The sequence below is a fragment of the Intrasporangium zincisolvens genome (genome assembly GCF_034724055.1).
In the GTDB taxonomy this organism is placed as follows: Bacteria; Actinomycetota; Actinomycetes; order Actinomycetales; family Dermatophilaceae; genus Monashia; species Monashia zincisolvens.
On the sequence record NZ_JAWIIL010000010.1, the window covers coordinates 1 to 56,577 of the forward strand.

General features: G+C 71.8%; 57 protein-coding genes, 1 tRNA gene and 1 riboswitch (1 of these 59 only partly in view). Of the genes, 19 read left to right on the top strand and 39 right to left on the bottom strand.

Translation table 11 applies throughout. From position 1 onward, the window contains the following. From RY076_RS19605 to RY076_RS19620, 4 genes are all read right to left on the bottom strand, one after another. A tRNA-Thr gene (locus RY076_RS19605) sits at positions 1–73 on the bottom strand. 153 nt (positions 74–226) lie between these two features. Next, positions 227–892 carry a transglycosylase family protein gene (locus RY076_RS19610; protein ID WP_323100997.1) on the bottom strand — a complete coding sequence of 222 codons (666 nt, stop codon included), beginning with the start codon at positions 890–892 and terminating at the stop codon, positions 227–229. A gap of 5 nt (positions 893–897) precedes the next feature. Further along, positions 898–1,100, bottom strand: a riboswitch (cyclic di-AMP (ydaO/yuaA leader). Between the two features lie 311 nt (positions 1,101–1,411). After that, a complete protein-coding gene (locus tag RY076_RS19615) occupies positions 1,412–3,232 on the bottom strand; it encodes a serine/threonine-protein kinase (protein WP_323100999.1) in 1,821 nt (606 codons plus the stop codon). Positions 3,233–3,319: 87 nt separating this feature from the next. Then, the gene (locus RY076_RS19620) at positions 3,320–3,751 is read right to left on the bottom strand and encodes a CBS domain-containing protein (protein ID WP_323101001.1); all 432 of its coding nucleotides are present in this window, start codon (positions 3,749–3,751) and stop codon (positions 3,320–3,322) included. A gap of 219 nt (positions 3,752–3,970) precedes the next feature. Here RY076_RS19620 and RY076_RS19625 point away from each other — a divergent pair, with 219 nt between their 5' ends. Together RY076_RS19625 and otsB are read left to right on the top strand one after the other, a co-directional pair. Continuing rightward, a complete protein-coding gene (locus RY076_RS19625; RefSeq protein ID WP_323101002.1) occupies positions 3,971–5,497 on the top strand; it encodes an alpha,alpha-trehalose-phosphate synthase (UDP-forming) in 1,527 nt (508 codons plus the stop codon). Then, entirely contained in the window at positions 5,494–6,294 is an 801-nt protein-coding gene (gene otsB / locus RY076_RS19630; RefSeq protein ID WP_323101003.1) for a trehalose-phosphatase, read from the top strand. The genes RY076_RS19625 and otsB overlap by 4 nt, the downstream gene beginning before the upstream one ends. 9 nt (positions 6,295–6,303) lie before the next feature. On the opposite strand, the gene RY076_RS19635 is transcribed toward otsB, so the two are convergent. The 5 genes from RY076_RS19635 to RY076_RS19655 all read right to left on the bottom strand — a co-directional run bounded on the left by RY076_RS19635 (position 6,304) and on the right by RY076_RS19655 (position 13,169). Then, positions 6,304–7,317, bottom strand: a complete 1,014-nt coding sequence (locus RY076_RS19635) for a LacI family DNA-binding transcriptional regulator (RefSeq protein WP_323101004.1) — start codon at positions 7,315–7,317, stop codon at positions 6,304–6,306. Beyond that, entirely contained in the window at positions 7,318–9,210 is a 1,893-nt protein-coding gene (locus RY076_RS19640; protein WP_323101006.1) for a glycoside hydrolase family 13 protein, read from the bottom strand. Beyond that, positions 9,207–10,151 carry a sugar ABC transporter permease gene (locus RY076_RS19645; RefSeq protein ID WP_323101007.1) on the bottom strand — a complete coding sequence of 315 codons (945 nt, stop codon included), beginning with the start codon at positions 10,149–10,151 and terminating at the stop codon, positions 9,207–9,209. Before RY076_RS19645 ends, RY076_RS19640 begins: the two co-directional genes overlap by 4 nt. Beyond that, complete coding sequence (locus RY076_RS19650) at positions 10,151–11,695, bottom strand: ABC transporter permease subunit (RefSeq protein ID WP_323101009.1); 1,545 nt, start codon at positions 11,693–11,695, stop codon at positions 10,151–10,153. Before RY076_RS19650 ends, RY076_RS19645 begins: the two co-directional genes overlap by 1 nt. A gap of 151 nt (positions 11,696–11,846) precedes the next feature. Next, a complete protein-coding gene (locus RY076_RS19655; RefSeq protein WP_323101010.1) occupies positions 11,847–13,169 on the bottom strand; it encodes a sugar ABC transporter substrate-binding protein in 1,323 nt (440 codons plus the stop codon). 280 nt (positions 13,170–13,449) lie between these two features. On the opposite strand from RY076_RS19655, the gene RY076_RS19660 reads away from it, so the two are divergent. From RY076_RS19660 to RY076_RS19670, 3 genes are all read left to right on the top strand, one after another. Beyond that, on the top strand, positions 13,450–14,553 hold the full coding sequence (locus RY076_RS19660) for an ABC transporter ATP-binding protein (RefSeq protein ID WP_323101012.1): 1,104 nt from the start codon (positions 13,450–13,452) through the stop codon (positions 14,551–14,553). A 111-nt stretch (positions 14,554–14,664) separates the two neighbouring features. After that, a complete protein-coding gene (locus RY076_RS19665; RefSeq protein ID WP_323101014.1) occupies positions 14,665–15,318 on the top strand; it encodes a Pr6Pr family membrane protein in 654 nt (217 codons plus the stop codon). Then, positions 15,315–16,559, top strand: a complete 1,245-nt coding sequence (locus RY076_RS19670; RefSeq protein WP_323101015.1) for a DUF4032 domain-containing protein — start codon at positions 15,315–15,317, stop codon at positions 16,557–16,559. Before RY076_RS19665 ends, RY076_RS19670 begins: the two co-directional genes overlap by 4 nt. An 18-nt stretch (positions 16,560–16,577) precedes the next feature. Here RY076_RS19670 and RY076_RS19675 read toward each other — a convergent pair whose 3' ends face one another. The 4 genes from RY076_RS19675 to cysS all read right to left on the bottom strand — a co-directional run bounded on the left by RY076_RS19675 (position 16,578) and on the right by cysS (position 20,589). Beyond that, on the bottom strand, positions 16,578–17,114 hold the full coding sequence (locus RY076_RS19675) for a vitamin K epoxide reductase family protein (protein ID WP_323101016.1): 537 nt from the start codon (positions 17,112–17,114) through the stop codon (positions 16,578–16,580). 4 nt (positions 17,115–17,118) lie between these two features. Next, positions 17,119–17,973, bottom strand: coding sequence for a DUF929 family protein (locus RY076_RS19680; protein ID WP_323101017.1), 855 nt, complete (start codon positions 17,971–17,973; stop codon positions 17,119–17,121). A gap of 168 nt (positions 17,974–18,141) precedes the next feature. Further along, positions 18,142–19,107: a 23S rRNA (guanosine(2251)-2'-O)-methyltransferase RlmB gene (rlmB, locus tag RY076_RS19685; protein WP_323101018.1), complete on the bottom strand. Its 966-nt coding sequence runs from the start codon at positions 19,105–19,107 to the stop codon at positions 18,142–18,144. Positions 19,108–19,137: 30 nt separating this feature from the next. Beyond that, positions 19,138–20,589 carry a cysteine--tRNA ligase gene (gene cysS / locus RY076_RS19690; protein ID WP_323101021.1) on the bottom strand — a complete coding sequence of 484 codons (1,452 nt, stop codon included), beginning with the start codon at positions 20,587–20,589 and terminating at the stop codon, positions 19,138–19,140. Positions 20,590–20,676: 87 nt separating this feature from the next. Between cysS and RY076_RS19695 the strand changes: the two genes are divergently transcribed. Beyond that, positions 20,677–21,426 (top strand): hypothetical protein, encoded by a 750-nt coding sequence (locus RY076_RS19695; protein ID WP_323101023.1) that lies wholly within the window; start codon positions 20,677–20,679, stop codon positions 21,424–21,426. Positions 21,427–21,459: 33 nt separating this feature from the next. Here the strand turns inward: RY076_RS19695 and RY076_RS19700 are convergent, their stop codons facing one another. The 6 genes from RY076_RS19700 to RY076_RS19725 form a co-directional block, all read right to left on the bottom strand. Next, positions 21,460–22,125 carry an MBL fold metallo-hydrolase gene (locus RY076_RS19700; RefSeq protein WP_323101024.1) on the bottom strand — a complete coding sequence of 222 codons (666 nt, stop codon included), beginning with the start codon at positions 22,123–22,125 and terminating at the stop codon, positions 21,460–21,462. Beyond that, a complete protein-coding gene (locus RY076_RS19705) occupies positions 22,122–23,204 on the bottom strand; it encodes an S-(hydroxymethyl)mycothiol dehydrogenase (protein ID WP_323101026.1) in 1,083 nt (360 codons plus the stop codon). Before RY076_RS19705 ends, RY076_RS19700 begins: the two co-directional genes overlap by 4 nt. An 83-nt stretch (positions 23,205–23,287) precedes the next feature. Next, positions 23,288–23,776 (bottom strand): 2-C-methyl-D-erythritol 2,4-cyclodiphosphate synthase, encoded by a 489-nt coding sequence (gene ispF, locus RY076_RS19710; protein ID WP_323101028.1) that lies wholly within the window; start codon positions 23,774–23,776, stop codon positions 23,288–23,290. Beyond that, positions 23,773–24,561, bottom strand: coding sequence for an SDR family oxidoreductase (locus RY076_RS19715; protein WP_323101029.1), 789 nt, complete (start codon positions 24,559–24,561; stop codon positions 23,773–23,775). The genes ispF and RY076_RS19715 overlap by 4 nt, the downstream gene beginning before the upstream one ends. A gap of 78 nt (positions 24,562–24,639) precedes the next feature. After that, positions 24,640–25,320 carry a 2-C-methyl-D-erythritol 4-phosphate cytidylyltransferase gene (gene ispD, locus RY076_RS19720; protein WP_413785806.1) on the bottom strand — a complete coding sequence of 227 codons (681 nt, stop codon included), beginning with the start codon at positions 25,318–25,320 and terminating at the stop codon, positions 24,640–24,642. A gap of 50 nt (positions 25,321–25,370) precedes the next feature. Continuing rightward, positions 25,371–25,853, bottom strand: a complete 483-nt coding sequence (locus tag RY076_RS19725) for a CarD family transcriptional regulator (protein WP_076261794.1) — start codon at positions 25,851–25,853, stop codon at positions 25,371–25,373. Between the two features lie 369 nt (positions 25,854–26,222). On the opposite strand from RY076_RS19725, the gene RY076_RS19730 reads away from it, so the two are divergent. Continuing rightward, a complete protein-coding gene (locus RY076_RS19730; protein WP_323101032.1) occupies positions 26,223–26,735 on the top strand; it encodes a hypothetical protein in 513 nt (170 codons plus the stop codon). 100 nt (positions 26,736–26,835) lie between these two features. Here RY076_RS19730 and RY076_RS19735 read toward each other — a convergent pair whose 3' ends face one another. Next, the gene (locus RY076_RS19735; RefSeq protein WP_323101033.1) at positions 26,836–27,519 is read right to left on the bottom strand and encodes a response regulator transcription factor; all 684 of its coding nucleotides are present in this window, start codon (positions 27,517–27,519) and stop codon (positions 26,836–26,838) included. Positions 27,520–27,544: 25 nt separating this feature from the next. Next, complete coding sequence (locus tag RY076_RS19740) at positions 27,545–28,843, bottom strand: sensor histidine kinase (protein WP_323101035.1); 1,299 nt, start codon at positions 28,841–28,843, stop codon at positions 27,545–27,547. Between the two features lie 291 nt (positions 28,844–29,134). Here RY076_RS19740 and phoU point away from each other — a divergent pair, with 291 nt between their 5' ends. Next, positions 29,135–29,851 (top strand): phosphate signaling complex protein PhoU, encoded by a 717-nt coding sequence (gene phoU, locus RY076_RS19745; RefSeq protein WP_323101037.1) that lies wholly within the window; start codon positions 29,135–29,137, stop codon positions 29,849–29,851. 97 nt (positions 29,852–29,948) lie between these two features. Here phoU and RY076_RS19750 read toward each other — a convergent pair whose 3' ends face one another. Genes RY076_RS19750 through mshA form a run of 3 tightly spaced genes read right to left on the bottom strand, consistent with a single transcriptional unit; the run spans position 29,949 to position 32,518 of the window. Continuing rightward, complete coding sequence (locus tag RY076_RS19750) at positions 29,949–30,692, bottom strand: phosphoglyceromutase (RefSeq protein ID WP_323101038.1); 744 nt, start codon at positions 30,690–30,692, stop codon at positions 29,949–29,951. A gap of 24 nt (positions 30,693–30,716) precedes the next feature. Continuing rightward, positions 30,717–31,238: a type III secretion system chaperone family protein gene (locus RY076_RS19755; protein ID WP_323101040.1), complete on the bottom strand. Its 522-nt coding sequence runs from the start codon at positions 31,236–31,238 to the stop codon at positions 30,717–30,719. Continuing rightward, positions 31,235–32,518, bottom strand: a complete 1,284-nt coding sequence (mshA, locus tag RY076_RS19760; RefSeq protein WP_323101041.1) for a D-inositol-3-phosphate glycosyltransferase — start codon at positions 32,516–32,518, stop codon at positions 31,235–31,237. Before mshA ends, RY076_RS19755 begins: the two co-directional genes overlap by 4 nt. A 213-nt stretch (positions 32,519–32,731) precedes the next feature. Here mshA and RY076_RS19765 point away from each other — a divergent pair, with 213 nt between their 5' ends. Both RY076_RS19765 and RY076_RS19770 read left to right on the top strand, forming a co-directional pair. Further along, the gene (locus RY076_RS19765; RefSeq protein WP_323101042.1) at positions 32,732–33,526 is read left to right on the top strand and encodes a class I SAM-dependent methyltransferase; all 795 of its coding nucleotides are present in this window, start codon (positions 32,732–32,734) and stop codon (positions 33,524–33,526) included. Between the two features lie 130 nt (positions 33,527–33,656). Further along, positions 33,657–34,601, top strand: coding sequence for an MEDS domain-containing protein (locus tag RY076_RS19770; protein ID WP_323101043.1), 945 nt, complete (start codon positions 33,657–33,659; stop codon positions 34,599–34,601). An 82-nt stretch (positions 34,602–34,683) separates the two neighbouring features. On the opposite strand, the gene RY076_RS19775 is transcribed toward RY076_RS19770, so the two are convergent. The 9 genes from RY076_RS19775 to RY076_RS19815 form a co-directional block, all read right to left on the bottom strand. After that, positions 34,684–35,139: a phosphomannose isomerase type II C-terminal cupin domain gene (locus tag RY076_RS19775; RefSeq protein WP_323101044.1), complete on the bottom strand. Its 456-nt coding sequence runs from the start codon at positions 35,137–35,139 to the stop codon at positions 34,684–34,686. A 102-nt stretch (positions 35,140–35,241) separates the two neighbouring features. Further along, the gene (locus tag RY076_RS19780) at positions 35,242–35,556 is read right to left on the bottom strand and encodes a DUF2516 family protein (RefSeq protein WP_076261780.1); all 315 of its coding nucleotides are present in this window, start codon (positions 35,554–35,556) and stop codon (positions 35,242–35,244) included. A gap of 116 nt (positions 35,557–35,672) precedes the next feature. Further along, positions 35,673–36,098 carry a D-aminoacyl-tRNA deacylase gene (dtd, locus tag RY076_RS19785; protein ID WP_323101046.1) on the bottom strand — a complete coding sequence of 142 codons (426 nt, stop codon included), beginning with the start codon at positions 36,096–36,098 and terminating at the stop codon, positions 35,673–35,675. 16 nt (positions 36,099–36,114) lie between these two features. Then, positions 36,115–37,131 carry an asparaginase gene (locus tag RY076_RS19790; RefSeq protein ID WP_323101048.1) on the bottom strand — a complete coding sequence of 339 codons (1,017 nt, stop codon included), beginning with the start codon at positions 37,129–37,131 and terminating at the stop codon, positions 36,115–36,117. Between the two features lie 90 nt (positions 37,132–37,221). Further along, positions 37,222–38,127 (bottom strand): hypothetical protein, encoded by a 906-nt coding sequence (locus tag RY076_RS19795; protein WP_323101050.1) that lies wholly within the window; start codon positions 38,125–38,127, stop codon positions 37,222–37,224. A 1-nt stretch (position 38,128) separates the two neighbouring features. Further along, positions 38,129–38,515, bottom strand: coding sequence for a helix-turn-helix domain-containing protein (locus RY076_RS19800; protein ID WP_323101052.1), 387 nt, complete (start codon positions 38,513–38,515; stop codon positions 38,129–38,131). Between the two features lie 88 nt (positions 38,516–38,603). Continuing rightward, complete coding sequence (locus tag RY076_RS19805; RefSeq protein ID WP_323101053.1) at positions 38,604–39,458, bottom strand: beta-keto acid cleavage family enzyme; 855 nt, start codon at positions 39,456–39,458, stop codon at positions 38,604–38,606. 78 nt (positions 39,459–39,536) lie between these two features. Further along, entirely contained in the window at positions 39,537–40,586 is a 1,050-nt protein-coding gene (gene ygfZ / locus RY076_RS19810) for a CAF17-like 4Fe-4S cluster assembly/insertion protein YgfZ (RefSeq protein WP_323101055.1), read from the bottom strand. A 43-nt stretch (positions 40,587–40,629) separates the two neighbouring features. Next, entirely contained in the window at positions 40,630–41,127 is a 498-nt protein-coding gene (locus RY076_RS19815) for a heme-binding beta-barrel domain-containing protein (RefSeq protein ID WP_323101057.1), read from the bottom strand. A 24-nt stretch (positions 41,128–41,151) separates the two neighbouring features. On the opposite strand from RY076_RS19815, the gene RY076_RS19820 reads away from it, so the two are divergent. Further along, positions 41,152–41,523, top strand: coding sequence for a DsrE family protein (locus RY076_RS19820; RefSeq protein WP_323101058.1), 372 nt, complete (start codon positions 41,152–41,154; stop codon positions 41,521–41,523). Positions 41,524–41,671: 148 nt separating this feature from the next. Here the strand turns inward: RY076_RS19820 and RY076_RS19825 are convergent, their stop codons facing one another. Further along, positions 41,672–42,517 (bottom strand): hypothetical protein, encoded by an 846-nt coding sequence (locus RY076_RS19825; protein ID WP_323101060.1) that lies wholly within the window; start codon positions 42,515–42,517, stop codon positions 41,672–41,674. Between the two features lie 6 nt (positions 42,518–42,523). Beyond that, positions 42,524–42,859 carry a MoaD/ThiS family protein gene (locus RY076_RS19830; protein ID WP_323101061.1) on the bottom strand — a complete coding sequence of 112 codons (336 nt, stop codon included), beginning with the start codon at positions 42,857–42,859 and terminating at the stop codon, positions 42,524–42,526. A 66-nt stretch (positions 42,860–42,925) separates the two neighbouring features. On the opposite strand from RY076_RS19830, the gene RY076_RS19835 reads away from it, so the two are divergent. Then, on the top strand, positions 42,926–43,630 hold the full coding sequence (locus RY076_RS19835; RefSeq protein WP_323101062.1) for a response regulator transcription factor: 705 nt from the start codon (positions 42,926–42,928) through the stop codon (positions 43,628–43,630). A gap of 132 nt (positions 43,631–43,762) precedes the next feature. Here the strand turns inward: RY076_RS19835 and RY076_RS19840 are convergent, their stop codons facing one another. Next, positions 43,763–45,574: a bifunctional metallophosphatase/5'-nucleotidase gene (locus RY076_RS19840; RefSeq protein ID WP_323101063.1), complete on the bottom strand. Its 1,812-nt coding sequence runs from the start codon at positions 45,572–45,574 to the stop codon at positions 43,763–43,765. Between the two features lie 145 nt (positions 45,575–45,719). On the opposite strand from RY076_RS19840, the gene mshD reads away from it, so the two are divergent. From mshD to pstB, 7 genes are all read left to right on the top strand, one after another. After that, positions 45,720–46,655, top strand: a complete 936-nt coding sequence (gene mshD / locus RY076_RS19845; RefSeq protein WP_323101064.1) for a mycothiol synthase — start codon at positions 45,720–45,722, stop codon at positions 46,653–46,655. Between the two features lie 115 nt (positions 46,656–46,770). Continuing rightward, complete coding sequence (locus tag RY076_RS19850; protein ID WP_323101066.1) at positions 46,771–49,143, top strand: RNA degradosome polyphosphate kinase; 2,373 nt, start codon at positions 46,771–46,773, stop codon at positions 49,141–49,143. Positions 49,144–49,215: 72 nt separating this feature from the next. Next, positions 49,216–50,166, top strand: coding sequence for an NUDIX hydrolase (locus RY076_RS19855; RefSeq protein WP_323101068.1), 951 nt, complete (start codon positions 49,216–49,218; stop codon positions 50,164–50,166). A 266-nt stretch (positions 50,167–50,432) separates the two neighbouring features. Next, on the top strand, positions 50,433–51,560 hold the full coding sequence (gene pstS / locus RY076_RS19860) for a phosphate ABC transporter substrate-binding protein PstS (protein ID WP_323101070.1): 1,128 nt from the start codon (positions 50,433–50,435) through the stop codon (positions 51,558–51,560). Between the two features lie 123 nt (positions 51,561–51,683). Further along, positions 51,684–52,691, top strand: coding sequence for a phosphate ABC transporter permease subunit PstC (gene pstC / locus RY076_RS19865; RefSeq protein WP_323101072.1), 1,008 nt, complete (start codon positions 51,684–51,686; stop codon positions 52,689–52,691). Further along, positions 52,688–53,656, top strand: coding sequence for a phosphate ABC transporter permease PstA (pstA, locus tag RY076_RS19870; RefSeq protein ID WP_323101073.1), 969 nt, complete (start codon positions 52,688–52,690; stop codon positions 53,654–53,656). Before pstC ends, pstA begins: the two co-directional genes overlap by 4 nt. A 20-nt stretch (positions 53,657–53,676) precedes the next feature. Then, complete coding sequence (pstB, locus tag RY076_RS19875; protein ID WP_323101075.1) at positions 53,677–54,453, top strand: phosphate ABC transporter ATP-binding protein PstB; 777 nt, start codon at positions 53,677–53,679, stop codon at positions 54,451–54,453. A gap of 107 nt (positions 54,454–54,560) precedes the next feature. On the opposite strand, the gene RY076_RS19880 is transcribed toward pstB, so the two are convergent. The 3 genes from RY076_RS19880 to RY076_RS19890 all read right to left on the bottom strand — a co-directional run. After that, positions 54,561–55,565, bottom strand: coding sequence for an inorganic phosphate transporter (locus RY076_RS19880; protein WP_323101077.1), 1,005 nt, complete (start codon positions 55,563–55,565; stop codon positions 54,561–54,563). A gap of 7 nt (positions 55,566–55,572) precedes the next feature. Beyond that, entirely contained in the window at positions 55,573–56,193 is a 621-nt protein-coding gene (locus tag RY076_RS19885) for a DUF47 domain-containing protein (RefSeq protein WP_323101080.1), read from the bottom strand. A gap of 180 nt (positions 56,194–56,373) precedes the next feature. Next, on the bottom strand, positions 56,374–56,577 hold the 3' portion of the coding sequence (locus tag RY076_RS19890) for a hypothetical protein (RefSeq protein ID WP_323101082.1). It continues 69 nt past the right edge of the window; 204 of the gene's 273 nt are visible here — the last part of the coding sequence; the start codon falls outside the window, past its right edge — the gene reads right to left on this strand; it ends in the stop codon at positions 56,374–56,376.

Genomic DNA, 56,577 nt, shown 5'->3' on the forward strand with positions numbered 1-56,577 from the left:
AGCTGGCGGGGGGACTCGAACCCCCAACCACCTGTTTACAAGACAGGTGCGCTGCCAATTGCGCCACGCCAGCGGCCCGGTCGTGCGGCAGACCCGCCGCCGTCCGGTCGGGCGCCAGCGTAACGGAGGCTGCCCGTCCCGTCCCACACGGCAGACGAAGGACGGCCCCGCGGGACCCAGGGGTTGGTCGCGCGAGGCCGTCCGGTCGTGCTCGGTCAGAGGTGCGTCACGGAAGACGCAGCACCTGGCCGACGTAGATGAGGTTCGGGTTGTGCACCCGCGCCTTGTTGGCAGAGTACAGGGCCTTCCAGCCTCCGGAGACGTGGTACCGCTGGGCGATGCTCCCGAGCGTGTCGCCACGGCGCACGGAGACCTTCTTGCCGGTCCCTGCGTAGCTGTTGACCTTCTTGGTCGTCGTCTTCGTCGCGTAGGTCTTCTTCTTCGCGACCTTCTTCTTCGTCGTCGTGACCGGCTTGCGGACCGACGAGCGCGACGCGGCCGCGTTGGCGCCACCGTTGGCCTTGGTCAGGCCCGCACGACGCGAGCAGACGGGCCAGGCACCCGGGCCCTGCACGGCGAGGACCTTCTGGGCGACGGCGATCTGCTCGGCCTTGCTCGCGAGGTCGGCGCGGGGGGCGTAGGCGCGGCCGCCGAAGCCGACCCACGTGCTCTGCGAGAACTGCACACCGCCGTAGTAGCCGTTGCCGGTGTTGATGCTCCAGTTGCCGCCCGACTCGCACTGGGCGACCGAGTCCCACACCGACGCGGCCTTGGCCGATCCGGCCGTGGTGAGGCCACCGACGACGGTGGCGGCGCCGGCGATGCCGACCCCGGCGATGCGCTGCTTCATCGAGACCCGCTTGGCGGCAGCATGCTTGGACAGGTACTGCATAGGGGTATTCCTTCCTGACGCGCGCCTGCGGGGTTAGCTGTCGGGTTGGGGACGTCAGGTGCCCTGCCGCGGATGCGGCTTCACCCCAAGGTCAGTCGAGCACGAGGACTCGACCGTCGGTGTACCGACGGCCTTCGACATCACGACTCACTGACCACACTGGGTCCCCCGTCCTCGCCCGGCCCACCGGAGTGGGCGATGTCCCTGGCTGGCGAGGCTCGGCGCGCTCAGGGACCGGATTGCTGGGTGTCCATGTGAAGTTGTGCAGCGTGCCGTGTGGAGGCCGGAACACCATGGCAGCAACCGGTCGTGGACACCCCCGGGACGTACCCGGGGCCCACCCCGCCGGCCCGAGAGTCGGGGCCGCCGAGGCACGACGGTACGTGAGGAATCAACGATCCACAACCCGGTCCGAGATGATTTCGTGATCTTCTCGATATCCGGGCTTGACCGAACCGAACGCCGCGGACGGGTCTCGCCGCACCCCGCGTGTCGGCTGGACGACCGCGCCGTGAACCGTCAGCGGGCGAGGGGGTTGGCGCTGAAGGGCAGCCACGTGAGGCTGGCACCGTGGTCGACGGCCACGAGCCCGACGACGAGGCCGGCCACGACGAGCGTGATGGCCACGACCTGCGAGGCCGTCCCGACGGGCACGGCACGCCGCACGATCGAGCGCGAGCCGCGCCGCAGCGACACCCCGCCGGGGCCCCACCAGAGCATCGCCAGCCCGGCGAGCCCGCCGACCGCGAGCGTCGTCGGCGAACCGGGGACGAGGTCGGCCCCCGTGGCGCCGGCGAGCAGCAGGGCCGTCGCGAAGATGCCCGCCAGCGTCACGGCGATCGGCAGCACGAGCGTCACGGCGGTGGCGATGGCGCCGACGAGCAGGTGCCACGGGCTCGTGATGACGGCGAGCGGGATGTCGCTGCCGCGCCGGCCGTGGGCATAGCGCCGGAAGACGAGCGCGGACACCGACCGGTCGGTGGCACGCGCGAGGACCGACCACACCGCCAGCGCGACGACCGCATACCCGGGCCACGCCATGAGCGCGGCGACCCAGGCGATGCCGGCGGCTCCGAGCACACCGGTGCGCATGGCCATGCCGATGCGCGGGTCGCCCTCGCGCGGTGTCTGCTCGGGCTCCTCCTCGCCCCACTCGTCGTCCCACTCGCCGCGGCCCGCGTTGCGGCCCCAGCGCTCGTCGTAGAGGTCGGTGCCGCCCGCGCCGTCGTCGTACGCCGGGTCGTACTCGGGCTCGGGACTCCGACGCGGGCCGCTCGGCGGTGGCGCCCAGCGGACGTCGTCGGTGGTCGGCGCGACCGGCGGCAGCACGGCCGTGCCGCGGTCCTGGTAGACCTGCGTGGAGCCGGGAGCGGCCGGGGCGGCGGCGCCGAGCACGTCGGTGGGCGCGTCCCACGAGGACGCGTTCGGCGTCGGCACCGTGGCGGCCCGGCCGGCGGCGTACTGCTCGAGTGCGGTGATGACCTCGTCGGCGTGCGGCCGGCGCGACGGGTCGGGCGACAGGGACGCGCGCAGCAGCGGCACCAGACGCGGGTCGACGCCCTCGACGTCGACGTCGCCGGCGCGCACGCGGCTCAGGACGGCGTCCATCCGCGACCGGCCGAAGGGCGGGCGCCCCGACGCGGCGTAGGTGATCGTCGCGGCCCAGCCCCACCAGTCGGTGGCGTCGGTGATCGGCGCCCCCTCGACGAGCTCGGGCGACAGGTAGCCGGGAGTGCCCATGACGAGGCCGCCCACGGTGTGCCGCACGTCGTCCTGGACGTGCGCGATGCCGAAGTCGATGAGGACCGGCTCGCCGTCCTCGACGAGGACGTTGCCGGGCTTGATGTCGCGGTGCACGACGCCGCACGCGTGGATCGAGCGGATCGCCTCCGCCACGCCACGGGCGAGGCTGAGGAGCTCGCCGGGGTGCAGCGGCCCGTGCTCCTCGACGATCTCGTCGAGCGCCGGACCGGGCACGTACCGGGTGACGATGTAGGGACGCGGACCCATGACGTCGGCGTCGATGACGCTCGCTACGCGGGGGTCGCGGATGCGCGAGAGGGTCTCGACCTCGCGCATGAGCCGCTGGCGCGCGTCGGCGTCGTGGGCCACGTGCGCGCGCAGCACCTTGATGGCGACGGCGCGGCCGCGGGGGTCGAGCGCGAGGTGGACGACGCCCATGCCACCCTCGCCGATCTCCTCGACGAGGCGGTACCGTCCGATGCGTCCGGCGTCCCAGCCGTCACGGGCGCCGCCGATGGGCACGCCGCCGGTGCGCGGACCCGACCGCGGGCCGGACCGCGGGGCAGCGACCCGCTCGGTCCGGTCGTACGCAGTCATGGTCCTACGGTATGCGACCACGGGGGTCCACGCCGACGACCTCGGGGCCGTGGCGCGGGTCGGATGTCCGGTTTGTCCGGACCCGCGTCAGCCGGAGATGTAGTCGCGCAGCTGGTCGCGCTCGGACTGCAGCTCGGACAGCCGGTGCTTGACGATGTCACCGATGCTGACGATGGCCACCAGGCGGCCCTCGTCGTCGAGGATCGGCACGTGGCGCACCCGCTCCTCGGTCATCGTCGCGGCGAGGTCGGCGATGTCGTCGGCGGCGGTGCCCGTGGACACCTCGCTCGTCATGATCTGCGACACCGGCGCCTCGAGGATGCCGGCGCCGGTGGAGTGCAGGTGGCGCACGACGTCGCGCTCGCTGACGATGCCCTCGACGGTCGTGCCGTCGGAGCTCACGACGACGGCGCCGATGCGGTGTTCGTCGAGCAGGCCCAGGAGCCCGGACACGGTCTCGTCGGGCTGCACGGTGATCACCCCGGCGCCCTTCGCCCTCAGCACGTCAGAAATCTTCATGGCGACCTCCTTCACCTCGGGTGAGTGCCCCGACGCGTGTCCCCTGTCGTCGACGACGCCGCGCGGTGCCCTGACTCGACCCTAGAGCGACACCGGACGGGGCGCCACCGTTCGCTCGTTAGAGTGAGACCGCGCCCTGGCCGCTCCACCCGGCGCCGACGTGGGTATGCCGGAAGGTGGCCGTGCAGCCGTCCCCTCGACCACAGGAGCTGATCCCCGGTGCCGCCCGAACGGCAGACCTTCGACCTCGTCATCGCCGCGAACCGCCTCCCCGTCGACAAGGTGATCCTCGACGACGGCGAGATCGAGTGGCGCCGCTCCCCCGGCGGTCTCGTCACGGCCATGGAGTCGGTGATGCACACGCAGCCCGGGGCGTGGGTCGGCTGGGCCGGCGACTCCGGGGAGGCGCCCGAGCCCTTCGACGAGAACGGCATCCACCTGCACCCGGTGGCGCTGACGGCCGACGAGATCCGCGACTACTACGAGGGTTTCTCCAACGACACCCTGTGGCCGATCTACCACGACGTCATCGTGCCGGCGACCTTCCACCGCGAGTGGTGGGCGGCCTACCGCGCCGTCAACGAGCGGTTCGCCCGGGCGGTGGCCGAGGTGGCCGCCGAGGGCGCCCGGGTGTGGGTGCAGGACTACCAGCTGCAGCTCGTCCCGGCGCTCGTGCGCCAGCTGCGTCCGGACGTGCGGATCGGCTGGTTCAACCACATCCCCTTCCCGCCCGTCGAGCTCTTCGCCCAGCTGCCGTGGCGCGCCCAGCTGCTCGAGGGCCTGCTCGGGGCCGACTTCCTCGGCTTCCAGCGCCAGGCCGACGCCCGCAACTTCGTGCGGGCCTGCCGCCAGCTGCTCGGTGCGCCCACGAAGAAGGACCTCGTCACTGTCGAGGGTCAGCACCGGCAGGTGCGGGCCGCGGCCATCCCGATCTCCGTCGACTTCCACGGCCTCGAGGAGCTCGCGAAGCGACCCGACGTCATGGCGCGGGCCCGCGAGATCCGCTCGAGCCTCGGCGACCCCGAGGTGCTCATGCTCGGCGTCGACCGCCTCGACTACACCAAGGGCATCCGCCACCGGCTCAAGGCCTACGAGGAGCTGCTCGGCGAGCGGCGGATCGGTCCGCCCGAGGTGACGCTCGTGCAGGTGGCGACGCCGAGCCGCGAGCGCGTCGAGGCCTACCGCACGCTGCGCAACGAGATCGAGCAGACGGTCGGACGCATCAACGGCGACCTCGGCAAGATCGGCTCCCCGGCCGTGCACTACCTGCACCACTCCTACCCGCGCGAGGAGATGGCGGCACTCTTCCAGGCCGCCGACGTCATGCTCGTGACGCCCCTGCGCGACGGCATGAACCTCGTGGCCAAGGAGTACGTCACGTGCCGCCACGACCTCGGCGGCGCGCTCGTGCTCTCGGAGTTCACCGGCGCCTGGCACGAGCTGCACCAGGCCTTCGCGTGCAACCCGCACGACATCGAGGGCCTCAAGCAGACCATCCTGCGCGCCATCAACACCCCGGCCAAGGACAAGCAGCGCATCATGCGGGCCCTGCGCCGGCGCGTCGCCGACCACGACGTGCAGCGGTGGGCGGCGCGCTACCTCGCAGCGCTCGATGCCGCCCCGGAGGTGCCGCAGCCACCCGCGGGCTCGACCCGGTCGAGCGAGGCGGCGGCCGATCCCACTGCGACACAGCCCCCTTCACCCGAGAGCGTCTCGAAGCCGACGCGTCAGGAGGCCGGCCGGTGAGCACCACCTCGCCACCCGAGGGCGCCCTCGGCGACGTCGCAGCCGCGTCGACCCTGCTCGTGGCCACCGACTTCGACGGCGTGCTCGCACCGTTCGACGCCGACCCCATGAAGGCCCTGCCGCTGCCCGGCACCGTCGACACGCTCCGCGCGCTCGCGGGCCTGCCCGGCGTTCACGTGGCCGTCGTGTCGGGCCGCGACCTCGACACCCTGCGCACCCTGACCGGGCTCACCGAGGACGAGCCGATCGTCCTCATCGCCAGCCACGGCGCCGAGTCCTCGGACGAGCAGGTGCGGGCCGCGATGGAGGCGGCGGCCGTCACGCCCGACGACGAGGTCACGCTGGCCGAGCTGCGCTCCGACATCGAGACGCTCGTGAAGGAGCGCCACCCCGACGCCGGCATCGAGTACAAGTCCGCGGCGGTCGTCGTGCACACGCGCGGGCTGCCGAAGGACGTCGGTGACGCCGCCATCGCCGACGCCCGACGCGTCGCGCTCGACCACGACGGCGTCAAGGTGCTCAAGGGCAAGTCGGTGCTCGAGCTGTCGGTCTCCCACGCGGACAAGGGATCCGCCGTCACGGCCCTCGGGCGCGCGGTCGGTGCCACCGCCCGCGTCTACATCGGCGACGACGTCACCGACGAGGACGCCTTCATGCGGATGACCCGCCCGGAGGACGTCACGGTCAAGGTCGGCACGGGCTCGACGGCGGCGCACTACCGCCTCGACGACGAGCCCGCCGTCTCCCGGTTCCTCGACGCCCTGCTCGAGCGGCGCCGGGCGGCCGCCACCGACTGACCCCGGGGTTCAGCGGTGGCGGGCAGCGCCCGTCGACCCGCGCACCACGAGCTCGGGACGGAACACGTACTCCGCACGGGGAGAGGGCTGCCCGGCGATCTCGTCGAGCAGGGCCCGCACCGTCGCGGCGCTCATCGCGTTGACGCTCTGGCGCACGGTCGTCAGCGGCGGGTCGGTGAAGGCGATGAGCGTCGAGTCGTCGTAGCCGACGACCGAGAAGTCGCGGGGCACCTGCAGGCCCCGCTTGCGGGCCTCGCGGATCGCCCCGAGCGCCATGAGGTCCGAGCCGCACACGACGGCCGTGGCGCCGCGGTCGAGCAGCCGCCCGGCCGCGGTGGCCCCGCCCTCGACGGAGAAGAGCGAGCGTTCGATGAGGTCGTCGACGTCGGACCGCCCGGTCAGCTCCTGCATCGAGTGGCGGAAGCCGGCGATCTTGCGGATGACCGGCACGTACCGGTCCGGGCCGACGGCCAGGCCGATCTCGCGGTGCCCGAGCGATACGAGGTGCTCGAGCGCCAGCCCCATCGAGGCGACGTCGTCGTTGCTGATGAACGGCGCGTCGACACCCTCGATGTAGCCGTTGACGAGGACGAGCGGCAGGCCACGGTCGCGCAGCGCGACGTAGCGCTCGGAGTCGGTCGTCGTGTCGGCGTGCAGGCCGGAGATGAAGATGATGCCGGCCACGCCGCGCTCGAGGAGCATCTGGACGTAGTCGTCCTCGTGGACCCCCCCGGCCACCTGGGTGCAGAGCACCGGCGTGTAGCCGTTCTGGGCGAGGGAGTTCTCGATGATCTGCGCGAACGCCGGGAAGATCGGGTTGGTCAGCTCGGGCACGATGAGCCCGACGAGCCCGGCGCTCTTGCGGCGCAGGCGACTCGGCCGGTCGTAGCCCAGGACGTCGAGGGCGGTGAGCACCGCCTGCTTCGTCGACTCGGCGACGCCTGGCTTGCCGTTGAGCACGCGCGACACCGTCGCCTCGGACACGCTCGCCTGCTCGGCGATGTCGCGCAGCCGTGCCTTCACCTAGACCCCCTTACGTCGGACGTGCTTGGCCCCGCCGTCGGTGGGCTTCCACGTCCAGATGCGCACTCCCGGCGCGGACGCCGACAGTGTGACAGCACGCGCGCCGACCTTCGGAGCCGGTCCGTACGCCGAGGCGCCGTTCTCGATGCCGCCGAGGTGGCGGCGGTCGACGACGACGGGCTCATGCGCTGCGCGGGCGACGTGTACGAGGGCGACCTCGTCGGCCGTCTCGCGCAGGAAGACGATGGCGTCGCCCGACGCGTGGACCCAGCGCAGGCCGCCGCGCCGCAGCGCGACCGACCGCTTGCGGGCCGAGATCAGGCCGCGGTAGGCGGCGAGGATCCTTGCGTCCCAACGGGACTCGTCCCACGGCATGGGGCGTCGGCCGTCCTCGCCGAAGGTGCCTTCCATGCCGATCTCGTCGCCGTAGGTGAGCATCGGCATCGAGGGCAGCGTGAAGAGCAGCCCTGCGGCCGCGTCGACCATGCGGTCGTCGTCGCCGACGAGGGTGCGCACGCGCGTCGCGTCGTGCGAGCCGACGAGGTTGAACGAGTGCACGAGCGAGGACCACGCGATGCGAGAGGTGAAGTCGCGCATCGTCTCGACCACGGCACCGGCGTCGAGCAGCGGCACCGGCACGGGCGCACCGAGGAAGTTCGGGTCGCCGGTGTCGTCGCGCAGCCACGTCCACACCGGCTTGCAGAACCCGGCGTAGTTCATGACGCCGTGCCAGCCGTCGCCCGGCATGTCCACCGTGTAGTCGTGGACGTGTTCGCCGACGAGGAGCGCCTCGGGTGCCCAGCGGCCCAAGGCGTCCCGCATCTGCGCGGCGACCTCGTGGTTGACGTCGGTGGCGCGCCAGCGACCGGTCATGTTGGCGACGTCGACGCGCCAGCCGTCCAGCCCGCCCGACCGCCCGAGCCACTTGCGCACGACGCCGGACCGGTCCTCGAAGAGGCGCCGGCGCAGGTCGTGGTTGAGGTGGTTGAGCTTGGGCAGCGAGGGCACGCCGAGCCAGGAGACGTACTTGCCGCCCTCCCAGATGTAGTAGTCACGCTCGGGCGTGCTCTTCCCGCCGGGCCCTGACGCCGTGAGGAACCACTCGTGGGCGTCGCCCGTGTGGTTCGTCGTGAAGTCGCCGAGCACCTTCATGCCGCGCTCGTGCGCGGCCGTGGTGAGCCGCCGCAGGGCGGCATCGCCCCCGAGGAGCGGGTCGACGGCCTCGAAGGAGGACGCGTCGTAGCGGTGGTTGGAGCGGCCCGGGAAGAACGGCGTCAGGTACACGACGTCGACACCGAGCGACTCGAGGTGGTCGAGGTGCTCGACGACACCGTCGAGGTCGCCGCCGTAGAGCTGGTGGGCGATGACGCCCGGGCTCGTGTCGACCGGGTCGTCCCACGACGCCGGCACCGCCCAGTCGGGCAGGGTGCGCCGGTCGGCCCGCGCCGAGCGCGCGAACCGGTCGGGGAAGATCTGGTAGACGACGGAGCCCTCGGCCCACGCCGGGGCCGGCTTGTCGTGCGCGACGAGACGGAAGTCGCTGGCGTCGGGCACGTCGCGCAGCTGCACGCCGGTGCCGTTGAGCCACGCGTACTTCGTCGGGCCGCCCGCGAGCAGGAACCGGTAGTTCGTCACCGGGTTGTGGCAGACGAGGCTGGCCTTCCACCACGCGTCGGTCGCCGTCGTGCGCACGACACGCGCCTTGGCGAACTGCTGCTCACCGTCGGGCGACGTGCGCACGTGTACGGCGTCGACCTCGCACTCGAGCGGCACCCTCACGAGCACGTCGACGGTGTCGCCGAGCCGTGGCGCGAGGTTCGAGACGTAGCGGGCGGAGCCGTCGTGGTGCGGTTCGGACAGGAGGGTGGTGATCGGTGCGGGGCTCGGACTCACTTGACGGAGCCCGTGGTGAGGCCACCGACGAGCTGCTTCTGGAAGGCCAGGTAGAGCAGCATGACGGGGATGGAGCCGAGCAGCGCGCCGGCCGTGAACCGCCCGAAGAGGGTGTTCGCGTCGTTGCCGAGGGTCATGCCGTAGAGGCCGACGCCGAGCGTCTGCTGGTCGACGTCGGTGAGGAACACGCTGGCCAGCATGAACTCGCCGTAGAGGCCGACGAAGACGAGCATGAACACCGTGACGAGGATCGGCATGACGAGGCGCAGGGTCATCGTGAAGAAGATCCGGGCGTGGCTCGCGCCGTCGACGATCGCGGCCTCGTCGAGCTCGCGCGGGACGGTGTCGAAGTAGCCCTTGAGCAGCCAGACGTTCGCACCGAGCGCACCGCCGAGGTAGGCGAGGATCAGGCCGGTGGTCGTGTTGAGGCCGATGGCCGGCAGCACGTCACTGATGCCGGCGAAGATGATGTACATCGCGACGATGGCCAGCAGCGCCGGGAAGAACGTAGTGAGCAGCAGGAACATCATCCCGGGGCGGCGACCCTTGAACCGCAGGCGCGAGAAGGCGAACGCCGCGCAGGCGCCGATGAAGACGGCCATCAGCGCCCCCGAGAACGAGATGATCATCGAGTTCTTGTACCAGGTCCAGAACGGACGCGACGGGTCGTTGAACAGGGCCGTGAAGTTCTTCGTCGAGAAGCCGGACGGCCACAGGCTCGCCGTGTTGAGCGTGCCGCTCGGGTTCGTGGCGGCCGAGTAGATGAAGAGGATCGGGAAGAGGGCCCACATGAGGGCGACGATGCCGAGGGCGTGACGCCACCAGACGTGGCCCCCGATGCCCGGACGCTTCGGCGACGGAGCGGCAGATGAAGCGGGCTCGTGGGTCTCGACTTCGAGACGGTGCTCGAGGCGGGGGTCGGTGGGGACGGGGGCGGACATCAGTTGACCTCCTCGAGGGCCTTGGTGCGGCGGAAGCCCGGGATGCTCATCAGAGCCACGAGCAGGAAGATGACGACGGAGACCGCGGCCGCGAAGCCGTAGTTCGGCGCGCTGCCGGAGAAGGCCAGGCGGTAGGCGTAGGTGATGAGCAGGTCGCTCGACCCGATGCTCGTGTCGGCGCCGTTGAACGGGCCGCCCTTCGTGAGCAGGTAGATCAGGCCGAAGTTGTTGAAGTTGAAGGCGAACGACGCGAGCAGCAGCGGGCCGACCGCGACGAGCAGCAACGGCATGATGATCGAGCGCAGCGTGCGGAACGCGTTGGCGCCGTCGATGGTCGCGGCCTCGCGCACGTCCTGCGGGATGGACTGCAGGGCGCCGGTGCACACGATGAACATGTACGGGAAGCCGAGCCAGAGGTTCGTGATGAGGATCGCGGCCTTGGCCCCGGCGTCGGAGCCGAGCCAGTCGACGCCGATGTGCAGCGTCTGGTTGATGATGCCGTAGTCCTGGTTGAACATGCCCTTCCACACCAGCGCCGTGACGAAGCCGGGCAGGGCGTAGGGCAGGATCAGCAGCGACCGGTAGATGGCCTTGCCCTTGAGGCGCGGGTCGTTGAAGAGCAGCGCGATGAGCATGCCGAGCAGGAACGTCGAGAGCACCGACACGATGGCGAAGACGACGTTCCAGATGAAGATCCCGAGGAAGCCGCTGCGGATGGTGTCGTCGGTGAAGATGCGCGTGTAGTTCGCGAAGCCGATGCTCTCCTTCCAGCCCTGGGGGTAGGACTGGGTCGGGTCGGCGACGTTGACCCAGCGCGCGTCCTTGGGCCCGTAGACCGTCGGGGGCTGGGTCGCGTTGTCCGTGAGGCGGTCGGTCTTCGCGTCGTAGGTGACGGTCGCGCGACCCTCGAAGGCCTCGGAGAGGCCGACCGGCTTGATACCGCCGCCGTCGCTCGTCGGGATGGCGATGGCCGAGAGGTCCTTGCTGCGGGCGTTGGCCTGCTTGGCGTTGAGGACGGTGTAGCCGGGCGCCTTGGTGATCTTGCCGAGATCGGTCTTCTCGACCCCGGTGGCGGCCAGCGGCGTGAGCCCGGACTTGTCGCCGACGTACATCGAGCCGTCGGGCTTGGTCAGCAGCAGGACGATGTCGGCAGTGGCGGGGTCCCCGCCCTCCTTCGTGGCGATCGACATCTTGTAACGAGGCGTGTCAGGCACCTCACGCACCGACTGGGCGATGATGTCGCTGACCGACGCCTCCTTGCTGTAGAGGTGGCCGTCGCCGTAGTTCGTCGTGGACAGCGCCGCGGTGTAGAGCACCGGCCACAGCTGGAAGAGCGCCATGAAGATCAGGCCGGGCACGAGGTACTTCAACGGCACCGCACGCCGCGTCGCATAGACCGCGAGGATGCCCATCCCGACGAGACCCGTGATGATGACGAAGGTGGTGTTCCCGGCCTGGGCGAGCTTGGTGGCGATCCACAGGAGACCGGCCATCGTCACGATGATGAGGACCCACTTGATCGCGAGCGCGAGGGGCTTGGTCATGTCACACGTCCTTTTGCGCCGTCCCGGCGCCGTTGCCGTCGATGCACTTGGCGGGGAGCGGGAACGCTCCCGGAGGACCCCCGAAGAGGGGTGGGGGCCCCGGGGTCCGCCACACGGGCGGACCCCGGAACCCCTGTCACATCAGAGGGACTCAGCCCTTGGCGATGTTGGCCGTGATCTCCTTCGCGGCGGCGTCGAGACGCGCCTGGGCACCAGCCTTGCCGGCGATGATGTCAGCGGTCGCCTGGCCGAACGGGCCCCAGACCGAGTTCATCGCGGGGATGTTCGGCATCGGCGCACCGCCGGTACCGGCCTCGTACCAGGCCTTGACGTCGGGGTCGCTCGCGGAGACCTCGTCGTAGGCCTCCTTGAGGGCCGGCGGACGCTTGCCGACCTCGAAGAGGGCCAGCTGGACGTCCTTGCGCGGGATGTAGTTCGTGACGAACTCCTGCGCGAGGGCCGCGTTCTTGGCCTTGCTCGAGACGTAGAACATCTGGACACCGAGGAACGGCTGCATCGGGCCACCGCCGGTGAGCGAGGGCAGCGGGGCGATGCCGTAGTTGATGCCGGCGTCCTTGGCCTTCGCGACGCTCCACGGGCCGCTGATCATGAACGGGGCGGCCTTCGTGTCGAAGAGCGCGTCCTGGTTCGTGTCGTCGACGTTGGTCGACAGGACCTTCTTCTTGCCGAGGTCGGCGAGAACCTCGCCACCCTTGACGGAGCCGGCGCTGTTGACGATGACCTTGTTGGGGTCGTAGTCGCCGTTGGCCTTGGTGCCGAAGATGCCGCCGCCCTGGAAGGCCGACAGGTACGGGTAGGCGAAGTAGGCGTTGCCGACCTTGGAGACGAACTGCGACAGGACCTGCTTGGCCTTGCCCTCCTTGACGAGCTTCTCGCCCATGGCGACCAGCTCGTCCATCGTCTTAGGCGGGTTCGGGACGAGGTCCTTGTTGTACATGAGGCCGATGTTCTCGACGGCGTACGGGACGCCGTAGGACTGGCCGTTGAACTTCGTGGCCTCGATCGCCTTCGGGAGGAACTTCGCGGCGACGTCGGAGCTGAGGTTGATCGGGGCGACGGTCGAGTTCTGGACGAGCTCGCCGAGCCAGTCGTGGGCACCGACGATGACGTCCGGGCCCTTGCCGACCTTCGTCGCGTCCTTGAACTGCGCACGCACGTCGGTGGAGATCTGGACCTTGACCGAGACGCCGTTCTCCTGGGCGAACTGGTCGGCGTACTTCTGCACGGCCGCGGAGCGGTCGGCGTCGGTCCAGATGACGAGGTCGACGTTCGCGTCGCGGACGGGGGCCGCAGTGCCGCTCGGCGTCTCGGGGGTGCCTGAGGTGGCAGCCGGCTTGCTCGTGCCGGCGCCGCCGGTGTTGGACGGGGTGGTGGGGCTGGACCCACCGCAGGCGCTGAGGGCCAGGGCGGCAACGCCCGTGACGGCAGCAGCGCCGAGCGCACGCTTGTGCATGGATTCTCCTTTGAAGCCAGGTGGCACACGCCGCCACCGGTGGCGCTGACGATAGCAAGAACTTGCAAAGGAGAACTACAGGTCTTGCAGCAACTTTTTGCAACGTTCAGGACACGAAGTCGGGACACCCCGGGGCGCCACGGGCCGGGGCCCTCGAACCCGGGTCTGGTCACCGACACGGCCATGGGGCAGGATGGCCGTGGCCCGCCCACTCGGGCAGGCAGCCCTTTACAACGGATCGTCCGGCACGTTCCTGCCGGTGAAGGAAGGCAATGAAGCCATGGCAACTGTGACGTTCGACAACGCGACGCGTCAGTACCCCGGGAACCCGATTCCCTCGGTCGACAAGCTCAACATCGAGATCGCGGACGGTGAGTTCCTCGTCCTCGTCGGTCCCTCCGGATGTGGCAAGTCCACGTCCCTGCGCATGCTCGCCGGCCTCGAGGAGGTCAACGGCGGCCGCATCCTCATCGGCGACCGCGACGTGACGAACCTGTCCCCCAAGGACCGCGACGTCGCGATGGTGTTCCAGAACTACGCGCTGTACCCGCACATGACCGTCGCCGACAACATGGGCTTCGCGCTCAAGATCGCCGGCGTCGACAAGGCCGAGATCCGCAAGCGCGTCGAGGAGGCCGCCAAGATCCTCGACCTCACCGCCTACCTCGAGCGCAAGCCGAAGGCCCTCTCGGGTGGCCAGCGCCAGCGTGTCGCCATGGGCCGCGCCATCGTCCGCTCGCCCCAGGTGTTCCTCATGGACGAGCCGCTGTCGAACCTCGACGCCAAGCTCCGCGTGCAGACCCGCACGCAGATCGCCTCGCTCCAGCGCCGCCTCGGCGTCACGACCGTCTACGTCACGCACGACCAGGTCGAGGCCATGACGATGGGTGACCGCGTCGCGGTCCTCAAGGACGGCATCCTCCAGCAGTGCGACACCCCGCGCCGCATGTACGACCACCCGGCCAACGTCTTCGTCGCCGGCTTCATCGGCTCGCCCGCGATGAACCTCGTCTCGGCGCCGGTCACCGACGGTGGCGTCGACTACGGCGGCCACATCGTCCAGATCGAGCGCGACCTGCTCGGTGACGCCGGCAAGGAGGTCACCATCGGTGTCCGCCCCGAGGACCTGGAGCCGGCCGAGGACGGCCACGGCATCGCGGTCACCGTCGACGTCGTCGAGGAGCTCGGCGCCGACGCCTACATCTACGGCTCGACGAAGGCCCACCAGGTCGACGCCGAGGGCGAGGAGGAGACGGCCAAGCCGTTCATCGCCCGCGTCGACGGCCGTCGCCCCCCGGAGAAGGGCCAGGTCATCCACCTCAAGCCCAAGCAGGGCCACGTCCACCTCTTCAACTCCGACAGCGGCCTCCGCATCGGCGACTGAGGTCGGCGTTCCTCAGCACCACAGCACGGCCACCGGGCCGGCACCCCACGCGGTGCCGGCCCGGCGCCGTGTCCCCTCCCGTGGGCACGCGCAGGCCCTAGGCTCCGACGCATGACGCGCCTAGGACGCTGGTGGCACCTCGTGACCTTCGCCGTCGTCGTCGTGGCGCTCGTCCTGCAGGCGGTCCTCGTGGCGTCGGGGCAGACCGTCATCGACTCCGGCACCACAGTCGCTGCGCTGCCGGAGCGGCTGCGACGACTGTTCTCCTACTCCACGATCCAGTCGAACCTGTTCGTCGGCGTCGCCGTGCTGCTCGTCCTGCTCGGGCGCACGCACTCGCAGGCGTTCCGCGTCGTGCGGCTCGCCTCGCTCATCGGCATCACGGTGACGGGCGTCGTCGCCTTCGTCGCGCTGAAACCGCCGGCCACCTACACCGCGGCCAACCTGCTGTGCGACCGGCTCCTGCACGTCGTCGTGCCGCTCCTGACCGTCGTCGGATGGGTGGCGTTCGGCCCGCGCGGCAAGGTCACCCGGGCCGACCTGCTGCCCTCGCTCGCCTGGCCGGTGCTGTGGCTGGCGGCGACGCTCGCGCTCGGGCCGGTCGTCGGCTGGTACCCCTACCCCTTCATCGACGTGCGGACCATCGGCTACGGGTCGACGCTGGCCAACTGCGCGGTCATCGCGCTGCTCTTCCTCGGGCTGGCCGCCGTCGTGCTCGTCGCGGATCGACGCCTGTCGCGCAGGCATGCCACGATGAGCGCGTGACGCTCGAGATCACCACCGCCCGTCCCGAGTCGGCCCTGCTCGACCTGCCGTGGTCGACGCCTCTCGAGGAGTGGCCCGAGAGCACGCTCGCCGCGCTCCCCCGAGGCATCTCGCGCCACGTCGTGCGCTTCGTCAAGCTCGGCGGGCGCGTGCTGGCCGTCAAGGAGATCAAGGACGACATCGCCGACCGCGAGTACGCGATGCTGCGCAACCTGCGCCGGCTCGACGTCCCGTGCGTCGAGCCCTTCGGCGTCGTCCACGGTCGCACCACCGAGGACGGCGAGCCCCTCGACGCGTGCCTCATCACCCGGCACCTGCAGTTCTCGCTGCCCTACCGCGCGCTCTACAGCCAGAACCTGCGCCCCGACACCGCCGTGCGCCTCATGGACGCCCTCGCCCTGCTGCTCGTGCGCCTGCACCTCGACGGCTTCTGGTGGGGCGACGTGTCGCTGTCCAACACGCTCTTCCGCCGCGACGCCGGCGCCTTCGCCGCCTACCTCGTCGACGCCGAGACGGGCGAGCTGCACCCGCGGCTCACCGACGGCCAGCGCGAGCACGACCTCGACATCGCCCAGGTCAACATCGCCGGCGAGCTCATGGACCTCGACGCCGGCGGCTTCCTCGAGGAGGCGGCCGACCCGTTCGAGGTGGCCGCCTCGATCATCGAGCGGTACCACACGCTGTGGGGCGCGCTCACCGGCACCGAGCGGTTCGAGCTCGGCGACCGGTGGCGCGTCGACGAGCGCATCCGCCGCCTCAACGAGCTCGGCTTCGACGTCGACGAGCTGCAGATCACCACCGACTTCGGCGGCACGGAGATCGTCATCACCCCGAAGGTCGTCGACGCGGGGCACCACTCCCGGCGCCTGCTGCGCCTCACCGGCCTCGACGTCGGCGAGAACCAGGCCCGCCGCCTGCTCAACGACCTCGACGCCTACACCGCGGCTACCGACCAGCAGGGCGTCGACGAGGAGATCGTCGCCCACGAGTGGCTCTCGAAGGTGTACGAGCCGGTCGTCCGGTCGGTGCCCCGCCCGCTCGTCGGGCGCCTCGAGCCGGCCGAGATCTTCCACGAGGTGCTCGAGCACCGGTGGTACATGAGCGAGCGGGCAGGGCGCGACGTGCCGATGGACGAGGCCGTGCGCGACTACCTCTCGACGGTGCTGCCGGCCAAGCCGGAGGAGAAGTCGGTGCTCGGCGTCGACACCGAGGAGATGCCGGTCATCAGCCGGCTCGACTGAGCCGCGGGCGCGCCGGGCTCAGCCCTCGAGGTCGACCGGCTCGGGCGCCCTGTCGGCCGGCCCCGACAGGATCTGGCCGAAGAGCACGAGGACCCACAGCAGGAACGTCACGACGTGGACGGCCGTGCACCACAGGCAGATCGCGTGGATCCGGTAGAGCTCGGCCCAGACGAGGTAGAGCACCATGCCGAGGCCGACGGTGAGCCAGCCGAGACGGGCCGCGTCGAGCCAGCCGGCGCGGCTGCGCCACGTCGAGGGCCACACGAGCGGCAGCAGGACGAGGAAGAAGACGAGCCCGAGCAGGGCCACAGGGACGCCCATGAACGTGCTCCAGGCACTCGTCGTCACCTTGGCGCAGTCGACGACCCCACCGATGCTGCAGGCGAGCGTCGCGTTGTTCGTGAAGTGCTCGACCGTGAGGTAGATCGACACCCCCAGCCCGACGACGGTGAGCGCGAGGGTGCTCGGGGCGAGCCACACCGGCCGGACGCGTCCGGGCCGTGTCGCGGCTGCCACCGCGGCGGCCGTCTCGCCGCTCTGCTCGGTGCGGCTCACGGCGTCACTTCTTCTTGAGCAGGACCGAGGCCGTCATGACGCCGCTCGACGTGCAGACGTTCGTCGGCTTGCCGCCCGTCATCTGGCACAGCTGCGCGCTGATGAGGTTGATCGCCGGGTTCATCGTCTTGCCGATCTGGGAGTTCGGGTCCTTGATGCCGGCGATGATCTGGTCGTAGGTCTTGCCGTCGATGACGTTGGCGTCGACCGTGGCACCGCTCGTCGCGTTGGTGCCGCCGTAGTCGATCCACGGGATGCCGCCGCCGGGGTTGAACTTCTGGAACAGCTGGAGGTTCTGGCCCTCGAGCGTCTGCAGCGGCTGCTGGTTGCGGTCCTGGGTCTCGATCGCCTCGAGTGCGAGCACGTCGCTCGTGTACTTCGCCTTGGCGAACGACCACGTCGGGGTGTCGGGGTGCACGTCGCTCGACGAGCTCGTCGTCGGCGTCAGACCGCTGAACGTGCCGAAGCGGGCCAGCGCACCGATGAGGGCCCAGCGCTCCATGGCGCAGAACGGGCAGTACTCGGCGCCGACGTAGAGCACCTTCGGCTTGCCGTCCTGGGTCAGCGGGGTGCCGCCCTCGAGCTTGGCCGGGGCGAAGTTCGGGTTGGGCGCAGCCGAGGAGTCGAGGGTGGCCTGCGGCAGCGAGACCAGGGCCGACAGGGCCGCGTCGGCGCCGGTGGCCGCGGGAGCGGGCTTGGGACGGTTCGACACGGCGATCCCGACGACGACCGCCACGATGACGACGACGACGGCGACGACGGCCGCGATGACCTGCTTGCGCTGGCGCTCCTTGCGCTCGACCTCGGCGCGCATCTGCGCCGCGCGTGCGGCGGTATCGGCCCTGCTGCTCTTGCCCACGTCTGCGTCCTTCACTCGGTGCGCGGCCATCCGCGCCGGTGCCTGCTGTCTGCCATCCGCTACTACACGACGTAGTGCGGGCCCGGCCCACTCTACCGACGACACTGTGACCAGCGTCGGGCGCACCCGGGGAGTTCCCCGGACGCGGCCCGCGCGGTCACGATCGCGTCACCGACGCCGCTGCCGGGCCACCTCGTAGAGCGTGACGCCCGTGGCGAGCCCGGCGTTGAGCGACTCGACGGCCGAGCTCATCGGGATCGACACGATCTGGTCGCACGTCTCGCGGACGAGGCGCGAGAGGCCCTTGCCCTCCGAGCCGGTGACGATGACGAGCGGCTCGGTGGCCAGCGTCAGGTCGGGCAGCTCGACGTCGCCGTCCATGTCGAGGCCGAGGACGAAGAAGCCGGCCTTCTTGAACTCCTCGAGCGCACGCGTCAGGTTGCTCGCCTTGGCGACGGGGATGCGCGCCGCCGCACCGGCGGAGGTCTTCCACGCCGAGGCCGTCATGCCGACCGAGCGCCGCTCGGGCACGACGACGCCGTGGCCGCCGAACGCGGCGACCGAACGGACGATCGCGCCGAGGTTGCGGGGGTCGGTGATGCCGTCGAGGGCCACGACGAGCGGGATGCCGGGCATCTCGGGGTCGATGAGGTCGGCCGGGTCGGCGTAGTCGTAGGGCGGCACCTGCAGCGCGAGGCCTTGGTGCACGCCGCCGTCGGTGAGCCGGTCGAGCTCGCCGCGCGGCGTCTCGAGGATGGCCAGGCCCCGCTCCGTGGCGAGCTTGAGCGCCTCGCGGACGCGGTCGTCGGTGTCGATGCGGGTGGCGACGTACATCGTGGCCACCGGCACGTCGGCGCGCAGTGCCTCGACGACGGAGTTGCGCCCGTAGACCATCTCGCTCGAGGCCTTGCTCCGGCTCTTGGGCCGCGAGGCGGCGCGCGTGCCGGCGGACCCGGAGCCCGCGCGCTTGGCGGCGGTCTTGGCCCGCTTGTGCGCGGGGTGGTACTCGCGGTCGGCCGCCTTCGGCGTGGGGCCCTTGCCCTCGAGACCGCGGCGGCGCTGGCCGCCGGAGCCGACGGACGGCTTCTTGCCGCCCTTGCGGACGGCGCCGCGTCGCTGGGAGTTGCCTGGCATGGGAGTCCTTCGGTTCGGGTGGGTCGGCGGTCAGCCCGCCGCGGCCTCGGTGCGCTCGGGCCGCGCGAGCGACCACTCCGCGCCCGAGGGCGTGTCGGTGATGGTGATGCCGGCGGCCACGAGCGCGTCGCGGATCTCGTCGGCGCGGGCGAAGTCGCGCTCCTGGCGGGCGTGCTGGCGCGCCTCGAGCTGGACGCGGACGAGGGCGTCGAGCGCGCCCTCGGCTGCGGCGTCGCTGCCCCGGTGGGTGCCGCCCCAGTGGACGGCGAGAGGGTTGACGCCGAGCACGTCGGTCATGGCCACGACCGACGCGGCGGCGGCGAGCGCCGCCTCGTCGTCGGCGTCGTCGAGGGCGGTGTTTCCGGCGCGCACCGTGTCGTGGACGACGGCCAGCGCCCCGGACACCCCGAGGTCGTCGTCCATCGACGCGACGAACTCGGCCGGCAGCGTCGAGCCGGCGGCAGCCGCCACGACGTCACCGCGGCGCGCGGCCCGCTCGAGGAAGCCCTCGATGCGCTCGACCGCCGCGGCCGCCTCCTCGAGCGAGCCCGGGTGGTACTCGATCGTCGAGCGGTAGTGCGCTGCGGTGAGGAAGTAGCGCAGCACGAGCGGGCGGGTCGTCTCGAGCAGGTGGCGCACCTCGAGGGCGTTGCCGAGCGACTTGCCCATCTTCTGCCCCTTGACCGTGACCCACGCGTTGTGCAGCCAGTACCGGGCGAAGCCGAGGCCGGCCGCGCGCGACTGCGCGAGCTCGTTCTCGTGGTGCGGGAAACGCAGGTCGATGCCGCCGCCGTGGATGTCGAACTCCTCGCCGAGCCAGCGGCGCGCCATGGCCGAGCACTCGAGGTGCCAGCCGGGGCGACCTGCCCCGAACGGCGTCGGCCACGAGGCGGTCTCCGGCTCCTGCGCCTTGCGGCCCTTCCACAGCGCGAAGTCGCGGGGGTCGCGCTTGCCCCGCGGGTCGGCGTCCTCGGCCGCGACCATGTCGTCGATCGACTGGTTGGACAGCGAGCCGTACTCGGGCCAGGAGCGCACGTCGAAGTACACGTCGCCGGAGCCGTCGGGTGCCGCGTAGGCGTGGCCCTTCTCGACGAGCGTCTCCATGAGCGAGACCATGTCGGGCACGTGGCCGGTGGCGCGCGGCTCGTAGGACGCGGGCTCGACGCCGAGGGCGTCGAGCGCGAGGGTCGTCAGCCGCTCGTTGCGGTAGCTGAGGGCGAACCAGTCCTCGCCGGAGTCGGCGGCCTTGCGCAGCACCTTGTCGTCGATGTCGGTGACGTTGCGCACGAGGGTGACCTCGTAGCCGTGGCCGGTCTCGAGCCAGCGCCGGAGCACGTCGAACGCGACGGCGAAGCGGATGTGCCCGATGTGCGGGGCGCCTTGGGTCGTGAGGCCACAGATGTACATGCCGACCTTGCCGGCCTCGCGCGGCGTGAAGTCGCGCAGCTCCCGGGTGGCGGTGTCGAACAGTCGTAGGCTCACCCGCGGCAGTCTATCGGCGCGCGAGCGCCGCTCCGGACGCGTCGACGAGGCCCCACCACGGCGCTCCGCCCGCACTACGCTGCGGCCATGGCGGAGCCGCGGCTGACCAGCTACGAGCGCCTCGACGGCCGCGAGGTGCGGGCCGTCGTCGGCTACCTCGGCGAGCGCGTCGACGAGTTCCTGCCCCGGCACCCCGGCCTGCGGGCGGCCACCGCCGAGCTCGGGGCCTTCGTCGACGACCTCCTCTCCGGAGAACGCCGCTGGGGCACGCGGCGGCGCGTGCTCGTGCGGGTCTCGCGCCTGCTCATCGTGCTCGTCGTGGCCACGGCGCTCGTGGCCGTCGTCTTCGCGGTGCGCGATGCGGCTGCCGACACCGACGGGATCAAGGCGACCGAGTGGATCCCCTTGCTGGAGAGCGCGATCCAGGACCTCGTGTACGCCGGCGTCGCGATCTGGTTCCTGCTGTCCCTCGCCGACCGCGTCGTGCGCGACGACCTCATGCGACGGCTGCACCGGCTGCGGTCGCTCGCGCACGTCATCGACATGCACCAGATGAGCAAGGACCCGGCCGCCCTGCTGCCCGACACCGCCCACGCCGAGCCGCAGGGGCCCGATGTCGTCAGCCCCCGCACGCTGTCGGTGCGCGACTACGGCGTCTACCTCGACTACTGCTCCGAGCTGCTGTCGCTCACCTCGAAGGCAGCGGCCCTCTGCGCCGAGGAGTCGACCGACGCGCTCGTGCTCGACACCGTGAGCGAGATCGAGACGCTGACGACCGGGATGAGCCGCAAGATCTGGCAGAAGATCAGCCTCCTGCGGGCCACCCCGCGCACCTGACCGGGCCGGCGCACGGGACGGCCGAGCGGGCCGTCAGTGGCCGCGGGCGACCCAGGCGTCGAGGTCGGGGGCCTCGGTGCCGACGCGCGTCGCGTCCCCGTGCCCGGTCAGCACGACGGTGTCCCCCGGCAGGCCGAGGACACGCTCGCGCAGCGAGTCGATGATCGTCGGGAAGTCCGAGAACGACCGGCCCGTCGCCCCGGGGCCACCCTGGAAGAGCGTGTCGCCGGAGAAGAGGACGCCGAGGGCGGGCACGTGGAAGCAGCAGGCACCGGGCGCGTGGCCCGGCGTGTGCAGCACGTGCACCTCGACGTCGCCGACCCGCACGACGTCGCCGTCGGCCAGCTCACGCGTCGGGGGGAGGTCGGGGTGGGTGCGGTCCCAGAGGACGCGGTCGGCCGGGTGCAGCGCCACCTCCGTGCCCGGGCGCGCCTCGAGCAGGCCCGGCACGGCCGACACGTGGTCGTCGTGCGCGTGGGTCAGCAGCACCGCGACAATCCGGCGGTCGCCGACGAGGTCGAGCACGGGCCCGGCGTCGTGCGGCGCGTCGACGACGACGCACTCGCGGTCGTCGCCGAGCACCCACACGTTGTTCTCCACGTCCCACGTGCCGCCGTCGAGGCTGAAGGTGCCCGAGGTCGTCGTGTGCTCGACGCGGACGCCGCCGGGCGACGTTGGCAGGGCGGGCAGGGCGGTCACAGGACCACGACCGAGCGCAGCACGTCGCCGCCGTGCATCTTGTCGAACGCCGCCTCGACGTCGCCGATGCCGATGCGCTCGGTGACGAAGGCGTCGAGGTCGAACCGCCCCTGCTTGTAGAGGTCGACGAGCATCGGGAAGTCGCGGCTCGGCAGGCAGTCGCCGTACCAGCTCGACTTGAGCGCACCGCCCCGGCCGAAGACGTCGATGAGCGGCAGCGTCAGCTTCAGGTCCGGCGTCGGCACCCCGACGAGCACGACGGTGCCGGCGAGGTCGCGGGCGTAGAACGCCTGCTCGTACGTCTCCGGGCGACCGACCGCCTCGACGACGACGTCGGCGCCGTTGCCGCCGGTCAGCTCGCGGATCGCCTCGACCGGGTCGGTCTCGCGGCTGTTGACGGTGTGGGTCGCCCCGAAGTGCTTGGCCTTCTCGAGCTTGCGGTCGTCGACGTCGACGGCGATGACGGTCGTGGCGCCCGCGATGCTCGCGCCCGCGATGGCGGCGTTGCCCACGCCGCCGCAGCCGATGACGGCCACCGAGTCGCCGCGCCCGACGCCGCCGGTGTTGACCGCCGCGCCGAACCCGGCCATGACGCCGCAGCCGAGCAGGCCGACCGCCGCCGCGTCGGCGTCGGGGACCTTGGTGCACTGGCCGGCGGCCACGAGCGTCTTCTCGGCGAACGCGCCGATGCCGAGCGCCGGCGTCAGCTCGGTGCCGTCGGTGAGCGTCATCTTCTGCGTCGCGTTGTGGGTGGCGAAGCAGTACCACGGCTGGCCCTTGGCGCAGGCCCGGCACTGGCCGCACACGGCACGCCAGTTGAGGATGACGAAGTCGCCGGGCGCGACGTCGGTGACGCCCTCGCCGACTGCCTCGACGACGCCGGCGGCCTCGTGCCCGAGCAGGAACGGGAACTCGTCGTTGATGCCGCCCTCGCGGTAGTGCAGGTCGGTGTGGCAGACCCCGCAGGCCTGGACGGCCACCACGGCCTCGCCGGGCCCGGGGTCGGGCACCACGATGTCGACGAGCTCGACGTCGGCACCCTTGCTCCGGGCGATGACACCCTTGACGGTCTGCGGCACGGTGAGGCTCCTTCGCATGGCGGGGTCGTGGACGTTCGCCACCGATCCTGCCAAACGGGCCGCAGCCGCAGCCGGGCGGTCCGTCAGCGCGCGACGACGAGGGCGGTGGCCACGGCGGCGACGCCCTCGCCACGGCCGGTGAGTCCCAGGCCGTCGGTCGTCGTGCCGCTCACCGACACCGGGGCGCCGGCAGCCGCCGAGAGCGCGGCCTCGGCCTCGGCCCGACGCGTGCCGACCTTCGGCCGGTTGCCGACGACCTGCACCGCGACGTTGCCGATCTCGAACCCGGCCTCGCGCACGAGCCGGGCCGCCTCGGCGAGCAGCGTGACGCCCGACGCGCCGGCGAGCTCGGGCCGCGACGTGCCGAAGTGGGTCCCGAGGTCGCCGATGCCGGCCGCCGAGAAGAGCGCGTCGCAGGCGGCGTGCGCCGCGACATCGGCGTCGGAGTGCCCGTCGAGGCCTCGCTCGCCCGGCCAGTGCAGCCCGGCCACCCACAGCTCGCGGTCGGACCCCTCGGGCGCGAGAGCGTGGACGTCGACGCCGATGCCGACGCGGGGCAGCGAGGTACTCACGCGTTGTCCTTCCAGTCGATGGGGCCACGGTGCACCTTGTGCGGCGCGGCCTGGGCCACCGGCTTCACGACCATGGTGTCGATGTTGACGTGCTGGGGCAGCCCGACGACGAAGGCGATGCACCGGGCGACGTCGTCGGCCACGAGCGGCCGGTCGACGCCCTCGTAGACCTTGTCGGCGGCAGCCCGGTCGCCGCCGAGGCGGGTCAGCGAGAACTCCTCGGTGTGCACCATGCCGGGCCGGATGTCGACGACGCGGATGTTCTCGCCGTTGAGCTCGAGGCGCAGCGTCTCGGAGACGACCGACGTGCCGTGCTTGGCCGAGACGTAGCCGCCGCCACCCTCGTAGACGCGCTCGCCGGCGATCGAGGACACGTCGACGATCGTGGCGCGCGCCGAGCGTCGCAGCAGCGGCAGCACCGCCTGGGTGACGCGCATCGTGCCGACGACGTTCGTCGCGTACATCCGCTCCCACTCGTCGGCGTCCGCGTCCTCCACGCGCGTCACGCCGAGCGCGCCACCGGCGTTGTTGACGACGACGTCGCAGCGCTCGAGGGTCGCGACGCCGGCCGCGACGCCCGCCGCGTCGGTGACGTCCATGACGAGCGCGCGTGCCGCCTCGCCGATCTGTGCCACGACGGCGTCGAGCTTCTCGGCGCGACGGCCGGCGACGACGACGTCGAACCCGTCGTCGGCGAGGCGCTGGGCGGTGGCGGCGCCGATGCCGGTGCCTCCACCGGTGATGAGGGCGAGGGGGCGGGTCTGGTCAGCCGGCTGCTCGGTCACGCGACCGAGGATAGGCAACTCCACGGTCCGGCGTGCCGCACGGTCCCAGGTGACTGCGGAACACGAGCGACCTGCGTGTCAGGAGACGAGGAGGCGGGTGGCCGCCTCGAGGTCGTCGGGCGTCGTCACCTTGAGGGCGAGGCGGTCGCCCTCGACGACGATGACCGGCTCACCGAGGCGCTCGACGAGGCCGGCGTCGTCGGTGGCCTCGCTCGACACGGCGTGGGCCCGGGCGAGCACGTCGCGACGGAAGCCCTGCGGGGTCTGCACGGCCCGCAGCGAGGCCCGGTCGGGCGTGGCGACGACGCGGCCCGAGGCGTCGACCTGCTTGACGGTGTCGACGACGGGGGTGCCGGGCACGACGGCCACCGCCCCGGCCTCGACGGCCGCGACGACGCGCGCGAAGACCGCCGGCGGCGTCAGGCAGCGGGCGGCGTCGTGGACGAGGACGATGTCGACGGACGCGTCGAGGGCGGACAGGCCCGCGGCCACCGAGTCGCCACGCTCGGCTCCCCCGGCCACGACCGCGAGGTGCGGCGCGTGCTGGGCGAGCTGTGCGTGCTCGGCCGCGGCGAGGCGACAGGCCTCCCGCGCCTCCTGCACCCACTCGGCCGGCGCGACGACGACGACCTGGTGCAGGCCCGGGCATGACAGAGCCCCCCGCAGTGCGTGCCCGAGGAGGGGCCGCCCGGCGAGGGGCACGAACGCCTTCGGGACATCGGCCCCTAGACGCGAACCGGAGCCGGCCGCGACGACGATGACGCCGACGCGACCGGCTCCGGTGCTGCCGTTCAGGATGAGGCTCGCCGTCAGGAGGCGAGGACCTCGTCGAGGATCGACTCGGCCTTGTCCTCGTCGGTCTTCTCCGCGAGCGCGAGCTCGGAGACGAGGATCTGACGGGCCTTGGCGAGCATCCGCTTCTCGCCGGCCGAGAGGCCGCGGTCCTGGTCGCGACGCCAGAGGTCGCGCACGACCTCGGCCACCTTGATGACGTCGCCCGAGGCGAGCTTCTCGAGGTTCGCCTTGTAGCGGCGGGACCAGTTGGTGGGCTCCTCGGTGTGCGGGGTGCGCAGGACCTCGAAGACCCGGTCCAGGCCCTCCTGGCCGACGACGTCGCGGACGCCGACGAGGTCGCAGTTCTCTGCGGGCACCTCGATCGTGAGGTCACCCTGGGCGACCTTGAGCTTCAGGTAGAGCTTGTCCTCTCCCTTGATCGTGCGTGTGTTGATCTCCTCGATCAGTGCCGCCCCGTGGTGGGGGTACACGACCGTCTCGCCGACCTTGAAAACCATGTGCTGTTTTCCCCTTTCGCGACCCCCAGATTACCACGACGCGACGCACATCGCGATCTCAGGATCTGGCATCTGCGCAGGTCAGAGCCACAGTTGGTCACTCATCCGCCTCGTCCGACGTCTTGACAGAACCGCTGTCCACATGCATCGCGCGAGCGCTTACATGCCCCTCGCCGGGCGCGCACGACCGGTCGGCGGCCGCTCCGGGCCTGCGCCACAACGGCGTCGGGTCGCGGGGCCGTGCCCGAGGGGCACCCAAGTGCCGCCGACGTGCCGCCGACGTGCCTCCGACGGGCCGCCGCCCGCCGCCGCGACGGCCGACGCGGGTCCCGACGCGACGCGCGACCGGCCGCCGGTAGGCTGTGCCCCGTGAAGCGTCGATTCCTCGTGCAGACCCCCGTGCGTCGCCGTGTCTCGGCGCTCGCCGCCGGCGTCGCCCTCGCCGCCGTGACGGCCGGGTGCCAGGTCAACTCCCCGGTCCAGACCGACGTCCAGTACGTGCCGGCCGACGGCGTCCCGGCCGACGTGGGCCAGCTCGCCGTGCGCAACCTCGTCCTCGTCGGCGAGGGCAACGGCCCGGCCGTCGTCACCGGTTCGGCCATCAACCTCGGCACCGACCAGATGACGGTCAAGTTCCAGCCGCAGGCCGCACAGGGCGCCGCGACCGCGCCGACCGGCTCCGAGGTGTCCCTCGGCCCGCGAGAGCAGGTCGACCTCGCGACCAAGGGGCTCCAGATCTCCGGTGTCACGTCCAAGCCGGGCACCCTCGTCCCGGTCACCATCACCTCGAGCACCGGCGGTACCACTGTCGCCGAGGTGCCCGTGCTCCCGGCCACCGGCTACTACTCGACGGCCACCCCGGCTCCGACCGGCGGGGCCTGAGCGCCACCTGCGCCGACACGACGACGGCCGCCCCGCTCGATGCGGGGCGGCCTCGTCGTTCGCGAGCGGGCGGGCCTGACGGCACCGCGAGCCGGTCGGGTCAGCTCGCCTCGAACTTGTAGCCCAGGCCGCGCACCGTGACGATGTGCACCGGCGTGGCCGGGTCGGGCTCGATCTTGGCGCGCAGCCGCTTGACGTGGACGTCGAGGGTCTTGGTGTCGCCGACGTAGTCGCTGCCCCAGACGCGGTCGATGAGCTGCATGCGGGTCAGCACGCGACCGGAGTTGCGCAGCAGCATCTCGAGGAGCTCGAACTCCTTGAGCGGCAACAACGCCGTCTCGCCGCGGACGCTGACGGTGTGGCGCTCGACGTCCATGCGCACGGGCCCGGCCTCGAGCGTCGAGGGCAGCAGGTCCTCGGGCTCGGTCAGGCGGCGCAGGACGGCCTTGACGCGGGCCAGCAGCTCACGGCTGGAGTACGGCTTGGTGACGTAGTCGTCGGCGCCGATCTCGAGCCCGACGACCTTGTCGATCTCGCTGTCCTTGGCGGTCAGCATGATGACCGGCACCGACGAGCGCTGGCGCAGCGCCCGGCACACGTCGACGCCCGACAGGCCGGGGAGCATGAGGTCGAGCAGCACGAGGTCGGCGCCGTTCTTGTCGAACTCGGCCAGGCCGTCGGGGCCCGTCTCGGCGACGGCGACGTCGTACCCCTCCTTCTTCAGCAGGTAGGAGAGCGGGTCGGAGAACGAGACCTCGTCCTCGACGATCAGGATGCGGCTCAAGGGGTCCTCTTCGGGATCGGGCGACTCAGGCGACGGTGTGGGAGGGGTGCTCGGTCGAGCGGGAGGGGGTCGAGCGGGAGGGTTCGGGGGCCGGCGACGCCGGCGTCTCGGGCGTCGCCGCGTCGGGCGTGAGGTCGGCGGACGCGTCGGCCGTGGTGCGGGTCGTCGTGCGAGTGGTGTCGGTCGGGACCGGTCGGGGCGGCGCGGCGGCGGGCAGCTCGATGGTGAACGTCGAGCCGCGGCCGGGCTCGGACCACACCCGCACGTGGCCGCCATGGTTGTCGGCGACGTGCTTGACGATCGCGAGGCCGAGGCCGGTGCCGCCGGTGGCGCGCGACCGGGCGGTGTCGACCCGGTAGAACCGCTCGAAGATGCGCGCCTGCTCCTCCGGGGCGATGCCGAGGCCCTGGTCGGTGACCGACACGTCGACGAGCCCGGCCGGCGTGCGGCGCACCGTGACGCTGACCCGGGTGTCGCGGTCGGAGTAGGCGATGGCGTTGCCGACGAGGTTGCTGATCGCGGTCGTGACGAGCTCGGCATCGCCCCACACCTCGCAGCCCGGCTCGATGGAGCGGGCCAGGGTGATCCCGTGCTCCTCGGCGAGGAGGCGGCTGCGCTCGACGGCGTCGTCGGCGCACGCCCCGACGTCGGTCAGCTGCGGCTCCTTGATGACGTCGGCGCCCTGCAGGCGCGAGAGCTCGACGATCTCCTTGACCAGACGCGTCAGGCGGGTCGACTCGACACCGATGCGGGTGGCGAACCGCGCCACGACCTCGGGGTCGTCGTGCGCGTCGCGGATCGCCTCGGCGAGCAGGGCGATGCCCCCGACGGGCGTCTTGAGCTCGTGGCTGACGTTGGCGAGGAAGTCGCGGCGGATCTCGTCGACGCGCGCGGCCTGGGTGCGGTCCTCGACGAGGAGCAGCACGTGGTTGGCGCCGAGCGGCGCGACGCGCGCCGACACGACGATGCGGCCCTCGCCGATCCCCTTGCGCAGCTCGAGCTCGGCCTCGCGGATGACGCCGTCGCGGCGGACCGCCCGGGCGAGGTCGAGCAGCTCGGTGTGGACGACCTCGTGCCCGCGCACGAGTCCGTGGGCCACCGCGGCCGGCGAGTTGTTGACGACCCGGTCGGACGCGTCGAGCAGGATGCCGCTCGAGCGCAGCACCGCGATCACGTCGGCGACGCCGGGCGGCAGCGTAGGCTCGGGCACCAGGATCTCCTCGGCAGCGGTCGAGCGGTCGGACAGGCGCACGGCGACCAACGCCACCCCGCCGAGGGCGAGGCCGGCGATGCCACCGAGCGTTGCCGCGGTCGTCGGGTCCACGACACCAAGCGTACGCACGGCCGACGCGTGCCCCGGCCACGCACACGGCCCGCACGCGGGCGCAGAACCGACTGTTCACCTTGGCGAACCCACCCGTTCACGCAGCGGTGCCACCCTCTGCGGGACAGGGCCGTGTCGGCCGTGTGTCGAGCGCCGCGCAGTGGCAGGGTGGGGAGGGCTGGGACGTGTCCGCAGCACCACCGTGCCGGCGCGCACCCGCACCACGAGCCGGACGTCCCGGTGCCCACACCGGGCCGGCGACGGCCCAGAACGGCTAGCGACAGGAAGAGCATGCGCGACCAGTTCCACGAGGACCTCGACACGATCACGGACCAGCTCGTCGAGCTGACCCGTCTGGCGGGGTCCGCCATCTCCCGCGCGACGACCGCCCTCCTCGACGCGGACGTCCACCTCGCCGAGTCGGTCATCGAGGCCGACCGCAAGCTCGACGACATCCGGATCGACCTGGACGAGCGGTCCATCGACCTCCTCGCGCGGCAGCAGCCCGTGGCGACCGATCTGCGCATCGTCGTCACGGCGATGCACATGAGCTCGGACCTCGAGCGCATGGGCGACCTCGCCCGGCACGTCGCCAAGGTGGCGCGCCTGCGCACGCCCGACTCCGCCGTGCCGCCCGAGCTGCGCGCGCACATCCTGCAGATGGGCCAGGTCGCCGAGTCGATCGTGGCCAAGTGCGGCTCGATCATCGCGAGCAAGGACGTCGCCGCGGCCATCGCCCTCGACAAGGACGACGACGCCATGGACGAGCTGCACCGGCAGCTCTTCGCGGCCCTGCTCGACGAGAACACGTCGTGGTCGCGCAGCTCGATCCTCGACCTGACGCTCGTCGGCCGCTACTACGAGCGCTTCGCCGACCACGCGGTCTCGGTGGCCCGACGCGTCATCTACCTCGTCACGGGCGAGTACGACTCGGAGGTCAGCTACGACCACGAGGACGCCGAGGACGCCGACGTGCTCGAGTCGATCGAGCACGACGCCCCCGCCTGACGCGTCCGCCACACCGTCGAAGGGCCACCTCCCGTCGTGGGAGGTGGCCCTTCGTAGTGCGCGGGGGTTCGCAGGGGGTGCGCAGGGGGGCTCGGCGTCAGCGGCCCTGGTTGGCGACCGCGGCGGCCGCCTCGGCGGCCGCCTCGGGGTCGAGGTAGCGACCGCCACGGGTCACCGGGCGGAAGTGGTCGTCGAGCTCGTAGACGAGGGGCATGCCGGTGGGGATGTTGAGCCCGGCGATGTCCTCATCGGAGATGCCGTCGAGGGTCTTGACGAGCGCGCGGAGCGAGTTGCCGTGAGCGGCCACGAGCACGGTCAGCCCGTCGGCGAGGTCAGGCTGGATCTCGTTCTCCCAGTAGGGCACGAGGCGGGCCACGACGTCCTTGAGGCACTCGGTCGACGGCATCGCGGCGCCGAGCCCGGCGTAGCGGGGGTCGTCGGTCTGGGCGTACTCGTCGGCGGGGTCGATGGCCGGCGGCGGCACGTCGTAGGAGCGGCGCCAGAGCATGAACTGCTCCTCGCCGTACTGCTCGAGCGTCTGCTTCTTGTCCTTGCCCTGGAGCGCGCCGTAGTGGCGCTCGTTGAGGCGCCAGTCGCGCTTGACCGGGATCCAGTGCCGGTCGGCGGCGTCGAGCGACAGGTTGGCGGTGTTGATGGCCCGGCGCTGCACCGACGTGTGGACGATGTCGGGCAGGATGCCGGCGTCCTTGAGCTGCTGGCCGGCCCGGACGGCCTCGGCGCGGCCCTTGTCGGTGAGGTCGACGTCGACCCACCCGGTGAAGAGGTTCTTGGCGTTCCATTCGCTTTCGCCGTGGCGGACGAGGACGAGCGTGTAGGTCATGCGCGCCAGCCTAGCGACGGGGGTTCAGGCCTCCGAGGCGTCGTCCAGCAGGTGACGGAACGCATCGAGGTTGCGCGTCGACTCCCCCCGCGACACCCGCCAGGCCCACTCCTTCTTCATCGAGCCGAGGAAGCCGAGGGCGAGCAGCTCGTTGAAGGCGTCGTCGCTCGCGGCGAGGACCACGCCGAAGAGCTGGTCGAGGTGCTCCGCGTCGAGCGCCGCGGTCGGCACCTCGCCCCGCACGTAGACGTCGCCGTCGGTGTCGATGGCGTACGCGACGCCCTGCAGCCGCAGGTTCTTGCGCAGCAGCGCGCGGTAGAACGCCTCGTGGTTCTCGTCGGGGTTGCGGATGACGAAGGCGCTGACGCTCGTCGTGCGGTCGCGCACGAGCAGCGACACGACGGTCTTGAGCTTCTTCTCCCCCGGCAGCGTCACGACGTACTCGCCGTCGCGGCCGCCGAGCTCCCACTCGAGGTCGACGGAGTCGAGGTAGCCGCGCAGCCCGGCCTCGGCGTCGGCGCGGACGCCCTCGGCCGGGGCCGTCACGGGATCACCGCGGTGGGGACGCCGGTGAGGCTCTCGCCCTCGTCGATGGGTGAGTCGGGCGCGTCGCTGCGGGCTCGCATGGCCCGACGGTACGCGTCGAGGAGGCGGTCGGTCGTCGCGGCCCACCCGAACCCGGCGGCGTGGCGCACGGCGCGACGACCGAGCTCGGCGCGGAGCGCGTCGTGGAGCAGGAGGGCGTCGAGCGCGTCGGCCCACTCCCCCGTGCCGTGGCCGGGGACGAGGACGCCGGCGTCGCCGACGGCGGTGGGCAGGCCCCCGACGTCGGCCGCGACGACGGGGGTTCCGCAGGCCTGCGCCTCGAGGGCGACCAGGCCGAACGACTCGGAGTGGCTGGGGACGGCGACGACGTCCGCCGCGCGGTACCAGCGCGCCAGGTCGGGGCGGGCCACCGGGCGGACGAACCGCACGACGTCGGCGACGCCCAGGGCGGCAGCCAGCTCCTCGAGGTCACGGGGCCGGGCCAGGCCCGAACCGCTCGGTCCACCCAGCACGGCGACCGTGAGGCGCTCGCGGCGCGTCGGGTCGCGGCGCACGATCTCGGCGGCCGCCCGCACGAGGACGTCGGGCGCCTTGAGCGGCTGGATCCGCCCGACGAAGAGCAGCAGGTGTCCCTCGACGGGCAGGCCGAGGTCGCGACGCGCCTGCGACCGGTCGCCGGGGGTGAACGTGTCGAGGTCGACGCCGGGCGGCACGACCGACACCTTGCCCGGGTCGGCGTCGTAGAGCTGGACGAGCTCGCGTGCCTCGTCGTCGGTGTTGGCCACGAGCCGGTCGGCGGCCTCGACGACCTGCACCTCGCCGATCTCACGACCTCGCGGCTCGGGGGCGTCGCCCTCGGCGAGGTGGAGGTTCTTGACCCGGGCCATCGTGTGCATCGTGTGGACGAGGGCGACGCGCCAACGGTCGGCCGCGAGCCAGCCGACCTGGCCGGACAGCCAGTAGTGGCTGTGCACGAGGTCGTAGTGGTCCTCGGGCACCGACAGCCCGGCGTGCATGATGCCGGCCGAGAAGGCGCACAGCTGCCCGGGCAGGTCCTCCTTGGACAGTCCCTCGTAGGGGCCGGACGTCACGTGCCGGACGCGGACCCCGGGCACGAGCTCCGCCTCGACCGGGACGTCGCCGGTGGTGCGCCGGGTGAAGATGTCGACCTCGACGCCGCGGGAGGCGAGCTGGCGGGCCGTCTCGGCGACGTACACGTTGAGGCCGCCGGCGTCACCCGTGCCCGGCTGCTCCAGCGGTGAGGTGTGCACGCTGATCATCGCGACCCGCCTCGGATCGGCCACCATCGGCATCCCTTCGTCCGCTGTCCGTGCTGCTGTCCATGCTGCTGTGCGTGCTGCTGCCTGCTGTTGCCTGCTCTCCCCGACTCAACCACGACCTCGATTCGATGTATTCCGCGGTCACCGGTGACCTGCCGCGTCCGGCGCAGACATCGGGTCGGGGGTGCGGGGGCGGCCGCGTAGGCTGCGGGCGTGGCCGGCCGCGCTCGCCCCGTCGGGACCATCACCCGGGGCACGACGAACCCGAACCGGCTCAGGCGTTGCGACCGCTGGATCGCCGGCCCACAGGCCTGGCGCCTGCGGCGGAGTCCCGGCCCTCCGGTCGTCGTCGACCTCGGCTACGGCGCGTCGCCGATCACCGCCGTCGAGCTGCACGAGCGGCTCCGCCGGGTGCGCCCCGACGTGCAGGTCGTCGGCATCGAGATCGACCCCGGGCGCGTCGCGGCCGGTCGCCTGCTCGAGCGCGACGGCCTGACCTTCCGCCTCGGCGGCTTCGAGGTGCCCCTCGACGGCGTCGCCCGGCCCACCGTCGTGCGTGCCTTCAACGTGCTGCGCCAGTACGCCGAGGGTGAGGTGGTCGACGCGTGGGCGCGGGTGCAGGAGCGCCTGGCCCCGGACGGCCTCCTCGTCGACGGCACGTGCGACGAGATCGGCCGGCGCGCCACGTGGGTGGCCGTCGACGCGTCCGGCCCGGTCAGCCTCACGGTGTCGGTGCGGATGGGTGGGCTCGAGCGACCCTCCGACGTGGCCGAGCGCCTGCCCAAGGCGCTGATCCACCGCAACGTGCCCGGCGAGCGGGTGCACGCCTTCCTCGCCGACCTCGACCTCGCCTGGGCCCGCAGCGCGCCGCAGTCATCCTGGGGTGCCCGGCAGCGGTTCCTCGCGATGGCCGCCGAGGTGCGCGAGCGGTGGCCGCTGCTCGACGGGCCGTCGCGGTGGCGCCTGGGTGAGCTGACCGTGGCGTGGGAGGCCGTCGCGCCGCGGTGAGTGGGCCCCGAAGTGGCCCGAACCGGGACAGAATCTCGCAGGGGCCGAGCCCGCCGCCGGCGTGGGGCCCGGGCGTAGCATGAGCGACATGTCGCAGGGCGGCATGGCTGCGTGGGGGCGGGGTCGTGGAGTGAGCTTCTACGCACTCGACAACGAGGGTGTCACAGCCGTGGCGAGGTACGTCGCAGACGGTTGGGACCATGACGAGTGCGTCGTCTCGATCTGCACGCCAGGCCTGAGGCGACGCGTGGAGGGCGCGCTCGCCAGGTTGGGCTGCGATCCTGCCGACGAGGAGGCCGCCGACCGCTACTGGCCGCACGACCCCGAGGCGTCGATCGCCGGGTTCGTCATCGACGGACACTTCGACGTGGACGCCTTCTGGGGCATGGCCCGCGCGCTCGTCGGACCTCAGATCTCCGGCGGCCGGCGCGTCCGCGTCTTCAGCGAGACGCTCTCCCTGCTCTGGCAGCGCGGGCTCGTCGAGCCCGCGGTCGAGCTCGAGCTGCACTGGGCCGAGGCCATGGACGTCTACGACTTCCAGCTCGTGTGCGCCTACCCCGGCCGGATCGCCGACCACGCCGAGCTCGTCGACGTCGCCCGCATCACGGCCCTGCACGTCGACCTGCACGTCGACCCGAGCACCCGGACGCACGGGTCCGAGGACCCCACCGTGGCGCGGCTGACCCCGCAGCTCGGGCTGACGCACGCGTACTCGCAGGTGTACCAGCCGCTGCCCGAGTCGGTCCCCGCCGCGCGCCACTTCGTCCTCGACGTGCTGCGGTCGTGGGGCCACGACGGCCTGACCGCCGACGCGGCCCTCATCGTCTCCGAGCTGGCCACCAACGCCCTCGCCCACGCCGTGACGCCGTTCCGGGCGCTCGTGGAACGACGCGACGGCGGCGTGCGCATCGGCGTCGAGGACGCGACCGACGCCCCGTTGGAGCGCCGCGAGCGCTCGATGGACGCCGTCGACGGGCGCGGTGTCGAGATCGTCGAGGCGCTGTCGGACACGTGGGGCGCGCAGGCGCTGCCCGGCGGGAAGGTCGTCTGGGCCGACCTCGACCTGCCGGACTGAGCGCCGTCAGGACGGGCCGGACGCGCGCGTGCCGCCGGACCCTGGGGTCCGGCGGCACGCGGAGCGGGATGACGCGTCGCGCTCAGCGCGCGTAGTCGTCCTCGAGGCGCTCGATGTCGTGCTCGTCGAAGTGGCCGAAGCCGACCTCGAGGAGGCGACCCGGCTGGTCGCCGGAGTTGCCCATGCGGTGCGTGGCGCCGCGCGGGACCCAGACGGTCTCTCCGGGGCCGGCGGTCCACTGCCGGTCGTCGACGGTGACGTCGATCGGCACGTCGAGGACCTGCCACATCTCACCGCGGTGGTCGTGGCGCTGGAGCGAGAGCCGGTGCCCGGGCTGAACCGTGATGATCTTCACGGTCACCTGCTCGTTCGACACGAACTGCTGGAACCGTCCCCACGGACGCTCGGCGACGAAGATGTCCTCGGTGGGGTTGCGGTCGCCGAGGTCGTACTCGTCGGGCCCGTGCGTGGGACGCGCGTCGTGCAGGTGCACGTCGACGTCCTCGACGACGGCAGCAGCAGGCTGCTGGTCGGACATGGTTCTCCTATCGGTTGTGAGTGCACCAGTGTGCCCCATGGGCCGCGATGCCTGCGCCCGGCGACGTCGGCGACTCCCTCGGCCCACCGGCTCGCCCCCTCCTCACCAGGGGCGGTCGGACCGCCCGCCGAGGCCGCGAACCTGGCGCAGGGCCGGACGGACGTCGGCCAGGTACACAGCCGCACCGACGAACCCGAGCAGGCCGAACAGGCTGAGGGGGTTGAGCACCGTCACGAAGCCGAGCGCCAGAGCGACGCCGAGCAGGACGAGCCAGAAGGTGCGGGTGCGCTTGCCCGCGGCGACGTAGGCGCCTTCCGGGTGTCGGAGCGCGTCGACGAAGGCCCAGACCTCGCAGCCCAGCGCGACGACGCCGAGGACGAGCTGGACGACGCTCTGGAACCCGTAGTAGAGCTGCATGAGGGAAGCGTAACCCGGCCCCTTGTGCGGGAAGCCGTCCAGCGCTCTCCCAGCGGGCACCCAGCGCAGACGCCCGACGCGTCGGCACTCAGGCGTCAGCGCTCAGGCGTCAGCGCTCAGGCGTCGACGACGAGGGTCACGGGCCCGTCGTTGACGAGCGAGACCTGCATCATCGCGCCGAACCGCCCCTCGGCCACCTCGATCCCACGGTCCCGCAGGGCGGCCACGACGTCGCCGACGAGCGGCTCGGCCACCGGGCCGGGAGCCGCTGCACCCCACGACGGGCGCCGACCCTTGCGGGTGTCGGCGTAGAGCGTGAACTGGCTGACGACGAGCACCGGGGCGCCGGTGTCGAGGACGCTCTGCTCGTCGCGCAGGATGCGCAGCTCGGCGATCTTGCGGGCCAGGCGGTCGACCTGCTCGGGACCGTCGCCGTGGGTCACCCCGACGAGGGCGAGCAGCCCGGGCCGGTCGATGGCGCCGACGACCTCGCCGTCGACCTCGACACGCGCGCTCGTGACGCGCTGGAGGACCGCACGCACGTGGTCGCCTCCGGCCTCAGATGCCGACGGCGACGACCGAGCCGACCGGCTGGCCGTGACCGAGGACCGGCTGGTGCTCGAGGGCGGCGAGCGTGGCCTCGGCGTCGACACCGATGCGGCGCAGCACCGCCGCGAGGACGACCGGCCGGGCCCGCGAGGACCCGTCGGCGACCTTGACCGCGACGCCGCGCCCGTCGGGCAGCCCGACGGCGTAGACCGCCTCGGCGCCGTCCTTGGCCACGAGGCCGTCGACGCCGCGGATCAGCGTCGTCACGTCGCGGTGGGTGCCGCCGAGGTACTCGGGATAGGCGCGGATCGCGGTGGCGATGCGGGCCTCGGGCCCGCCGGTGGCCGCGGCCAGGCGCCCGAAGGCGAGGGCGAGCGCCGACAGCGGGATGGCGTGGATCGGGGCGCCGCAGCCGTCGACGGCCACCGCGCTCGGCTCGGCGCCGGACAGCTCACGGACGGTGTCGGCGACGGCGACCTGGAGCGGGTGGCTCGGGTCGCGGTAGGTCGCGAGGTCCCAGCCGTTGGTGACGCACGTCGCGAGCATGGACGCGTGCTTGCCCGAGCAGTTCTGCACGATCGACTGCTTGGGCAGGCCGCCCGCGATCCACGCGATGCGGGCCGCCTCGTCGTAGGGGTAGTCGGGGGTGTTCTGCAGGTCGGTCTCGGTGAGCCCGGCGCCGGCGAGGATCTCGCGGGCGGCCGCCACGTGGAAGTCCTCGCCCGAGTGGCTCGAGCAGGCGAGGGCGAGGTGCAGGTCGTCGGTCTGCAGGCCCGACCGGAGCATGGCGAGCGCCTGCAGCGGCTTGCTCGAGCTGCGGGGGAACACCGGGCCGGACGCGTCGCCCACCTCGAGCTCGACCGAGCCGTCGGGCGCGGTGACGACGACGGTGCCGTGGTGGACCGACTCGACGAAGCCGGCGCGCACGACGTGCGCGACGACGGGGGCGTCGGCCAGGGCGGTCGACACAGGTCCCGCGGCGGAGCCGGCGGCGGGGGCGGACGAGGGCTGCGTGTGGTCGGACACGACCCGCAGTATGCCGGAGGTGCCGACAGGCGCGACGAGGGCCGTCACCGGATCGGTGACGGCCCTCGTGCGCGGGAGGTGCGGCGTGGGTCAGGACTGGGTGGTCGTGGCCTTCGTCGCGGTCTTCTTCGCCGTCGACGTCGTCGCGGTCTTCTTCGCGGCGCGCTTCTTGGGGGCGGCCTTCTTCGCCGGGGCGGACGAGCGGGCGGCGACCTTGCGGGTCGTCGTCGACTCGACGGCGTCGGCCTTGCGCGTGGCCGCCGACTTCTTGGCGGCAGCGGAGCGGATGGCCTTCTCGTGCTCGGCGGTGCGCTCGGCCGGAACCGGCGCGGCGGCCTTCTCCACGGCGGCGGCCGACTTCTCGACCTGCGAGGTCACGGTCGCGGCGTCGTCGGCAACGGCACCGAGGACGCTCTGGGCGACCTTCTCGCCCTCGACGGTCGCGGTGCTCGCGACGCGGCGGCCACGGGCGATGACGGCGTTGCCCTTCTCGACCGCGTCGAAGGCGGCGCGCTGGCCCTGGGCGCGGGCGTCGGTGACGACCTTCTCGCCGCGGGCGGCGGCGGCGTCGTACTGGTCCTTGGCGTTGCTCGCGAGGACGAGGCCCTGGTTGAGCACGTGGGCCGGCAGCTCCTGCGCCTGGGCGACGAAGCGGTCGGCGTACGTCGCGGCGATCCGCTGGAGGTCGGCCGTGCGGGCCTGGAGGTCGACGATGCGCTTCTGGAGGTCCTTCTGAAGCTGGTCGGCCTCCTTGCGGGCACCCTTGCGCAGGTCGGCGGTCTTGGCCTGCTTGCGCGCAGCGTCGAGCTGCTCGCCGGCCGTGCGGACCGTGGCGATGGCGAGGTTGGCCGCGCCGACGACGGCGTAGAACGGCGTCGGGTCGACGGTGATGTCGGGGATGCGGCCGTCGAACTGCCCACGGACCTCGGCCACGGCGGCCTCGGCCTGCTTCTGGGCGTCCTTGACGGTCTTGGTGATCTTCTTGGTCAGGGCCATCTCACTTCTCCTTCTGGGTGACGTCAGGGGTCGCGGCGGCGGTGCCGGCGAACGACAGGTAGATCTCGACGAGCACGCCTCGCTGGCGGTCGGTGAGGACCGGGTCGGCGGCGATCGCGGTGAGCACGTCCGGGGCGGCGGCCGGGTCGTCGCCGACCCGCTCGTCGAGGATGCCGGCACGGACGTAGAGCGACTCGGCAGACACCTGCAGTCCCTTGGCGATCTGCTGGAGGATCTCGGCGCTCGGGCGCTTGAGGCCTCGCTCGATCTGGGACAGGTACGGGTTGGAGACCCCGGCCATCTCGGCGAGCTGACGCAGCGACAGCTGGGCGTTCTCGCGCTGTTCACGCAGGTACGCCCCGAGGTCAGGTAGCGGAAGCTTGCTCACCCCTCCATTGTGCTAACTGGAGCAAGCAGAATGCAAACCCCAGGCAGCGTGAGCCCGCCCACACTCGGGGACGTGGGGTGTCGTGCAGTCAGCGGGTGCGGCGGTCCTTGATGCCGAGGACGGCGCGCGCCTCGACGGTCGACATCGGCGGACGCTGCATCAAGGTCGCGAGCTCGGCTGCGCGAGAGACGAGCTCGCTGTTGTGGGCGACCGGCTGACCCTTGGCGAACATGAGGTTGTCCTCCATGCCGACCCGCAGGTGGCCCCCGGCTGACAGCGCGGCGGCGACGATCGGCAGGTGGGCCCGGCCGATGCCGGTGGCCGACCAGCTGGTCACCTCCTCCGGCAGCATCGCGACGCCGGCGAGGAGCGCCTGCGGCGTGCCCGGCATCGACCCCGGCACGCCGGTGACGAAGTCGACGTGCACCTTGCCGCCGTAGGGCAGCCCGCACTCGTCGATGAGCCGGCGCAGCGCGTGCACGTGGCCGAGCTCGAACAGCTCGAACTCCGGCACGACCTCCTTGTCCTGCGCCTGCCGGTAGAGGTCGACCATGAAGCCCCACGGGTTGAGGAAGACGCCGTCGCCGAAGTTCGTCGTGCCGCACGTCAGCGAGCACGAGTCGGGGTCGGCGTCGAGAACCGTGAGACGCTGCTCGAGCGGGTCGGTGACGGCGCCGCCGGTGGAGAGCTGCACGACGAGGTCGGTGGCCTCGCGCACGGCGTCGACGGCCTCCTTGAGCAGCACCCGGTCGAGCGTCGGCTGGTGGTCGCGGTCACGCACGTGGATGTGGATGAGACCGGCGCCGGCCCGCTCGCACGCCACCGCCGTCTCGACGAGCTCCTCCGGCGTCGTCGGCAGGGCCGGGACGTCCGCCTTGGCGGTCTCGGCACCGGTGGGCGCGATGGTGATCAGGGTGCTCGCGGCGCTGCGTGCAGGGCTCATGGCGTCATCCTGCCAGCGCCGGCCACACCCGGCTGGCCCGACGCGTCAGGGGGAATCAGCGCGTCGGGGACCGACGCGTCAGGGGGCGACGATGACGGTCTGCGCGGCCGAGAGGCCGTCGACGAGCAGCTCGAGGGTGGGGTCGGTGTTGCGCTTGATGATGGCGAGCGCGATGGGCCCGTCGACGTGGTGACGCCCGACCGACGTGAGGTGGCCGACGACGCGGTCGCCGGCGAGCACGTCACTGCCCCGGGCGGGCAGGGTGTGGCCCGAGCCGTCGAGGTGCAGGAAGACGAGCCGACGCGGCGGGCGGCCGAGGTTGTGGACGCGCGCGACGGTCTCCTGCCCGCGGTAGCAGCCCTTGTGCAGGTGCACGGCCGTGCGGAGCCAGTCGACCTCGTGGACGATCGTGCGGTGGTCGGTCTCGAGGCCGAGCCGCGGGCGCCAGGCGGCGACGCGCAGCGCCTCGGCAGCCCAGATGCCGGCGAGTGGCCGATCGCCCACTGCTGCAACGAGATCGGCCCTCGGAACGATGACCTCGCGCCACGAGCGCTCGGCGCCGGGGTGGTCCTCGGTGGGGCCGTAGGCCGTCGTGTCGCCGACGAGCTCGGGCCACTGGTCGCGCCAGGCGAGCGGCTCGCCCTCGACCGACTCCGACGCGTGGGGCTCGCCGAGCACCGCCCAGTCGTCGGTGACGAGCGCGACCTCGACCCGGAGCATGAAGCGCATCTTGTCGAGCCACTCGGCGAGGGCCGGGCCGGCCCCGGGCTCGGTGGTGACCCACGTCGTCGTGCCGTCGTCGACGAGGTGCAGGGAGTGCTCGACGTGGCCCTTCGGCGTCAGCACGAGCGCCTCGCGCGACTGGCGCGGCGGCAGGCCGAGCAGGTGCTGGGTGGTCAGCGAATGAAGCCAGCTGAGCCGGTCGGGGCCGGTGACCGTGATGACGTCGCGGTGGGAGAGGTCGACGACCGCCAGGCCCTCCTCGAGGAGGCGCTGCTCGCGCATCGGGTCGCCGTAGTGCACGGCCACCCCGGCCTCGAGCCCCTCCCCCGCGACCGCGCGGGGCGCGTCGAGGAGCGGGCTGCGGTGGACCGTGCGGGCGGGGGCGGGCACGTCGACGTCACTCATGTCGATTGAACGAGCGGCGCGGGGGCTGCATTCCGCGGCATCGTCACTCGACGCGCTTGAGCTGGGCCGAGACGTGGCTCTGCATCTCCTGGCCGACGGCCGCCATGTCCATGACCCACATGAGCTGGGACTCGACGAGGCCGTACAGGCGCGTCGCGGCGTTGTAGTCCTTAGCCCCCGGCGAGCGCAGGACGCCGTCGGTGCGCAGCTCGACCTTGGCCGGCTGCATGGTCCCGTAGTAGAGCTCGAGGATGCCGGTGGGGTGGGCGAGCAGCAGCTCGACCTCGCCGTTGTCCATCGGACGCCAGAAGCCGGACTCGACGGCGGCCGGGCGGACCTTGGAGCCGTTCTCGGAGTCGAGGATCCAGGCCTTGCTCTCCCACTTGAGGAAGCCGCGGCCGTCGTGGGTCACCTCGATCTCCTGGCCGAAGTGCGCCGACTCGATCGTCGGGTAGCCGACGACCCCGGCACCCTCCCAGCGTCCGATGAGCCAGGCGAGGGGTCGCAGCGGCTCGGGAATGTCCTGGTCGAGGTTGAACATGCCCGGAATCGTAGCCTGAGCCCCATGAACTCCCCCGCCCGCTCGCTCGTCGTCAAGGTCACCTCCGGCGTCGAGGCGCCCGAACGCCTGTCGCAGGCGTTCACCGTCGCGGCCACGGCGGTGGCCAGCGGCGTCGACGTGTCGTTGTGGCTCACCGGGGAGGCGTCGTGGATGGCCGTGCCCGGACGGGCCGAGGCGTTCGCGCTGCCGCACGCAGCCTCGATCACCGAGCTGCGCGAGGCCGTGCTGGCCGGGGGCCGCCTCACGGTGTGCACCCAGTGCGCGGCGCGGCGCGACCTCACCGAGGACCAGCTCGTCGACGGCGCGGTGATCCGTGGGGCGGCGGCGTTCGTCGAGGAGGTCATGGCGCCGGGCGCCCAGGCCCTCGTCTACTGACGGCGCCAGGACCGGCCGAACGTGGCCTCTCGACGGTGTAGGGCCAGCCGAAAGTGGCCTCTCGACGGTCAGGGGCCAGCCGAACGTGGCCTCTCGACGGTGTGGAGCCAGCCGATCGTGGCCTCTCGCCCAGGTGGGGCGTGACGGGTCAGGAGAAGACGGCGAAGAGGTGGACGACCGCCCCGACGACGAGGACCGAGCCGGCCCCTGCGCCCACCTGGCCCCGCAGCGTCATCATCGCCGGCTCGAGCGCGAGCACGCGGCGGAACGACCACGACACCGTGCCCACCGCCGCGCCGATGCCGAACGCGCCCGCCAGCCCCACCTCGTCGACGCGTGTCGACACGAGCATCGCGACGGCCGAGGCGGCCACGAGCGCCACGAGCCCGAGGGCCGGGGCCGCGGCCCGCACGAAGGTCACGGCGTCGGCGAGCAGGGCGGCGGCGACCGCGGCCATCGCCACGACGGCGACCGCCCGACCACGACCGGTGTCGGCCGCGACGACGGCCGTGGTGCCGGAGGCGATGACCGCCAGGCCACCGAAGGAGGACAGGAGCGTCAGGACGAGCCCCTCGCGCCCGGTGCGCCGCAGGAGCTGGGCCGTGAACGACAGGATGATGCCGAACGCGACGGCCGCGGCGACCCAGCGCAGGTCGTCGCGCACGGCGCTCAGCACCACGGCCACCGCCGAGAGGGCGAGGACCACCGACGTGGCGTCGGGGGTCGCCGAGCCGGACAGGACCGGCCAGCCCCACGCCAGGACGAGCGCGAGCACGAGCGTGATGCCGAGGGTCGGGCCGTAGCCCGCGGCGAACGCGGGAAGCAGCGCGAGCGCACCGACCAGCGTCACGCCGACGGCGACCCACCGGACCCGGTCGGCACCGACCGGCGAGATCGGCACGTGCAGCGAGCCCTCGGACCGGCCGCCGGGGTCAGCGGAGGCAGGTCCGTCGGCCGGCTGGGCGGCCGTGGGGTCGTCGGGCACGGGGGCCATTGTGCATCACCCGCCGGCGAACGGCGGCAGCACCTCGACCGTCGCCCCGGCCGCGACGGGGGCCTCGCGGCCGACCTTGCGCCCGTCGAGCAGGAACGTGGCGACACGGGCGACCCGCTCGAGCCCCGGGTGCGCCGCGACCGCGGCGTCGACCACCGCGCCCACGGTGGCGCCGGACCGGACCTCGGAGTCCACGCCGGCGGCGGCACGCGCCGCAGCCCAGTACCGCACCGTCACACCGGACGCCGGGCCCGCACCTGACGCGTCGGACGTGTCGGACGCGTCGGCGGCCGCCGCGGCGCGCGCGTCGGTGGGCGCCGGGGAGGTCTGGCTCGAGGTCATCGGACTCCGTCTCATCGTTCATGCCGTTCGGTCCGGGCCCGACCAGTCTCGCCTATCCTGCATGAGATGGCCCGCCTGCTGCTGCTCACCAACGCGCTCGCCCCGAGCGCCGAGGTACTGCCCGCGCTCGGGTTGCTCAGCCACACGGTCCGCATCCTGCCCGCCGAGGCCACGGCCCTCGTCGACGCACCGGACTGCGACGTCGTGCTCGTCGATGCCCGACGGGAGCTGGCCAGTGCCCGGTCGCTGTGCCGGGTGCTCCGCACCACCGGCATCGGCACCCCGCTCCTGGCCGTCCTCACCGAGGGCGGCCTTGCTGGTCTCACGGCCGAGTGGGGCCTCGACGACGTGCTCCTCGACTCCGCCGGCCCGGCCGAGGTCGACGCCCGCCTGCGGCTCGCGATGACCAAGGGCCAGGACGACGACGCCGACCTCGACCTGCCGATCACCTCCGGCGAGCTCGTCATCGACGAGGCCAGCTACTCGGCCCGGTTCCGCGGCCAGCCGCTCGACCTCACGTACAAGGAGTTCGAGCTGCTCAAGTACCTCGCGCAGCACCCGGGACGCGTGTTCACCCGCGCCCAGCTGCTCCAGGAGGTCTGGGGCTACGACTACTACGGCGGCACGCGTACGGTCGACGTCCACGTGCGCCGGCTGCGCGCCAAGCTCGGCCCCGACCACGAGGCGCTCATCGGCACGGTCCGCAACGTCGGCTACCGCCTCGTGCCCGACCGCCCCGAGGCACCGGCCGCGCAGACCGCAGACGCCTGACCGCATCGGGTCTGGACGAGACGTCGACGAGTCCGTCCGAACCCGCACCAGGCTCGGACGCGCAGGAGGTGGGCCGCCGCTCGGCGACCCACCTCCTCCCCTTTGCGCTGTCCGGTCCTCAGGACCGGACGGTCACGGGGTGTACGTGACGCGGTCCAGCGGCGGCGGGGTGTAGGGCGAGTGCGCCGCCAGGTAGTTCGCGAAGGCGTCGATGTCGAGCCCACCGAAGTACTTGCCGGTGCCGTTGCGGAAGGCCGGGAAGCCGTCGCCGCCGTCGGACAGGAAGTTGTTCGTGACGATGCGGTACTTCGCCGTCGGGACGAGCGGAGCGCCGTTGAGGAGCACGTTCGACACCGTCGACCTGTTGTGGGTGTAGGTGAGACCGGCGCTCGTCGCGAGGACGTACGGACGCGCCGGGGCTCCGGAGGAGTTGATGAACTGCTGGTTGAGCACATCGATGATCTGCTGGCCCGTGAGGTCCATCGACACGAGGTAGTTGTTGAACGGCTGGACCGTGAACGCTGCCTCGTACGTGACGTCGCCCGCGGCGTTCTCGACCAGGTCGGCCCGGATGCCGCCGGCGTTCATGAACGAGATGACCGGGGCGGTGCCACCCGACGGGATCGTCGACGGGTCGGCGAGCTGGGCGTCGGCGATGAGGTCACCGAGGGGCGACTCACCAGCCGGGTTGGCCGACCTGGTGACGCTGGAGCCCGCAACCTGGCCGAGGACCTTGTTCGCGATGGACGAGACGAGGGTCTTGTACTTGGCGATGAGGGCCGTCTGCGCCGGGTCCTTGGCAACGGTGCGCTCGACGATGTGGTTGGCCGAGCTGGCCATCGTCGGACGGACGATGTCGGAGGTGCGACGGTCGTAGGTCAGCGTCGTGTCGGTGTAGAGACGACCGAACGACGAGGCGGAGGTGACGAGACGGGGCTTGCCGGCCGGGTCGGGAAGCGTGCAGACGTACGGCTGGTGCGTGTGGCCCGAGACGACCATGTCGATGGCCGGGTCGAGGTTCGCGTTGATGTCGACGAGCGCGCCGGAGATCGACCCGCCGGCCTGGCAGGCCCAGTCGTAGGACTTGCCGTTCTGCGTCGGGGCCGCGCCCTCGTGCAGCAGCACGACGATCGCGTTGACGCCCTGCGCCTTGAGCACGGGCACGAGCGCGTTGGCGGTCTCGGCCTCGTCCTTGAAGGACAGGCCGGCCACACCCGATGCCGTGACGATGCTCGGCGTGCCCTCGAGGGTCATGCCGATGAAGCCGATCTTGGCGCCGTTGAACTTCTTGACCGTGTAGGCCGGCAGGATCGTCTTGCCGGTCGAGGTCTCGACGACGTTCGCCGCGAGCATGTCGAAGTTCGCGCCGCCGAAGACGCCGTCCGGGCAGGAGTTCTGGTTGTTCTGGCCGTCACCGTCGTCGATGCAGCCGCCGTGGGCCAGGCGCTGAAGCTCCTTGTAGCCCTCGTCGAACTCGTGGTTGCCCACCGAGGTGACGTCGAGGCCGAGCTTGTTCATCGACTCGATCGTCGGCTCGTCGTGGAACGCGGCGGACAGGAGCGGGGACGCACCGACGATGTCACCGGCGGCGACGGTCAGCGAGTACGGGTGGCCCTTGCGCGCCTGGGCGAGCTCGGTCGCGAGGTACTCGACGCCACCGGCATTGACGAAGTTGATCTGCTCCGTGCGGTTGCCGTCGCCGTCGATGTCGTCGACGTCCGTGTAGAAGTGGTCGATCGTGATGCGACCGCTGGAGCCGGTCGGCGCGTCGAGGTTGCCGTGGAAATCGTTGAACGACAGCAGCTGGATGTCGAACTGCGTGTTGCCCGGCGCCTTGCCGGTGTCTGGCCCTGCAGCGGGTGCGGCGAGGGCCGGTGCCGCGAGCGCCGCGACGCAGGCCCCCGCGAGCGCGACGCCGGCGATGCGGCGTGTGGAACGGGACATGTGTACCCCTTGGTCATCAGTGGTGATCGGAGCTCGTGGCCCCCAGACGGGAGGCTAGCCGCGGCTGGGTGACAAATGTGTGCTGTCTGGCAACAGACTGGTGACAGTCTGAGGTCGGCGTACCTCTTGTGGTGGAATCGGCCGTATGAGCGACCCGGCCGACCTCGACGTGACGGTCCACGACGCGTCCGACCCCCTGCCGGCTCACGACGTCGCGGCGTCCCTCGCCGTGGCTGCGAGCGCCGCGGCCGCCGACGGGTCCGAGCCCCTGTCGGAGCAGTTCCGGCTCGCGCTGCGCTCGGCATCGTCGGAGGGCGCCGGGGGCGCGCGCCACGTCGTGGCACGGGCGGACGGACGCGTCGTCGGCTACGCGCAGGTGCGCGACGGAGCGGCAGGCGAGCCACCGTCGGTCGAGCTCGTCGTCGACCCGGTGGCCCGGCGCCACGGCGTCGGCACCCTCCTGCTCGCCGCTCTCCCGCCCGACGCTCGGGTGTGGAGCCACGCGTCGGGGCCGGCCGGCGAGGACGCAGCCGCGTTCGCGGCGGCGTGCGGCCTGCGCCCCGTGCGTTCGCTGCACGTCATGGGTCGCTCGCTCGTCGAGGGCCCCGGCTGGCCCGCGCCGGTCGTGCCGGAGCGGTACGCCGTGCGACGCTTCGAGCCCGGACGCGACGAGGACGCCTGGCTCGCGCTCAACGCCGACGCCTTCGCCCACCACCCCGAGCAGGGCTCCCTGACCCGCGTCGACCTCGACCAGCGCACCGCCGAACCGTGGTGGGACCCCGACGGGCTGCTGCTCGTCGTCGAGGCCGCCGACCCCGACCGGCTCGTCGCCTCGCACTGGACGAAGGTCGACCCGCCGGACGGCGAGGTCGGCGAGGTGTACGTCGTCGCGGTGTCCCCCGAGCACCAGGGTGAGGGCCTCGGCCGGGCCGTCACCGTGCTGGGCCTGGACCACCTGCGCTCGCTCGGCCTGTCGCGCGTCGTCCTCTACGTCGACGAGGAGAACGCCGCGGCCGTGCGCACCTACCGGGGCCTCGGCTTCGAGGACGTCGAGGTGCACCGGCAGTTCGCGCGCGCCTGACGCGCCGGCACCGGGGAGGGGCGGCCTCGGGCGTTCCCCGTTCCGGCACGCGTGAGGTGCCCGGCGGCTGGGACGAGTTCACCCCGGCGTGGCCGAACGGTGCCACGATGAACGCATGAGCACCGGCAGCCTCACCCCCACCGACGTCTCCGAGCAGGCCCCAGAGCAGACCAGTGAGCAGGCCCGCGAGCAGGCCGGTGAGCAGGCCCAGGAGCCCGGCCGCGACCAGGTCGCGGAGGCCGGTCGCGAGGGGCAGGAGGCCTTCGTCGAGGGTGCCGAGGTCAGCTCGTTCACGAGCACCGTCCACGCCCGCCGCATCCCGACCCGCGCCGCCAACGGCCGCTTCGTCGGCGTTCCCGCGCCCGACGAGGCGCAGGACGAGCTGCCGGCCGACCGCTACCTCGAGCGCGAGCTGTCGTGGCTGCAGTTCAACGAGCGCGTGCTCCAGCTCGCGATGGACCCGGCGGTGCCGCTCCTCGAGCGCACCCGCTTCCTCGCGATCTTCTCCAACAACCTCGACGAGTACTTCATGGTCCGGGTCGCCGGTCTCAAGCGTCGCATCGCCACCGGCCTGGCCATGCGCACCGCTGCCGGCATCGAGCCGCGCGAGCTCATCGAGCGCATCGCCCGCCTCGCCCACGAGCTGATGCTCCAGCACGCGGCCGTCTTCCAGCACGAGATCCGTCCCGAGCTCGAGGAGCAGGGCATCACCATCGTGCGCTGGGACGAGCTCGACGACGAGGAGCGCGAGCCGCTCCACTTCTTCTTCGCCGACCGCGTCTTCCCCGTGCTGACGCCGCTCGCGGTCGACCCCGCGCACCCGTTCCCGTACATCTCCGGCCTGTCGCTCAACCTGGCCGTGCTCCTGCAGAACCCGAAGACCGGGTCGGAGCACTTCGCCCGGGTCAAGGTGCCGCCGAGCCTGCCCCGGTTCATCCTCGTCGAGGAGGACATCGACTCCGACGTGGAGCGCAAGCGGTTCGTGCCGCTCGAGGACGTCATCGCCAGCCACCTCGACCAGCTCTTCCCCGGGATGCTCGTGCAGGAGCACTTCTCCTTCCGCGTCACCCGCAACGAGGACCTCGAGGTCGAGGAGGACGACGCCGAGAACCTCCTGACCGCCCTCGAGAAGGAGCTGACGCGTCGCCGGTTCGGCCCGCCGATCCGCCTCGAGGTCGAGGACGAGATCGACCCGAAGGTCCTCGACATGCTCAGCCGTGAGCTGCAGATCAGCGACCGCGAGATCTACCGCCTGCCGACGCCGCTCGACCTGCGGGGCCTGTTCACCATCGCCGACGTCGACCGCAGCGACCTCGAGTTCCCGAAGTTCTTCCCGCGCACCCACCCGGACTTCGCCCCGACCGAGAGCGCCAAGGCCATCGACCTGCTCGCGGCGGTGCGCCAGAAGGACGTCCTCGTCCAGCACCCGTACCACTCGTTCTCGACGTCGGTGCAGGCGTTCATCGAGCAGGCCGCGAACGACCCGAAGGTCCTCGCGATCAAGCAGACGCTGTACCGCACCTCCGGCGACTCCCCCATCGTCGACGCCCTCATCGACGCCGCCGAGGCCGGCAAGCAGGTGCTGGCGGTCGTCGAGATCAAGGCCCGGTTCGACGAGGTCAACAACATCTCCTGGGCCCGCAAGCTGGAGGAGGCCGGCGTCCACGTCGTCTACGGCGTCGTCGGCCTCAAGACCCACGCCAAGCTGTGCCTCGTCGTGCGCCAGGAGTCCGACGGGCTGGTGCGCTACTGCCACATCGGCACCGGCAACTACAACCCCAAGACGGCCCGCGTCTACGAGGACTTCGGCCTCTTCACCACCGACCCGCAGGTCGGCGAGGACCTCTCGCGCCTCTTCAACCTGCTCTCCGGCTTCGCGCCGCGCAGCAAGTTCAAGCGACTGCTCGTCGCCCCCCGCACGGTGCGCTCCGGCCTCGTCGACCTCGTCGAGCAGGAGATCGAGATCCACCGCTCGCGTGGCGAGGACGCCCAGCCGGGCCGGATCGTCATCAAGGCCAACGCCATGGTCGACGAGGCCCTCATCGACGCGCTCTACCGGGCGAGCATGGCCGGGGTGCGGGTCGACGTGTGGGTCCGCGGCATCTGCGCGCTGCGCCCCGGCGTCGAGGGGCTCTCGGAGACGATCCGGGTGCGCTCCATCCTCGGCCGGTTCCTCGAGCACTCGCGGGTCTTCTGGTTCGACCACGGCGGCGACCCGCAGGTGTACATCGGCAGCGCCGACATGATGCACCGCAACCTCGACCGCCGCGTCGAGGCCCTCGTGCGCATCACCGACCCGGGGCACGTGCTCGAGCTCGCCGACCTCATCGACCTCGCGTTCGCCGACCGGACCTCGCGCTGGGACCTCGGGTCCGACGGCCGCTGGGTGCGCCACCACCAGGGCGAGGACGGCGAGCCCTTCGACGACCTCCAGGCCACCCTCATCGAGCGGCACGACAAGCGTCGACGCAAGGCGCGGCGACGCTGACGCCGCTGATGCCGACGCGGGTCCCTCCCGTGCCTGCCCCCGTGGGCCCGACGCGTCTGGCAGGCTGACGCGGTGGCCTCCGTGATCCCCGCCGCCGGCACGCTGCCGTGGCGCCGCGCCGACGGTCAGGTCGAGGTCGCGCTCGTGCACCGGCCCAAGTACGACGACTGGTCGTGGGCCAAGGGGAAGCTCGACCCGGGCGAGCACCCGTGCGTCGCCGCGGTGCGCGAGACGTTCGAGGAGACCGGGCTCGTCGTGCGCCTCGGGCCCTCGCTGCCGACGGCCGAGTACGCGGTGCTCGACGCGACGGGCGGGCCCGCGACCAAGCAGGTGCACTACTGGGCGGCCGAGGTCACCGGCGGCGACGGTCACCTGCTCCACGAGATCGACGAGGTGGCCTGGGTCGACGTGCCCACGGCGCACAGCCGGCTCGACTACGCCCGCGACCGCGACCAGCTGCTCGCGCTCGTGCGCCTCGAGCGTGCCGAGCAGCTCGCGACGTGGCCGCTCGCGCTCGTGCGCCACACCAAGGCACGGCCCCGGAGCCGGTGGAGCTCCGACGACCGCGACCGCCCGCTCGACGCCGTCGGGCGGGCGCAGGCCCTCGACGTCGCCGCCGTCCTCGGCGCCTACGGGGTGCGCCGCGTCGTCAGCTCCTCCAGCGCCCGCTGCGTCGAGACCGTCGAGCCGTACGCGACGCGTGCCGGTCTGCGGCTGCGCGCCCGCGACTCGCTCTCGGAGGAGGGGTTCGAGGCCGACCCGTCGGGGGCGTGCCGCCAGCTGGACAAGCTGCTAGGCAAGGCGGTTCCGGCAGCGCTGTGCAGCCACGGCCCCGTGCTGCCGACCCTCATCGCGCGCCTCACCGACGCCGTCGACGCGTCGAGCCCCGACGCCGACCTCATGCGTCAGCACCTCGCCGAGGCCGGCGCCAAGGCGATGCACAAGGGCGAGGTGCTCGTGTGCCACGTCGCGGGCTCCGGACCGGACGCCCGCGTCGTCGACGTCGAGCGCATCGACACCTGAGGTCGCCGTCGGCGCGGCACCCCCGGGGGGCCGCGACCGCGGCCGGCTCCCGCCCGAACCCTCCATCGTCGGCGCGACCGTGCCGACCCGCATCCCGAGGCGACCGCCGACCCCAAGACGTCGCCCCTCGTTCACCCGGAGTTAACCGGACGTGGGGGAACGGACACCCTGCAGACCTACCTTCGCGGTGGATGAAACGTCATTCACCGTCGGACGGCAGCGCCCGCCCGGCCACCACGCCCGTCCCATCGAGAGGGAACACACTCGTGTCTGTTTCGCGTATCAGCGCCCTCGGCGCCATCGCCCTGTCCGGGGCCCTTGCGCTCTCGGCCTGCGCGTCCGAGAACAACGGTGCCCAGCCGGGCGCCGGCTCGACCGGTGCTGCCGGCGGTTCGACCGCCGCCGGCGACTGCTTCAGCGGCGACCTCAAGGCGGAGGGCTCCTCGGCCCAGAAGAACGCCATCGACGAGGCGATCAAGGCGTACCAGACCGCCTGCGGCGACGCCAACATCGACTACCAGCCCACCGGCTCCGGCGCCGGCATCAAGCAGTTCATCGCCAAGCAGGTCGACTTCGCCGGCTCCGACTCGGCGCTCAAGACCGAGCCGAAGGACGGCGTCATCGAGGCCGACGCGGCCAAGCAGGCCTGCGGCTCCGAGGCCTGGAACCTGCCGATGGTCACCGGCCCGATCGCGATCGCCTACAACGTCAAGGGCGTCGACAAGCTCGTCCTCAACGCCGACGTCGCCGCGAAGATCTTCGACGGCAAGATCACGACGTGGAACGACCCGGCCATCGCCGCGCTCAACAAGGGCGTCACGCTCCCGTCGACGCCGATCAAGGTCTACTTCCGCTCCGACGAGTCGGGCACGACCGAGAACTTCACCAAGTACCTCAAGGCCGCCGCGCCCGAGGCCTGGAGCTACGACCCGGGCAAGAAGTGGACCGGCAAGGGCGAGGGCAAGGAGAAGTCGGCCGGCGTCGCCACCGCGACGAAGGGCCAGGACGGCGGCATCACCTACGTCGAGCTGTCCTACGCCCAGCAGAACCAGCTGCCGATGGCCCAGATCGACACCGGTTCCGGCCCCGTCGAGCTGACCGCCGAGTCGGCCGGCAAGACGATCGCCACGGCGAAGCAGACCGGCACCGGCAACAACCTCGCGCTCAAGATCGACTACGCGACGAAGGAGGCCGGGGCCTACCCGATCGTCCTCGTCACCTACGAGGTCGTCTGCTCGAAGTACGCCGACGCCGAGACGGGCAAGAAGGTCAAGGCCTTCCTCAAGACCTTCGCCTCCGACACGGTCCAGAAGGACCTCGAGACGAAGGGCTACGCGCCGCTGCCGACCGACGTCGCGACCAAGGTCAAGACGGCCGTCGACGCCATCTCCTGACCCACCGGACCGCACAGGGGCGGACGCCGCACACGGCGTCCGCCCCTGAACCGGTTACCAGCATCGGTGCCACCATCGGTACCAGGCACCACCCGATAGACCCCGAGAGCAGGAAGGCCCCACATGTCGAGCGTGACGGGCGTATCCGCCACAGACGAGATGCCAGGCCCCGACGGGCGAGCCCCCCTCGAGGCCGACCGCGCCTCCACCGGACGCATCGGTGACCGCGTCTTCGGCGGCGCCGCGACCCTGTCCGGCTTCATCGTCATCGCCATCGTGACCCTCATCGCGGTGTTCCTCGTCGTCCAGGCCGTCCCGGCCCTGGTCAACAACAACGCGAGCTTCCTGACGAGCCGCGTCTGGGCGCCGGGCGGCGACAAGCCCGCCTTCGGCATCCTCGAGTTCCTCTGGACCACGGTCGCCGCCTCGACGATCGCGATGTGCATCGCGGTGCCCGTCGGCGTGGCCGTGGCCCTGTTCCTGACGCAGTACTCGCCGGCCTGGCTGCGCCGGCCCGCGGCGACGCTCGTCGACCTGCTGGCCGCGGTGCCCTCGATCGTCTACGGCCTCTGGGGCCTCATCGTGTTCTTCCCGGTGTGGAAGCCCGTGCAGACGTGGATCGAGAGCGCCCTCGGCTGGTTCCCCCTCTTCTCGCCGACCGGCATCTCCGGCGGCACGATCTTCTTCATCGGCATCGTCCTGTCGATCATGGTCCTGCCCATCGTCACGGCGCTCTCGCGCGAGGTCTTCGACCAGACGCCGGTCACGCACAAGGAGGGCGCCCTGGCCCTCGGCGCGACGCAGTGGGAGATGATCCGCACCGCGGTGCTGCCCTTCGGGCGCCCCGGCGTCATCTCGGCCGCGATGCTCGCCCTGGGCCGCGCGCTCGGCGAGACCATCGCCGTCACCTTCCTCGTGTCCGCGCTCGCCGACGGCACCGACTGGACGTTCTCGCTCTTCAACGGCGGCGAGACGTTCGCCTCGAAGATCGCCAACAACGCCGCCGAGTTCAGCAACCCGAGCAAGACCGGCGCCTACATCGCGGCCGGTCTCGTGCTGTTCGTGCTGACCTTCGTCGTCAACAGCATCGCCCGCGTCGTCATCGAGCGCAGGAAGGCCTTCAGCGAATGAGCACGGTGACCGAGAACCGCGGCCCCGTCGACAGCACCGGCGGTGCCGACACCGACACCACCCCGCCCGGGGGCAAGCGCGGCCGTGAGGCCCTGCGCGAGATGAGCAACCCGCACCGGGCCCGCGCCGTCAAGGACGTGGTGGCCCGCGTCGTCATGTGGGGCGCGTTCCTGCTCGCGATGGTGCCGCTCGTGTGGATCCTCGGCACGGTCGTCATCAAGGGTGCGCACATGCTCACCACCTCGGTGTGGTGGACCGGCAACCAGCGCAACATCAACTCCGACGACGTCGGCGGCGGCGCGCGTCACGCCATCGAGGGCACCCTCGAGATGGTCGGTTTCACCGCGCTCATCGCCGTGCCGATCGGCATCCTCACCGCCGTCTACCTCGTCGAGTACGGCCGGGGCTGGTTCGCCCGGATGATCAGCTTCACCGTCGACATCCTCTCGGGCATCCCCTCGATCGTCGCGGCGCTGTTCATCTACGCCGTGTGGGTCACGACCTTCGGCATCGACCGCTCGGGCGTCGCCGCGTCGCTCGCCCTGGTGCTGCTCATGATCCCGGTGATCGTGCGCTCCACCGAAGAGATGCTCAAGCTCGTCCCGAACGAGCTGCGCGAGGCGTCGTACGCGCTGGGTGTGCCCAAGTGGGTCACGGTCGTGCGGGTCGTGCTCCGCACCGCGTTCTCCGGCATCGTCACCGGCGTGCTGCTCGGTGTCGCCCGCGTCATGGGCGAGACGGCCCCGCTGCTGATCCTCGCCCCGTACACCAAGAACTTCCAGCGCGACCTGTTCAACGGCAACTTCCCCACCCTGCCCATGATGATCAACCAGGACCGTGGCGACCTCGCCCTCGCCCCCGCGGCTGAGCGCATGTGGGGAACGGCCCTGACGCTGATCCTCCTCGTCCTGATGCTCAACGTCATCGGCCGGCTCATCGCGCACTTCGGCTCGGTCAAGAAGTAAGAGAAAGCGAATCCCCTGACATGGCAAAGCGAATCGACGTCAGCGACCTCAACGTCTACTACGGCGGCTTCAAGGCCGTCGAAGGCGTCTCGATGACGGTCGAGCCCCGGTCCGTCACGGCGTTCATCGGGCCGTCCGGCTGCGGCAAGTCGACCTTCCTGCGCACCCTCAACCGGATGCACGAGGTGATCCCCGGCGGACGCGTCGAGGGCAAGGTCATGCTCGACGACCAGGACCTCTACGCGCCGGCGATGGACCCGGTGGCGGTGCGTCGCACCGTCGGCATGGTCTTCCAACGCCCCAACCCGTTCCCGACGATGTCGATCTACGACAACGTCGCGGCCGGCCTGCGCCTCAACGGCGTGCGGAACAAGAAGACCCTCGACGGCATCGTGGAGAGCTCGCTCAAGGGCGCCAACCTCTGGAACGAGGTCAAGGACCGCCTGAGCAAGCCCGGCGCCGGCCTGTCCGGTGGCCAGCAGCAGCGTCTCTGCATCGCGCGCGCCATCGCCGTGCAGCCCCAGGTGCTCCTCATGGACGAGCCCTGCTCGGCGCTCGACCCGATCTCCACGCTCGCCATCGAGGACCTCATCAACGACCTCAAGAGCGACTACACGATCGTCATCGTCACGCACAACATGCAGCAGGCCGCCCGCGTCTCGGACCGCACGGCCTTCTTCAACCTCAAGGCGACGGGCGAGCCGGGCCGGCTCATCGAGATCGACGACACGACCCGGATCTTCAACAACCCGACCGAGCAGGCCACCGAGGACTACATCTCCGGCCGCTTCGGCTGAGCATCCTCGGCCTCACAGAGAAAGTGCCCGCTCGACCGTCAGACGGTCGAGCAGGCACTTTCACGTGAGCGGCCCAGCCGGTCGGGCGGGCATTTCTCGTGCGGGACTCAGCGGAAGATCGCGGTGGCGTACCAGACGAGGACGGCCGCGAGGCCGGCGCCGGGGAAGGTGAGGAACCACGCCCCGACGATGTTGCCGGCGACGTTCCAGCGGACGGCGCGCACGCTCTTGGTCGCGCCGACGCCCATGATCGCCGACGTGATGGTGTGCGTCGTCGAGATCGGGGCACCGAAGGCGAGGCCCGCCACGTAGAGGATGGACGCCGCGGTCGTCTCGGCCGCGAAGCCCTGCGGGGGCCCGAGGTCGATGATGCGGCGACCGAGGGTACGCATGATGCGCCAGCCGCCGGCGTACGTGCCGAGCGAGATGACGATGGCCGAGAGCACGAGCACCCACAGCGGGACCGTGGGGCCGGTGTGGTAGCCCGCGATCGTCAGGGCGAGCACGACGACGCCGGCGGTCTTCGCGGCGTCCTGCAGGCCGTGGCCGAAGGCCATCGCGGCGGCGGAGGCCGTCTGCGCGAGGCGGAAGCCGCGGGTGACGCGCCCGGGGTTGGACCGGCGGAAGAGCCAGAGGATGGCCGCCATGACGAGGTAGCCGACGATCAGGCCGATGATCGGCGACAGGACCATCGGGATGACGACCTTGCTCCAGATGACCTCCCACTGGACTGCGACGCCGGCGACGAGGGCAGCCCCGGCGAGGCCGCCGATGAGGGCGTGCGAGGAGCTCGACGGCAGGCCGAACCACCACGTCAGCAGGTTCCAGCCGGTGGCGCCGACGAGGGCCGCGGCCACGAGCCAGAGACCGTCGACGCCGGTGGGCTGGGCGATGATGCCGCTGCCGATCGTCGCGGCGACCTTCTGGCCGAAGAACGCGCCGAAGAGGTTGGCGACCGCGGCCATGACGAGCGCGACGCGCGGGGTCAGCGCGCGCGTCGAGACCGACGTCGCGATGGCGTTGGCGGCGTCGTGGAAGCCGTTGGTGTAGTTGAAGCCCATGGCGAGCGCGATGACCGCGACCACGCCGAAGAGGGGGACGGTGGTGTCCATCAGAGGGTCAGGACTCCTTGACCGCGATGCCTTCGACCACGTGCGCGACCTTCTCGAACGCGTCGGCCGCGTTCTCGAAGCCGTCGACGATGGCCTTGACCTTGATGATGGTGACCGGGTCGACGGAGTTGTTGAAGAGGTTCGCGACCATGGTGCGATGCAGGGAGTCCGCCTGGTTCTCGAGACGGTTGATCTCGATCCAGTAGCTCTTGAGGTCCTGCAGCGAGCGCAGGCGCGGCATCGCCTCGGCGGTCACCTCGGCCATCCGCGCGAGGATCTCGAACTGGTCGACGAGGCCCTCGGGGAACTCACCGACCCGGTAGAGCACGATGAGGTCGGCGGTCTCCTCGATGAGGTCCATGCAGTCGTCGAGCGACGCTGCGAGGTTGTGGATGTCCTCGCGGTCGAACGGCGTGATGAACGAGCTGTTCACCTTGTTGATGAGCTCGTGCGTCGCGTCGTCCGCGGCGTGCTCGAGCTCCTTGAGCCGGTCGGCCACCTCCTGGCGCTTCGCCGGTTCGACCTCGAGGAAGCGGGTCAGCTCCCGGGTCGCCTCGACGAGGAGTTGTGCAGAGGAGGTGAAGAGGGAGAAAAAGCTCGTGTCCTGGGGTGTGAGGCGAAAACCCACGCGCGTGCTCCGGTCGAATCGGGGTCTGGTCCGGGGACGATGCTACGGGCAACGGCGACAAGCGACGCAATCGAGGCTCCACCGGACGTTCACCTACCGTTCGGGCGCCGGACCGGGTCCTACCCGCGGGTAGCGACGTGTCGGTCCAGCCGGACGGGCACCCCGAGCGCCGGGGACGCGTCAGTCGCCCTGCCGTGCGGCTGCGTCTCCGACGACCGAACCGGGCGCCTCCGGGATACCCGGAAGCGAGTTCCCTGCTGCCGCAGCGGGATCCGTCGACGAGGTGGCGTCGAGGCAGGCGTCCTCACCGATGCCGAGGAGCTCGTCGACCTCGGCCGGGGTGAAGTGACGCGGGCTGCCGGACGCGGCCACGACGAGGTCCGA

Bases quoted from the DNA above. Each gene is read 5' to 3' on its own strand.
- RY076_RS19610 (WP_323100997.1), bottom strand. From the start codon at position 892: ATGCAGTACCTGTCCAAGCATGCTGCCGCCAAGCGGGTCTCGATGAAG.
- RY076_RS19615 (WP_323100999.1), bottom strand. From the start codon at position 3,232: ATGACTGCGTACGACCGGACCGAGCGGGTCGCTGCCCCGCGGTCCGGC.
- RY076_RS19620 (WP_323101001.1), bottom strand. From the start codon at position 3,751: ATGAAGATTTCTGACGTGCTGAGGGCGAAGGGCGCCGGGGTGATCACC.
- RY076_RS19645 (WP_323101007.1), bottom strand. From the start codon at position 10,151: ATGTCCGCCCCCGTCCCCACCGACCCCCGCCTCGAGCACCGTCTCGAA.
- RY076_RS19650 (WP_323101009.1), bottom strand. From the start codon at position 11,695: ATGACCAAGCCCCTCGCGCTCGCGATCAAGTGGGTCCTCATCATCGTG.
- RY076_RS19655 (WP_323101010.1), bottom strand. From the start codon at position 13,169: ATGCACAAGCGTGCGCTCGGCGCTGCTGCCGTCACGGGCGTTGCCGCC.
- RY076_RS19660 (WP_323101012.1), top strand. From the start codon at position 13,450: ATGGCAACTGTGACGTTCGACAACGCGACGCGTCAGTACCCCGGGAAC.
- RY076_RS19665 (WP_323101014.1), top strand. From the start codon at position 14,665: ATGACGCGCCTAGGACGCTGGTGGCACCTCGTGACCTTCGCCGTCGTC.
- rlmB (WP_323101018.1), bottom strand. From the start codon at position 19,107: ATGCCAGGCAACTCCCAGCGACGCGGCGCCGTCCGCAAGGGCGGCAAG.
- RY076_RS19695 (WP_323101023.1), top strand. From the start codon at position 20,677: ATGGCGGAGCCGCGGCTGACCAGCTACGAGCGCCTCGACGGCCGCGAG.
- RY076_RS19725 (WP_076261794.1), bottom strand. From the start codon at position 25,853: ATGGTTTTCAAGGTCGGCGAGACGGTCGTGTACCCCCACCACGGGGCG.
- phoU (WP_323101037.1), top strand. From the start codon at position 29,135: ATGCGCGACCAGTTCCACGAGGACCTCGACACGATCACGGACCAGCTC.
- RY076_RS19750 (WP_323101038.1), bottom strand. From the start codon at position 30,692: ATGACCTACACGCTCGTCCTCGTCCGCCACGGCGAAAGCGAATGGAAC.
- mshA (WP_323101041.1), bottom strand. From the start codon at position 32,518: ATGATCAGCGTGCACACCTCACCGCTGGAGCAGCCGGGCACGGGTGAC.
- RY076_RS19775 (WP_323101044.1), bottom strand. From the start codon at position 35,139: ATGTCCGACCAGCAGCCTGCTGCTGCCGTCGTCGAGGACGTCGACGTG.
- RY076_RS19780 (WP_076261780.1), bottom strand. From the start codon at position 35,556: ATGCAGCTCTACTACGGGTTCCAGAGCGTCGTCCAGCTCGTCCTCGGC.
- RY076_RS19795 (WP_323101050.1), bottom strand. From the start codon at position 38,127: ATGGCCCTGACCAAGAAGATCACCAAGACCGTCAAGGACGCCCAGAAG.
- RY076_RS19805 (WP_323101053.1), bottom strand. From the start codon at position 39,458: ATGAGCCCTGCACGCAGCGCCGCGAGCACCCTGATCACCATCGCGCCC.
- ygfZ (WP_323101055.1), bottom strand. From the start codon at position 40,586: ATGAGTGACGTCGACGTGCCCGCCCCCGCCCGCACGGTCCACCGCAGC.
- RY076_RS19815 (WP_323101057.1), bottom strand. From the start codon at position 41,127: ATGTTCAACCTCGACCAGGACATTCCCGAGCCGCTGCGACCCCTCGCC.
- RY076_RS19820 (WP_323101058.1), top strand. From the start codon at position 41,152: ATGAACTCCCCCGCCCGCTCGCTCGTCGTCAAGGTCACCTCCGGCGTC.
- RY076_RS19825 (WP_323101060.1), bottom strand. From the start codon at position 42,517: ATGGCCCCCGTGCCCGACGACCCCACGGCCGCCCAGCCGGCCGACGGA.
- RY076_RS19830 (WP_323101061.1), bottom strand. From the start codon at position 42,859: ATGACCTCGAGCCAGACCTCCCCGGCGCCCACCGACGCGCGCGCCGCG.
- RY076_RS19835 (WP_323101062.1), top strand. From the start codon at position 42,926: ATGGCCCGCCTGCTGCTGCTCACCAACGCGCTCGCCCCGAGCGCCGAG.
- RY076_RS19840 (WP_323101063.1), bottom strand. From the start codon at position 45,574: ATGTCCCGTTCCACACGCCGCATCGCCGGCGTCGCGCTCGCGGGGGCC.
- mshD (WP_323101064.1), top strand. From the start codon at position 45,720: ATGAGCGACCCGGCCGACCTCGACGTGACGGTCCACGACGCGTCCGAC.
- RY076_RS19850 (WP_323101066.1), top strand. From the start codon at position 46,771: ATGAGCACCGGCAGCCTCACCCCCACCGACGTCTCCGAGCAGGCCCCA.
- pstC (WP_323101072.1), top strand. From the start codon at position 51,684: ATGTCGAGCGTGACGGGCGTATCCGCCACAGACGAGATGCCAGGCCCC.
- pstA (WP_323101073.1), top strand. From the start codon at position 52,688: ATGAGCACGGTGACCGAGAACCGCGGCCCCGTCGACAGCACCGGCGGT.
- pstB (WP_323101075.1), top strand. From the start codon at position 53,677: ATGGCAAAGCGAATCGACGTCAGCGACCTCAACGTCTACTACGGCGGC.
- RY076_RS19880 (WP_323101077.1), bottom strand. From the start codon at position 55,565: ATGGACACCACCGTCCCCCTCTTCGGCGTGGTCGCGGTCATCGCGCTC.